The sequence below is a fragment of the Bradyrhizobium sp. Ken64 genome, assembly GCF_055807555.1.
Map to the genome: position 1 here is coordinate 1 of NZ_JBVVPA010000004.1, position 55102 is coordinate 55102.

Below are 55102 nucleotides of genomic sequence, written 5' to 3' on the forward strand. Positions count from 1 at the left end.
GCAGCGCAGCGTCCCTTCGACGGTGCGCTGCAGAGCCGGGGCCCATGTCTCCGCATTGTACCGTGTCGCCCCTGGGTCCCGGCTCTGCGCAGCAACGCTCGCGCGTTGCAGCTTGTCCGGGACACGAGAGTCGGGACGCTATCGGGGAAGCCCTGCCCCAAAAGGTCGCGTCGCCGCCACCCTCAATTCAACACCCGCTTGTTGTCCGGGCTGTCCAGCGAGAACGTCGGCACGTCGATCTCGAAGCGTTCGCCGGTTGCGCTGACCATCTGGTAGCGGCCGGTCATGAAGCCCGAGGCGGTCGTGAGCGGCACGCCGGAGGTGTATTCGAAGCGTTCGCCGGGGGCGAGCGTCGGCTGCTCGCCGACGACGCCCTCGCCCTTCACCTCCTGCTGCCGGCCGCTGGCATCGGTAATGATCCAGTGCCGCGTCTTGAGCTGCACGGTCTCGTCGCCGGAATTGGTGATGACGACGGTGTAGGCCCAGAAATAACGGGAGCGGTCGGCCGACGACTGCTCCGGAACAAAGTTCGGCTCGACGGTCACTTCGATCTGGCGGGTCACGGCGCGGTACATGATTGCCATCATACCGAAAACCGCTCCGGAACCAAACGCTGGAGGCGGTCCTGGCGACATCGTCCCGCCAGAATTCGCAGGGAAGTACACGTCCAAGGGTACGTCAAAGTGTACTTGCATGTGATCCGGTCGCTTTGCGAGATGACGGCCGGACCGGTACACTCCTTGCCACGTCGCGATTTGCGGAAGGGTTTTTAGGCCCCCGATGACCATTGCCGACCAAGTGACGGGATCGACGATCGCCGGAACCGCTAAACCTGTGGAGGTCAAATCCGCGGGGGCAAAGCGGCGCGCGGCCGCGCCGGCGATTTCGCTGCCCGCCATCGGCGAGCGCGAGCTCCGGCTGGACCTGTTCCGCGGCCTGGCGCTGTGGCTGATCTTCATCGACCATTTGCCGCCGAGCCTTCTGACCTGGTTCACGATCCGCAATTACGGCTTCAGCGACGCCACCGAGATCTTCATCTTCATCTCCGGCTATACCGCCGCCTTCGTCTACGGTCGGGCGATGCTGGAGTCCGGCATCGTCGTCGCCACCGCGCGCATCCTGCGGCGCGTCTGGCAGATCTACGTCGCCCACGTCTTCCTGTTCACGATCTTCCTTGCCGAAATCTCCTACGTCGCGACCAGGTTCGAGAACCCGCTCTACACCGAAGAGATGGGCATCATGGATTTCCTCAAGCAGCCCGACGTCACGATCGTGCAGGCGCTGCTGCTGCGCTTCCGTCCCGTCAACATGGACGTGCTGCCGCTCTACATCGTGCTGATGCTGGCGCTGCCCTTGATCCTGTGGCTGATGAAATGGCGCCCCGACGTGACGCTCGGCCTCTCGGTCGCGCTCTACGCGGTGACCTGGGAATACGATCTCTACCTGTCGGCCTATCCGAACGGCTTCTGGGCCTTCAATCCCTTCGCCTGGCAATTGCTGTTCGTGTTCGGGGCATGGTGCGCGCTCGGAGGTGCGCGACGGATGTCGCGCATCCTGGCTTCGCGGGTGACGATGTGGATCGCGATCGCCTATCTGGCCGCGGCATTCTACGTGACGCTGACCTGGTATGTGCCGCAGCTCTCCCACTTCATGCCGAAGCGGCTCGAGCAGTGGATGTATCCGATCGACAAGGCCGACCTCGACGTGCTGCGCTTCACGCATTTCCTGGCGCTGGCCGCGCTCACCGTGCGCGTCCTGCCGCGGGATTGGCCCGGCCTGAAATCGCCCTGGCTGCGGCCGCTGATCCTGTGCGGCTCGCATTCCCTGGAGATATTCTGTCTCGGCGTCTTCCTCGCCTTTGCCGGCCATTTCATCCTGGCCGAGGTCTCGGGCGGCCCGGTCATGCATGCGCTCATTAGCCTCTCCGGAATCCTGATCATGTGGGCCATGGCCTGGCTGATTTCGTGGTACAAGCGGGTGGCTGACAAGAGCGGTTCGAAAACCAAAAGCGCCGTCGGCAGCGCCGATATGGCGGGAGGGGGCTGATGAAGGCGAAGGTTTTCCTGAGCCTGATCCTGCTGTGCGGTGGTCTCGCCGCGCCTCCGGCGCGCGCGGATGATGCTGCGCCGGCTGCTTCAGCCGTGCCCGCAGCCTGTGAAGTGCCGTCCTATCTGCTCACCAGCGAAAGCCAGCTTCCCAAGGTCGCCGATGCCATCAAGGCCGGCAAGCCGCTCGAAATCCTGGTCATCGGCAGCCGTTCGACCACGATTCCGGCTTCCGAGGACGCCTCTTATCCGGCGCGGATGCAGGCCATCCTGAAGGACAAGCTGCCGCCGACCGAGACGGTGCACGTCTCCGTAGAAATACAGAGCAAGAAGACGGCCGAGGAGGCGGCCGCCAGCTTCGTTAAGCTGATGGAAGCAAAAACGCCTACTTTGGTCATCTGGCAGACCGGGACCGTCGATGCTATCCGAGCCATCGATCCCGATGATTTTCGTGGCGCGGTGACCGAAGGGGTTGTTGCGTTGCAAAAGGCAGGGGCTGACGTCGTCTTGATGAATTTGCAGTACAGTCCGCGTACCGAAACCATGATCTCGGTGCCGCCATACCTCGACAATATGCGGGTGGTGGCGCAGGAGCACGATATTCCGCTGTTCGATCGGTTCGCGATCATGCGGCAGTGGAATGATCAGGGGCAGTTCGACCTGTTCAGCCCGTCGCGCGGGCCTGAGCTGGCGAAACAGGTCCATGATTGCCTCGGCCGGGCGTTGGCACAGTTCGTGATCGACGCTGCGCATCTGGAGCCGGCCCAGCAGCAAAATTGAGGTCTAGCGTTAATGAGTTCTCTCCGCCCTTTTTGCCTGACGGCATGGCTGGCTGTGCCCGCAGCAGCGCTGCTGCTGGTGCTGAGTCCGGCCTCGCAGTCGCACGCGCAGACGCAGGCCGCACAGGCAACGCCGGCCCCGCAGCAGTCGGCTGATCCGGCTCTCGCTTCACCGTCCCAGACGACCATCGCCGCGACGTCCCCCGATCAGCGCGGCATCACGGCGCGCGCCATCGACAAGGTGAAGCAGGTCGCGAAATCCGCCGGCGACGTCTTCAGCCGTGTCCCCTGCCTGTCGCCGAAGGGCGGCGCGAAGGCAATGGGCTCGCTGCCGCATGTCGCGGGCAAGCTCGTCGCCGGCCAGCCCGTCGTCATCGTCGCGTTCGGCTCGTCGTCGACCGCCGGATTCGGCGCCAGCTCGCCGGAGTTCAACTATCCCAATCGCCTTGCCGCGCAGCTGCACCGGCACTATCCAACCGCCGACATCACCGTCGTCAATGCCGGCGTCGGCGGCGAGGACGCGCCCGAGATGATGAAGCGCCTCCAGAAAGAGGTGATCGACGTGCATCCGGATCTGGTGATCTGGCAGGTCGGCACCAATGCGGTGCTGCGCAATCTCGATCCCGGCGATACCGCGAAGCTGGTCGAGGACGGCATCAGCCGCATCCAGGCCGCCGGCGGCACCGACGTCGTGCTGGTCGATCCGCAATATTCGCCGGCCGTCAACCAGCGCGCCGAGAGCGCCGGCAAGATGGTGAAGCTGCTCGGCAAGGTCGCCGAGCTCCGTCACGTCGGCATCTTCCCGCGCTTCGAGGTGATGCGCGACTGGCACGAAAAGCAATCGCTTCCGGTCGAGAGTTTCGTGATCGCCGACGGCCTGCACATGAACGATTGGGGCTACGCCTGCTTCGCCCAGCTCCTCGGCGACGACATCATCCGCTCCGTCGGCCAGATCAAGCTCGGCGTCAACGTGCCCGCGGACGTGCGGACCTATCGGCCGATGTGACTTGTCGTCCCGGCGAAGGCCGGGACCCATACCGCGTGATCCATCAATGGTGCGCGGTGTTCGTACCGCTCCCCCCCTTAACTCTGGGTCTTCGCCAAACTGCTTCCTGTGGTTATGGGTCCCGGCCTTCGCCGGGACGACAATAATTCACGCCTTCTCCAGCGCCGCGGTCAGATCCTCGATCAGATCGTCCGCGTGCTCGAGCCCGGCCGAGAAGCGGATGAAGCCCTCGCTGATGCCGAGCGCGGCGCGGTCCTCCGGCTTCAGGCGCTGATGCGTCGTCGTTGCCGGATGCGTGACGAGGCTCTTGGCGTCGCCGAGATTGTTCGAGATCTTGGCAAGCTTGAGCTCGTTGAGCACGCGGAACGCCGCCTGCTTGCCGCCCTTGACCTCGAGGCCGACCAGCGTCGAGCCACCGCGCATCTGTTTCTTCACCAATGCAGCCTGCGGATGATCGGCGCGGCCGGGAAACACCAGCCGCGAAATCTTCGGATGGCTCGCCAGCACGTCCGCGATGCGCGCCGCCGTCTCGGTCTGCGCGCGCACGCGCACGGCGAGCGTCTCCAGGCCCTTGAGCAGGACCCAGGCGTTGAACGGCGAGATCGACGGGCCGGTCTGGCGCATGAAATTGTGGATGTGCTCGGCGATGAACGCTTCCGAGGACAGGATGATGCCGCCGAGACAGCGGCCCTGGCCGTCGATGTGCTTGGTCGCGGAATAGACCACGACGTCGGCGCCGAGCGCGAGCGGGCTCTGCCAGATCGGGGTGGCGAACACGTTGTCGACGACGAGCCGCGCGCCGCCACTGTGCGCGATCTCGGCAATGCCGGGAATGTCGAGCACGTCGAGCGTCGGATTGGTCGGGCTCTCCAGGAAAAACGTCTTGGTGTTCGGCTTCATGGCGCGCTGCCATTGGTCGAGATCGAGGCCGTCGACCAGCGTGGTCTCGATGCCGTAGCGCGGCAGCAAATCCTGCACGACGTAGAGACACGAGCCGAACAGCGCGCGCGAGGCCACGACGTGATCGCCGGCCTTGAGCGGCGCCAGGATCGCGGTCGTCACCGCGGCCATGCCGGTCGCGGCTGAACGGGCCGCTTCGGCGCCTTCGAGCTCGATCATGCGCCGCTCGAACATCGAGATGGTCGGATTGGAGTAGCGTGAATAGATGAAGCCGGGGTCCTCGCCCTTGAACCGCGCCTCGCACTCCTCGGCGCTGTTGTAGACGTAGCCCTGGGTCAGGAACAGCGACTCCGAGGTCTCGCCATATTGCGAGCGCAAAGTGCCGGAATGGACCAGGCGGGTTTCGGGACGGTAGTGGGCGGTTGGCGCCGGGGACTTCGACATAGGACCTCCTGAAGTGACCACCGAAAATGGTCACAAAAAAACCGGCCTGGAATATCTCCACGGGCCGGGATCACAGAGGTCCCCGGCCTGTTTAGCGACTTATTTAACGTGGCTGCAAGCCGGCCGGCTCAAATCACCACGGGATAAGTCATGCTCATATTCCGCAATGCCCTTTCCGTCAAGACGTCCATCGGATAGCCGTAAAACGCTCATATTTCCCGCATGTCGGGATGTGTTTGATCCCTGATGAGGACCCCGGGTTGACGTTCACGGTTGCCGCCGACGCCAATGGTATCCTGCCCGACCGCATGATCGCGGCGATGGCGGAGGGCGGTCTCATCCTGCCCGCTTACGACTTCGTCGAAAGCCAGATCCAGCCGGCGAGCCTCGATTTGCGTCTCGGCGACATCGCCTATCGCGTTCGCGCCAGCTTCCTGCCCGGTCCCGGTGCCACCGTGGCCGAGCGCATCGACGAGTTGAAGCTGCACGAGTTCAGTCTCGCCGACGGCGCGGTGCTGGAGACCAACTGCGTCTACATCGTGCCGCTGCTCGAAAGCCTCGCGCTGCCGCCGGAGATCGTCGCGGCCGCCAACCCGAAGAGCTCGACCGGCCGGCTTGACGTCTTCACCCGCGTGATCGCCGACGGCACCCGCCGCTTCGACATGATCGGTGCCGGCTATCACGGCCCGCTCTATGCCGAGATCAGCCCGAAGACGTTCCCGGTGCTGGTCAGCGAGGGCTCGCGCTTGAGCCAGGTGCGCTTCCGCACCGGCGATGCCATCCTCAACATCGACGACCTCGAGGCGCTGCACGCGACCGAGCGTCTCGTCGATATCGACGATGCCGATCTCACCGGCGGCGTCGCCGTCTCTGTTGATCTTTCCGGCGAGAAGAGCGGCGGCTTCGTCGGCTACCGCGCCAAGCGCCACACCGGCGTCATCGACGTCGATCGCCGCGCAGGCTATTCCGTCGAGGAGTTCTGGGAGCCGATCTCGGCCCGCCCCGACGGCAGCCTGATCCTCGATCCAGGCGAGTTCTATATCCTCGCGTCGAAAGAGGCGGTGCAGGTGCCGCCCGATTACGCCGCGGAGATGGTGCCGTTCGATCCGTTGGTCGGCGAGTTCCGCGTGCATTATGCCGGATTCTTCGATCCCGGCTTCGGCTATGCCGGCGCCGGCGGGCTGGGCTCGCGCGCCGTGCTCGAAGTGCGCTCGCGCGAGGTGCCGTTCATCCTCGAGCACGGCCAGATCGTCGGCCGCCTCGTCTACGAGAAGATGCTGGCCCGCCCCGACGCCATGTACGGCCAGCGCATCGGCTCAAACTACCAGGCCCAGGGCTTGAAACTGAGCAAGCATTTCCGGGTGTAGCGATCACCCCTCGCCCGGATGAGCGCAAGCGTCATCCGGGAAAGTCTCACTTGTGGCACGATCCCGGATTACGCTGCGCTCCATCCGGGCTACAAGGTGCTGACATGACCAATTCATCCGAACTCGACGCAAAAATCCTCGACGACGTCGCGGATGCGCTGATCTATTCGGATCGCTCCGGCACCATCATGCGCTGGAATCGCGCATCGTCCGCACTGTTCGGCTTCTCGGCGGACGAAGCGCTGGGCCAGAATCTCGACCTGATCATTCCCGAACATCTGCGCGCCGCGCACTGGAAGGGTTTCGAGGCCGCGCTTGCCAGCGGCGCGATGAAGCTTGCGGGCAAGCCGACACTGACCCGCGCGCTGCACAAGGGCGGACGCAAGCTCTACATCGAGATGACCTTTGCGCTGGTGCGGGACGCCGCTGGCGTGGTGCAGGGATCGGTGGCGATGGCGCGCGACGTCACCGAGCGCGTCGAGCGCGAGCGTGCCGCCAAGGCTGCGCAAATTTAGGGCTGCGCAAACTTCGTGATGCGGAATTGGCGCGCCGGCGTGCAGGGCGCCCCGCGTGCGGCTCGGCTTGTCCGTCGCCGGATGCAGTGACACACTCGATCAAAACAACGATCGGGAGCGAACATGACCGCCGCATCAGACGTCGCGCAGGAAGCTCAGTGGAAGCGCTGGCGCGCGGTTGCCGATCTCTATCACGCCTATTTCACCGGCCTGATCCTCACCGTGGTCACGCGTCGCGGCACGGCGGATGCTGCGGAGTTCGTCTTTCGCGTGTTCCGCCGCCAGCAGCAGGAGCGCTTCCTGCCGGGGCTGGAGAAGCTCGGGCTGAGCCATCTGCCGCCGGCAGTCGCCGCCGCGCAATATCACTACCTCTCGAACTGGATCGGCGGCGTGCACGTCGAATACATGTATGAGAGCGACCGCAAAGCCTGGATCCGCTATCCGCCGCCGCGCTGGATCTGGAAAGGCACTGCCATCTGCGGCGTGCCGGGCGAAGTCTCGCGCGCGATGCTGCGTGGCTGGCACGCCAACAATGGTGTGGCGCTCGGCGATACCAGATTGGGGTTCGTCTGCACCAAGCAGAGCGTCGACGGCCAGGACGGGCTCGAAGGCTACTATCACCAATACGACCACCCGCTCGAGCTCGACCAGCGCCTCGTGTTCGCGCGGCATCTCGAAGCGCCGCTGTTCGATGCCGCCGCGGCTCCGGCCTTGCCGGTCGCAAGCTGGCCAAGACCGCGACTGGAAAAAGCCTATCGCAATTATGCGATGGAATATGTGCGCACCGCCGCGCCCGTGATGGTGCAGCTGTTCGGTCCGGAGGATGCGGGCTATCTCCTGCACCTCACGGGCAAGCTGATCGGGATGCAATATTTCGATGAGGTCGCTGCGGCGCTGTCGATGGGCCGCGGCGGTGCGGGCGAGTTCGCGACGTTCCTCGACGCGCTGTTTGTCGCGCAGGAAGATGTGGCTGAGACGACGCAATCCGAAGGCACATTCGAAATCCGTCAGCAGAGCTGGAAGTTGATGGACGGCGTCGCCGATAACCACCCTGCTTGCGCCAAAGTACTGGCGGGGTTGTTCGAAGGGCTTGCGGCCGGATGCGGGCGGCACATCGGCGTGCACCTGTCCCCGACACCGCCCGGCCGTCCGCCATTGGTCTGGACGATTGGGTAATGCCGCGCGGGCGTCTCGAAGGATGGCCCCACGGAGACTGAGAGTCGCAATTCCACGGGCTGAAATGCGCTGCCGCAGGGCACGCCTGCACCTAGCGCAGGAGGAATCGCTGCGTGTCGTGCTAACAAGCCTCTCGTTGCGCCCTGCGCGCGAACCAATTCATTGGCACACCTACGCATTGCCGCGCCGCAAATGGCGCTTTCTCCCGGAGAGGACATGTCAGACATCGCCGAGATTCCGGTCGATGAACAGGAGCGTCCGCTGCCGCCGCCTCCGCGCCCCGTGAGGAGCGCGCTGATGGACGGGCCGATCCTGCGCACGCTGCTCGGACTTGCCTGGCCCAACGTGGTCGCGCTCTCCGCCGGCACTTGCACGGTAATTGCGGAGACCTCCTATATCGGACGTCTTGGTGTGGAAGCGCTGGCCGCGATGGCGCTGGTGTTTCCGACAGTGATCCTGACCATGACCATGTCGGGCGGTGCGATGGGCGGCGCGGTGGCCTCCGCCATCGCGCGCGCGCTCGGCGCCGGCGATCGCGAGCGTGCCGGGACGCTCGCCGCGCACGCGCTGCTGATCGGCATCAGCTTCGGCCTCGTCTTCATGCTGGGCATGCTGATCTTCGGGCCGCGCGTTCTGGAAATGCTCGGCGGCCGCGGCGATGTGCTGACGCATGCGATCGCCTACACCCAGGTATTTTTCGGCGGTGCGGTGCTGCCCTGGCTGCTCAACACCATGGCCGGCGTCCTGCGCGGCACCGGCAACATGAAGCTGCCGTCGCTGTTGATCCTCAATTCCGCGGCCTGGCAGATCGTGCTCGGCGGCACGCTCGGCCTCGGGCTCGGTCCGGTGCCGCAATTCGGCATGCGCGGCGTCGCCGCCGGCGCGCTGATTGCCTATTGCATGAATATCGGCGTGATGGGCTGGTACCTGTTCTCCGGCCGCGCCCGCGTGACGCCGAAGCTGCGCGGACTTCGCATCCAATGGGCGATGTTTTTCGACATCCTCAAAGTGGGCGCCATCGCCTGCTTCTCGCCGCTGCAATCGGTGCTGACGATCTCGATCTTCACCCACATGCTTGCGAAATTCGGTACGGCGATCCTGGCCGGCTACGGCATCGGTGCGCGGCTGGAATTCCTGCTGACCTCGATCGCGTTCTCGTTCGGCATCGCCTCGGTGCCGATGATCGGCATGGCGGTCGGCGCCGGCCGCATCGCCCGCGCCCGGCGCATTGCCTGGATCGCAGGCGCGAGCGCCTTCGTCGCCGTCGGCGCGCCGGCGTGCCTGGTCGCGGCCTTCCCCGATCTCTGGGTCAACATCTTCACCGACAGCGCGACCGTGCGCGCCACCAGCCATCAATATTTGTCGACGGTGGCGCCGTTCTACGCCTTCATCGGCCTCGCCTCGACGATGTATTTCTCGTCGCAGGGTGCTGCGAAGGTGATCGGCCCGGTGCTGGCGCAGACCGCGCGGCTGATCTACATCGCGGCGGTCGGCTGGTGGCTGTCGACTCATGATGCCACCGCGCAAAACTTCTTCTGGCTGGCGGCGAGCTCGATGGTCGTGCTCGGCCTGCTCTCGTGTTCCAGCGTGGTGCTGACACGCTGGGGACCGCGCCAAACCAAATCTGCGATCAGGCCGGCGCTGTCGACCGCCGTGGACTAGCGGTGCCTGTGGCGGCGATGGCCGCCACCGCCGCCGACATTGGCGAGGCGCATCAGTTGCGGAATCATCGCCATCATGTCGCCGCCACCGGCGCCGCCGATCATGCCCATGATATCGCCGCCGCCCATGCCGCCCATTCCGGTCGGCATGTATCCGCCTGCGCCCATCGGTGCGTAGCCGCCGTAATTGGGTGCCCCGAAACCGCCGCCGAGATTGCCGCCGCCGAGGCCGCCAATTCCGCCGGCGCCCATCATGCCACCAAGACCACCACCGCCATTCTCCATCATGCGGCTCATCATCGGGCCCATGGTCTGCATCATCATGCCGAAGCGGCGCTTGCCCATCTTGGCCTTCATCATCTCCAGCATCGGCGCCATCTGGGTCATCATGTCCTCGCCGCCGGCACCGCCGCCGCCGAGGAACTGCGCCTTTGCCGGCGCGCTCGAAATCGAAAACATCAGCAGCACGGCGGCCGCCTGGCAGATCACCTTGTCCGCACCTCTCATGGCCTGCTCCTCGCGTGCGTGGCGCCGCCTGGAGAGCGGAGCCAACCGGACGCACGCCGCCATGGTTATTGCGGACGAGGGCTGGGCTCTGTGAGAAAGATCACGCAGCCGCGGCTGGGAATGCTCGGTGTATGGCGGCGACGGCGTCCTTGGTCTGTCCCTGCACATAGGGCGCGAGCTCGTTCGGCAGCATGTCGATGATCCAAACCAGGCGGCATCTCGCCTCGCCCTCGGCGATCACCTGCACCGAGGCGCTGTAATGCTTCAGCCGCTCGTTGTTGATCGCGTAGACCAGCCGCTGCCGCGCATCGTCGCAATCGACCAGCACCTCGCGCGCCACCGAGCCATTGGCGAAGGTGACGACGCGCGCGTCGCCGTCGAGCGTGCAGGCCGTGACGAAGCCCGGCGCCAGCCGCCGATGCAGCGCGCCGAAATCGCGTACCGCATCCCAGACGTCTTGCGCGGAAGCGGAGAGGGGGATGTCGTTGTGGATGGAGGCCATGAAGGTGTCCTTGATTGGGAAGTTCGTAGGGTGGGCAAAGGCGCGCTCTTCGCGCGCCGTGCCCACCATTCATAGGCACTGTCGCACGCGATGGTGGGCACGCTGCGCTTTGCCCACCCTACGAGTGCTCGCTAGTTGTGAAATCACACACAAACCGCCTCGACATTGTTGCCGTCAGGGTCGATCAAGAACGCCGCGTAGTAAGTCGGGCTGTAATCCTTGCGCGGGCCGGCGCCGCCATTGTCGCGACCGCCGCTCTTCAAGCCCTCGCTGTGGAATGCCTTGACTGAATCATGATCGCCTGCGCGAAACGCGATATGCGCGCCATCGGCCTTGCGCCCCTTGTTCTGGTGCAGCGACAGCGCCGGCTCGCCCTTCGGCCCGAAGCCGGCATAACCATCGCCACTCGAGCACAGGACGCAACCGAGCGGCGCCAGCACCGCGGTGTAGAAGCGCGTGGCGGCGTCGAGGTCGGCAACACGCAGTCCGATATGGTCGTACATGGTCGTCTCCATTTCCAAAGCGCGCCGCAATCGGCGCGCGCCGGAGACGAACCTAGTCAGTTGAGGGCGAGTTGCTCTTGGAGAATCTTGCGCTCTCCCTTCGAGGCCTGACGGAACTTGGTCGGCGATACGCCGGCGGCGCGGTGGAATGTGCGGACGAAGTTGGAGAGATCGCCGAAGCCAACGTCATAGGCGATGTCGGTGACTGCGATGTCGTCGTCGGTAAGCAGCCGCGCCGCATGTCGGAGCCGCGAGCGCACCAGATATTGATGCGGGGTGACGCCGAGCACGGCCGAGAACAGCCGCAGGAAGTGGAAGGGGCTGAGGCCTGCATGCCGCGCGGCCTGTTCGAGGTCGACCTCGGCGTGCGAATTGGCGTCGATCCACAGCGCGGCTTCCACGGCACGGCGGCGGTCGCGCGCGGTCGGCGTCGTCGGCTTGCGCGCCTTGCCCGAGACGACATCGACGAAACGGCCGGCGAGGATCTGCCCGACCTCGTCGAGACCGAGATCGCTGTTGCCATCTGCCGCCGTCTGGGCCAGTTCGCCCAGCACCATCAGCTCGGGCAGCGGTGGCGTCGCGCCAACCTGCCAGACGTCGCGCCGGCCGCCGAGCGCCTCGACCAGCTCCTCATTGAGGAAAAAGGACAGGCAGACGTCGCCGGCGACATGCTCATGCGTGCAGGTGTATTCCTCGCCCGGCGCGCCGACCAGCATCGAGCCCGCCACCAGATCGAAGAAGCCGGCGCGGCAATGACAGCCAAAGCTGCCCGCGCGGACATAGGCGATGGAATGGCCGGTGCGACACTCCGCAAATGGGCTGTCGTCCGGTCCCGCGTCGCAGCGAAACTCGGAGACCGTCATCGAGGGCGTCGTCAGCAGCGTGGTTGCGTCCATGCCACCTATCTAGGTGGAGGGTCTCGGCGGGGCAACGGGCAGCAGGACGTCGAACAGCGTCTTGCTGGCGATCGGATGGGCGCCCTCCAGCGACAGCAGCCGCCGCTTGGAGATCACGCCGCCATAGGGCGAAAGCCGGTCGGTGTAATTGCCGGCCTCCAGCACCCGGTGGCAGGGCACGATCAGCATGTAGGGATTTTTCGCGATCGCCTGGGCTACCGAATGCGCGGCGCCGGAGGCGCCCAGCACCTTGGCGATCTCGTGATAGGTGCGCGTCTCCCCGCGCGGGATGGCGCAGGCGGCTTCATAGACCCGCCGATTGAAGCCGGGCACCCCGCTCGCGTCGAGGCTGACCTCGGAGAAATCAGCATCGCTGCCTTGCAGCAAGCCCACGATGCCCTCGATCGCGAACTCGGCGTTCGCGGAAGGCCGCTGCTCGCGCGCCTCGGGATGGACCTGGAAAATCCGGCGGCGGGTGTCGATCTCCCGCGCCTCCGGCAATTGCACGGCGACGATACCGCTGCTGCTCCAGATGATGCCGCAGCGCCCTATGGTCGTGTCGAATATCGCGTAGCCACGCCCCACCATGCACACGCCCCACTCAGTGCACGTCTCCCCAGACAGGCGATCATAACACCGCCACAATCCGGCGCACCCAAAATCTTACTGGAAACTTAAGAAGGGCCAGGCGGGCTGCGCCAAAGCGCTTGGCGAGATGCGCCGTCTCGGCTAATCAGAGCGGGCGCAGGCTGCGCATCCGCGGGCGTAGTTCAATGGTAGAACGGCAGCTTCCCAAGCTGCATACGAGGGTTCGATTCCCTTCGCCCGCTCCAAAGCCTTGTCCGCAGCACAGTCGCATTGACTTGAAGTCTCCCTTGGCGATCCGCCCGGGCGCAATGGGACGTGGAGCTGACGCTCGCTGCGCTTAATCCATTGCGCTTAGCACGAACTGCAGGCTGTCGAAGGGCGGGCCGGGAGTTCATGTTTCCCGGTCCGGGTCACCGCCAGCGCAAGTCCAGTGCGCAACACCTGCGGGCTCACTGAGGGCCTGGTCCGGATCAAGCGAGTTGCACTCCGGGTCGAGCGCAAATCGCAGACGGAGATGGTCCATGCCTGATGCACGAATCCATATCGCCGCAGCGATGCTCGCCACATTCGCAATCAGCTCGGTATACGCCATGAGCTCGGTGCAACAGCCGCCGGCCTCTGCGAGTTCTGCCCACGCCATGATCCCGAGGAAGCAAGCAGCCGTGCACCCGGTGAAGCCGGCGCCGCACCGGCTCGTGATCCAGGTCAACCAGAACGATGCCGCCGTGATGAATCTCGCGCTTAACAACGCCACCAATGTGCTCGACTATTACCGCAAGAAGGGCGAAGAGGCCGACGTCGAGATCGTGGCGTTCGGTCCGGGATTGCACATGCTGCGCAAGGACACGACGCCCGTCGCCGATCGCATTCACGCCATGACGGACATCGCCTTCCCGAACAAGGTTCGCTTCGCCGCATGCGGCGTCACCCGGGAAGGGATGGAAAAAAAGGAAGGCAAGCCGCTCGAGCTGCTGCCGGAGGCTTCCATGGTTGCTTCGGGTGTCGTGCGCATGATGGAGCTGCAGGAGAAGGGCTGGAGCTACGTCCGGCCCTAGACCGGAGCGAACGGAGAGGAGGCCGGGATGATGCGCAAGCTGATGTTCGTGCTGGTCCTGTCGTTGCTCGCGCTGCCCGCTATGGCGCAGAATGCCAACAGGACGGTTGGCAAGTCGGTAGCCGAGCCGCCCGCATCCGGGCCGCCGCGCGGCAGCCGCGCCGTGCGGCTCGTTCAACCTCGGAGTGCTGAGGAAGAGGTGAGAGATCGCGTCAATGCGGGCACAGTCGCATTAGCCGCCGGTCTCCTTGAAGGCGCGCCGCTCCGCTTCGCCACCGAGATCTCACGCGTCGTCAACGAAGGCAACAAGGTGCATGTGCTTCCGGTGGTGACGCGCGGACCGACTGAGAACGTCAACGATCTGCTTTACCTAAAGGGGATCGATATCGCGATCATCAACAGCGATTCGCTCGAGGAGTATCGTGCGCAGGTGCCCGAGATCGAAAAACGCATCGTGCACGTGATGAACCTGTTTCCCTCGGAGCTGCACGTGTTTGCGCGCCCCGAGATCAACTCGCTCGCCGACCTCGCGGGCAAGAAGGTGAACTTTAACACGCAGGGCACTGCTGCTGCCTATTCGGGCCCGCTCATCTTCAGCCGCCTGGGCATCGAGGTGGAGAAGATCTTCGTGCCTCACCCGGTCGCGCTGGAGCAGATGCGCAAGGGCGAAATGGCGGCCGTGGTTTTCGTCACGTCCAAGCCGGTAGACGCGTTCGTGAAGCGCAAATGGGACGAGGGCTTCAAGTTCCTGGCTGTGCCGTGGGGTCCGAAGCTGGCGGACTATTACGTGCCCGCCTCGCTCACACCGGCCGACTATCCCGCTCTGGTTCATGCGGGGGGCGATATCGAGACGATCGCGGTGCCCACGATTCTGGTCGCCTATAACTGGAATCCGGGCACACCGCGATACGACCGCGTCACGGCCTTCGTCAGCGAGTTGTTTGGCAGGCTCGACCAGTTGCGCGAGCCCGGCTTCGACCCGAAGTGGAAGCAGGCCAATCCCGGTGCGGGCGTTCCCGGACTGCAGCGCCTGAAGGCGGCCGAGAGCTGGCAGGATCCCCGGATGGCCAATCGGACGGGACGTCCATGAGACGGCTCGCCGCCGTCCTGGTTGCCAGCCTTGAGATCGCGGAAGCCCATGGTCAGTCCGCCTCAAGCACGCTTAAAGGTCTGGACCAGTGCTTTGCCGAAACCCGTATGGCGGAAGCCGCATGCGATCAGGCGGGCATCGACACCTCGATCCGTCTCGGATGCAGGTTGAAGGCACACAGCGCGGAGAAACAGTGCCTCGATAGCCTGTTCGCCAACAAAGACGAGGTCAGGCAACCCGGCGATACGCCTTCCAAACCCCACGCCCTCATGCCGCCGTTGCCACCTCCCGCCGAACCGGCACCGGCACCGGCCAATCGGGACGGCGCACCTGCGGGACCTTCAATCGCCGGGGGTTGGTTGATCAGCGAAACCACGTCTCCAAGGGACTTCTCGCCGCTTTTCGTCGCTAAATTGTATGCGCTTCCTCCGGTGATAGCCAACGCACCTGAAGTGCTCGTGCTGCGTTGCCGCAACCTGCGGACCGAGCTGACCCTCGGTGCCAATGGCCTCTGGCGCGCTTTGCGCGGAGGAGAAGTCGAGGTCGCAATCTCTCCCGGACAGGCAACGGCGCCGCCAATGCGGTGGCGATTGGCATCTGACGGTCGTACCGCCTCCATGGCAGAGGACCCGGTCGAATTGGTGCGCGCATTGCGCGTCGGAAGAACGTCTATCGCCGTAGCCGACGGTGCCGGGCGCAACATCAGTGCGACCTTCGAACTTGCCGGCATCGATGCTGTCCGCGCCAGGCTCGCAAGCGCCTGTCGCTGGACAAATGCGACCGTCGAATCCCGAGGGCGATGACGGATTTTTCGCCGAGGGCGCATTCGCGCGCGTCCGGATTCTAATATATTAGCATTCTATTCTCGTCTGCTCGGCAGCGACTGCCTGGATTTCGACGTGATGCGCGCGGCGATCTTCGAAAGGAGACAGACAGGACGCGCGCTATTTCGTCATCACGCCCCGCGGCGCCTCTTGCGCGAAAACGTGATGTTGCTGATGCTATATAAAGCCCTTGGGTAACCTGACGATGCAGATCCGCACCGGCGACACCTTTGATCCGCGCGTCATCGCGCTGCTCGATCATCACGTCACGGCGGCGCGGGCGCAGACCGCGCCGGGCAGCGCCCATGCGCTCAATCTCTCCGGGCTGCGCGCGCCCGACATCGCGTTCTGGACCGGCTGGGACGGCGAGACGCTGGTCGCCGTCGGGGCGCTGAAGACGCTGTCAGCCGGGCATGGCGAGGTGAAGTCGATGCATACGCTCCAGACCACGCGGCGACGCGGCTTTGGCGCTGAGATGCTCCGCCACATCATCACGGAAGCCCGTGCGCGCGGCATGGCGCGGCTCAGCCTCGAAACCGGCTCGTGGGACTATTTCAAGCCAGCGCAAGCGCTCTACCGGGCACATGGCTTTGTCCTCTGCGGCCCGTTCCAGGGCTATGTCGAGGATCCCAACAGCCTGTTCCTGACCCTGGACCTGTCGGCGAGCCGATAGCTCAGGAACGCGTCTCCTCGATCCTGTCGAGCACGCGCTCGGGGGCGATGTCCCGGCTTGCCTCCTCCAGATCCCGCTGCGAGTCGGGCTGGACGTCGAGCCGCTCGGCGATTTGCGTGAGGAGGCGGGCAACCTTGGTCAATTCGTGCTCGGCGAGAAGACTGATCTGGAGATCGAGATCGGCGCGCTTGTCCGCTGCTGCGCTCATGCGGTTCTGCGAGATCAGCACGAATGTCGACAGGAAGATCGCCTCGACCGAAGCAATCATCGCCAGCACCACGAAGCTCTCGTCCCAGGCCGGGATTCCAGGCAGCCAATGCAGATTGGCGATGATCCAGAAGCCGAACACCGCGACATGGAGATAGACGAACGCCATGCTGCCGGTGAACGCCGTGATCGCATCGGCAACCCTTTCCTGACCCCTGGCCGCGCGCTGCTCGCGGCGACGGCGCTCGACTAGGGCCTCGATATTGCGCTCGAGTGTCGGGCTCAATCCCTCGCCGGGATCATGGGTGATATCGCTACGCACGGGGCAGCAACGGCGGACGGAAGCGGCTGTTCCTGGGCAATGCCGCGGGAAAATGCCCGCCGCCCCTCAAAATGAGTTGCGTACCTCAAAACACCTCTGCTAGCCTTCAGTCATGGCCGATACGCTCACCACCACCGCGCTGACGCTGAAAGGACATCGCCCGCCAGGCCGGCGTCAGCCTCGCGACGGTGGACCGCGTCCTGCACAATCGCCCGGGCGTGCGGCCGGATACGGTCCGGCGCGTCAAAGAGGCGATCGAGCGCAATTCGTTCCAGCCGCATGTGGCCGCCGCCGAGCTCGCCCGCGGCCGCGCCCGCCGTTTCGCCTTCGTGATGCCATCGGGACCGAACCCGTTCATGCAGCAGATCCAGGACTATCTCGGCGAGATGTCGGGCTGGCTGTCGTCCCGTCGCCTTGGCGTCGAGACGGTCGCAACCGATGTATTCGATCCGTCCGTGCTCGCGGCTTCCCTGGAAGGGCTCTCGGAGGATTACGACGGCATCGCCGTGGTGGCGCTCGACCATCCCGGCGTCCGCGCCGCCATCGACGATCTCGTCGGTGCCGGCGCCAAGGTCGTGACGCTGGTCTCGGACGTGCCCTCGTCGCGCCGGCACCATTATGTCGGCATCGACAACATTGCCGCCGGGCGCACCGCCGGCGCGCTGGTCGGGCGGCTGGTGGGACAAAAGTCCGGCAAGGTTGCGATCGTCGCGGACTCACAGGGCCTGCGCGACCATGCCGAGCGCATTTTTGGCTTCAATCAGGTGATGGCGTCGGAATTCCCCGGCCTCAGCGTGCTGCCGGTGCTCGAAGGGCGCGACGAGGACGCGCGTTCGGAGCAGGTGTTGGCGCGGCTGTTGAGCCGGCATGCCGACATTGTGGGCCTTTATAATGTCGGCGCCGGCACGCAAGGTGTCGCCAACGCGTTGAACGAGAAGGCATTGAGCGATGCCGGTCGCGACAAGCAGGTGGTGTTCGTCGGACACGACCTCACCGCGCTGACGCGCCGGCTGTTGCTGCAGGGCGTGATGCATGCCGCGATCTCGCAGAACCCCGGACACGAAGCGCGCGCCGCCGTGCGCGTGCTGCTCGCGCTCGCGCGTGGCGAGCCGATCTTGCGCGAACAGGAGAAGATCAGGATCGACATCGTGATGCGAGAGAATCTGCCTTAGCGGCAGGTGGAATTCAAAACGACCCGTTGCGGATAAGGCGACTTTGAGTTCGCGCACCGTAACAGGCGAAAGGGAGGATGGCGTGTATCTCGGAATCGACATCGGCACATCAGGTGTGAAAGCGGTGCTCGTGAGCGAAGCCGGCGCGGTTCTCGCGACGGCGGTGCGCGAGCTTGCGCTGTCGCATCCCGCGCCGCTGTGGTCCGAGCAGGATCCCGACGGCTGGGTCGATGCGGCGGTCGGCGCGGTCGACGATCTTGCCGCCCGCCATCCGCGTGAGGTCGCGCGGGTGCGCGGCATCGGGCTTTCGGGCCAGATGCATGGTGCGACGTTGCTGGACGAGGATGGACGGCCGCTGCGTCCCGCGATCCTCTGGAACGACGGCCGCTCGCACGCCGAATGCGTCGCGCTGGAGCGGCGCTGCCCATCGCTGCACGCGATCGCCGGTAATCTGGCCATGCCCGGCTTCACCGCGCCGAAGCTGCTCTGGGTCGCCAGGCACGAGCCGAAAATCTTCGCGCGCGTCGCAAAGGTGCTGCTGCCCAAGGCCTATGTCCGCTATCGCCTGACCGGCGAGATGATCGAGGACATGTCGGACGCGGCCGGCACGCTGTGGCTCGACGTCGGTCTGCGCCGCTGGTCGGCCCTGCTGCTGCATGCCACCGGGCTCGACCTTCATCACATGCCGCGCTTGGTCGAGGGCAGCGAGGTCAGCGCGACGCTCGCGCCGGACTACGCGCAACGCTGGGGCATGGCAAAGGATGTCGTTATCGCCGGCGGCGCCGGCGATAATGCCGCGAGCGCGATCGGGCTCGGCGCCATCGCGCCGGGCGATGCGTTTCTGTCTCTGGGAACCTCAGGTGTGGTGTTCCGCGTCACGGATCGGTTTGCACCGGCGCCGGCCTCGGCGGTCCATGCGTTCTGTCACGCACTGCCCGGCCGCTGGCATCAGATGGGCGTGATGCTGTCGGCTGCGGCTTCGCTGGCCTGGCTCGCGGGCGTGATGGAGACACCGGCCGCAGCGCTGCTGGCACCGCTCGGCGAGCGTGTCGATGGACCGAGCCCGGTCCAATTCCTGCCTTATCTCGACGGCGAGCGCACGCCGCACAACGATGCCGCCGCAAGCGGCGCCTTCGTCGGCCTGCGCGGTGCGACCGGGCGCTCCCAGATCGTTCAGGCCGTGCTCGAAGGCGTCGCCTTCGCCGCGCGCGACAATCTGGCGGCGCTGAGCACGGCCAGCGGTCCGCTTCCCGAGGTCGATCTCGTCGGCGGCGGCTCGCGCTCGCCGCTGTGGGCGCAGATCTGCGCCGATGTGCTCGGCATTCCCGTCCACCGCGTCGAGGAGGGCGAGGTCGGTGCGGCGCTCGGCGCCGCCAGGCTCGGCCGGCTCGCCGCCACCGGCGAAGACGCGGCTGCGGTTTGCACCCGTCCGCGTCGGCTCGCGAGCTTTACGCCTCGCGCATCCGTGGCTGCGGCCTATGACGAGGCCTATCGCCGCTGGCGCGAGCTTTATCCTGCGTTGAAGGAGTGTGCCTAAGTGAATGCGTCAGCGAAATTCTTCGATACGAGCGTACCTGTCGCCTTCGCCGGCAAGGATGCGGACAACGCGCCCGCCTTCCGCTGGTACGACAAGGACCGCCTCGTCCATGGCCGCAGGATGGAGGACCATCTGCGCTTTGCAGTCTGCTATTGGCACTCGTTGTGCTGGCCCGGCGGCGATCCCTTTGGCGGCGAGACGTTCCTGCGGCCCTGGCACCACGGCGCCGATGCGATGGCGCAGGCGCGCGCCAAGGCCGACGTCGCCTTCGAGCTGTTCCGGCTGCTCGACGTGCCCTTCTTCACCTTCCACGACGTCGATGCGGCGCCGGAAGGGAACTCACTGGCGGAATCCGTCGCCAACCTCAATGCCATCGCCGATCTGTTCGAGGCCAAGATGGCCTCGAGCAAAGTGCGCCTGCTCTGGGGTACCGCCAATTTGTTCACGCATCGCCGCTACATGGCGGGCGCGGCCACCAATCCAGATCCCGAGATATTCACCTATGCCGCCGGCCAGGTCCGCGCCGCCCTGGAGGTGACGCACCGTCTGGGCGGCCAGAATTACGTGCTGTGGGGCGGGCGCGAGGGCTACGAGACGCTGCTCAACACCGATCTCAAGCGCGAGCTCGACCAACTCGGCCGCTTCGTCTCGCTGGTCGTCGAGCACAAGCACAAGATCGGCTTCAAGGGACCGATCCTGATCGAGCCGAAGCCGAAGGAGCCGACCAAGCATCAATACGATTTCGACGTCGCCACCTGCTACGGCTTCCTCGCGCGTTACGACCTGCTGAAGGACGTCAAGCTCAACATCGAGCAGAACCACGCCATCCTCGCCGGCCACTCTTTCCATCACGAGGTCGCGCTCGCGGAGGCGCTGGGCGTGTTTGGCTCGCTCGACATCAACCGCGGCGACGATCTGCTCGGCTGGGACACCGACCAGTTCGCGATGAACGTGCCCGAGCTTGCCTTGGTGTTCCACGAGCTCCTGAGCCGCGGCGGCTTCAGCTCGGGCGGGCTGAATTTCGACGCCAAGATTCGCCGCCAGTCGATCGATCCCGACGATCTGATCCATGCCCATGTCGGCTCGATGGACGCCTGCGCGCGGGCGTTGCTCGCCGCTGCGGACATGCTCGACGCCGGCGTGCTCACTGCGCCGCTCGCGAAACGCTACGAGGGATGGGCCGGGCCAGAGGGCCGCGCCATTCTCGGCGGCCAGCGCTCGCTCGCCGAACTTGCCGACCGCGCGCACGGCCCGGGCTTTGACCCGCAGCCGCGCTCGGGCCGGCAGGAATATCTGGAATCCCTCGTCAACCGCTACGTCTGAGGAAGGCCGCTGATGACAAATGCACAAGCGACACCGGTCCTCGAGCTGACCGGCATCGGCAAGGAGTTCGGCGCGATCCGCGCGCTGCATGAAGTCGACATGCACGTCCTCCCCGGCGAGGTCGTCGGCCTGATGGGCGACAACGGCGCGGGCAAGTCGACGTTGGTCAAGATCATCGCCGGCAATTTCCGCCCCAGCCACGGCGAAATCCGTTTCGCCGGCAGCGCGGTTCATTTCAACCGGCCCGTCGATGCCCGCGGCGTCGGCATCGAGGTGGTCTATCAGGACCTTGCGCTCGCCGACAATCTCACGGCGGCGGCCAACGTCTTTCTCGGCCGCGAGCTGAAGCGCAGGATCGGGCCGTTCGCGTTGCTCGACCACAAGGCGATGGCGGCGCGTGCGCTGGAGCTGTTCGGGGAGCTGCGTTCGGAGACGCGCCCCGACGACCTCGTCAAGCAGATGTCGGGCGGCCAGCGCCAGGCGGTTGCGATTGCGCGGACGCGGCTCTCCAACGCGAAGCTGGTCATGATGGACGAGCCCACGGCCGCGATCTCGGTCCGCCAGGTCGAGCAGGTGCTCGGCCTGATCCACCGGCTGAAGGAGCAGGGCGTTGCCGTGATGCTGATCTCGCACCGCATGCCCGACGTGTTCGCGGTGTGCGACCGCGTCATCGTCATGCGTCGCGGCGAGAAGCGTGCCGACAAGCCGATCCGGGACACCAGCCCCGAGGAGGTGACCGCCCTCATCACCGGCGCGAAGGAGGCTGCGTAAATGGCGATGCAATTGGAATCTCCGATCACGTTCACCAACATCGGCAAGGTCAGATGGTGGCAGCGCGGCCTGTTCGCCTCGCAGACCGGTTACGTCCTGGTCGCGCTCGCAGTGCTGCTCCTCGTGATGCATTTTGCGAGCCCCTATTTCTTTACCCAAGGCAACATGCAGAACGTGGCGAAGAACTTTTCCTTCATCGCCATCGCCACCCTTGGCATCACCTTCGTCATCATCACCGGCGGCATCGACCTCTCGGTCGGTTCGATGATGTGCTTTTCCGCCATGATCACCTCAATGGTGATGGTGGAGCTGTCGGCGCCCGGATCGCCGTTCGTCCACTTGGCCGCCGACGGTAAGACCGCGGTTGCCAATGTGCCGGGCCTGATCTTGCTGCTCTCGGTGCTGGCCGGGCTGGTGGTCGCGCTGCTCGTCGGGTTCGTCAACGGCTTCTGCATCGCGGTGTTGGGACTGTCGCCGTTCGTAACCACGCTCGGCATGCTCTCGATCGTGCGAGGGCTCGCCTATGTCGTCTCGAACGGCCGCGGCAGTTTCCCTGGGGGCCCCGATGCCAACTATTTCTATGCGCTCACCTCGGGCGACATATTCGGCGTGCCGATGCCCTTCATCTACCTGGTGATCCTCGCCGCGATCATGGCGGTCGTGCTGCATCACAGCTCCTTCGGCCGCCATGTCTTCGCGCTCGGCGGCAATGAGAAGGCGGCCGAGCTGACCGGCATCCCGGTCGTGCGCGTCAAGATCCAGGTCTATGTGGTCTGCGCGCTCGCCGCGGGGCTGCAGGGCATCATCATCTCGGGCTGGCTCGGATCGGCGCCCGCGAACATGGCGACCTCGTACGAGCTGAACGTGATCGCCGCGGCCGTCATCGGCGGTGCCAACCTGGCCGGCGGCGTCGGCGGGCCGCTCGGTGCCATCGTCGGCTGCGTGCTGCTCGAGGTGATCCGCAACGGCCTCGTGCTCGCGCAGGTCAACTCCTACTGGCAGCAGACGCTGGTGGGCGTGATCATCATCCTCGCCGTGCTGGTCGACCGCATCCGGTCGCGCATGACTTGAGACGACTTTTCCGGGAGAATAACGATTTAACGTCTATCCGCCTCCCGGAAACTTTCAAAGGATAGGCATCACAAGTGTGGAGGGAAACTATGAGGAAATTACTTCTGGCTGGCATGGCCGTCGCGATGATGGCAACGCCGGCGTTCGCCCAGACCTACAAGTTCGCGGTCGTGCCCAAGGCGATGAACAATCCGTTCTTCGACGTGGCGCGCGATGGCTGCCTCAAGCGCGCCAAGGAGCTCGGCAACGTCGAATGTATCTACAAGGGGCCGATCGAGCACGAGCCGGCGACACAAGCGCAGATCATCCAGGACTTCATCACGCAGAAGGTGGATGGGCTTGCGATCTCGGTCGCCGACGTTGCGGCGATGACCAAGTCGATCGACGCGGCAGCCGCGGCCGGCATCCCCGTCATCACGTTTGACGCAGATGCGCCGGGCTCCAAGCGCATCGCCTATATCGGCACCAACAACAAGGACTTCGGTCTCGCACTGGGCAAGCAGCTGCTGCAGCTCCGGCCCGAGGGCGGCAAATATGCCGTGGTCTCCGGCGGTCCGGGCGCCAAGAACCTCGCCGAGCGCGTCGACGGCGTGCGGGAAGCGCTCAAGGGTTCGAGATGGGTCGAGGTCGCTGGGTCGCCGACCTTCTGCAACGACGATTCCGCGCTTGCGGTTCAGCAGATGGCAGACCTGCGCATCGCGACGCCGGACCTCGCCGCGATCGTACCGGTCGGCGGCTGGCCGATGTTCGCGCCCGAGGGCTACAAGGCCTTCGTCAACAAGAACAAGAAGGACATCGATGCCGGCAAGTTCACCCTCGTCGTCGCCGACACGCTGAAGATGCAGCTCGAACTGCTGCGCGATGGCTATTCCAACGCGCTGACCGGCCAGCGCCCGTTCGAGATGGGCGAGAAGTCGATGGACACTCTGCTGGCGATCAAGAAGGGCCAGAAGGTGCCGGAGATCATCTATACCGGCCTCGATCTCGTGACCAAGGACAACGTCGCGAAGATGCTGAAATAGGAGCGTCCCCAGCCCCGCGCTCCTCGCGTGCCTCTCCCGCTTGCGGTTTTCGCAAGCGGGAGAGATGGTTTTGCTGTTGGGGAAGACTGACGAGGCAATTGGAATGAAAAGGTCGCGGCTCGGCTCTCTCGATGTCACCTCGCTCGGCCTCGGTTCCGCGCCGCTCGGCGGATTGTTCACCCCCGTCAGCGATGCCGATGCGGAGGCGACCATCGCCCGCGCCTGGTCGCTCGGAATCCGCTTCTTCGATACCGCGCCGCTCTACGGCTTTGGCCTCGCGGAGCGACGCCTCGGCGCATTCCTGCGGCAACAGCCCCGTGACTCCTACGCCATCTCGACCAAGGTCGGTCGTCTGCTGCGTGCGCCCGATGGCGCCGCCGCCGAGGACGAGCATTACAAGGCCACGTCGCGGGAGCGGCCGGTGTTCGATTTCAGTTATGACGGCGTGATGCGGTCGGTGGAGGAAAGCCTGGCGCGGCTTGGGCTCGACCGCGTCGATGTCCTGCTCGTGCATGATCCCGACGACCACTACGACGACGCCGTCGCCGGCGCCTTCCGCGCGCTCCAGCGCCTGCGCAGTGAGGGCACCGTCAAGGCGATCGGTGCCGGCATGAACCAGTCGGACATGCTGGTCCGGTTCGCAGAGACCGTTCCGGTCGACTGCTTCCTGCTCGCCGGCCGCTACACGCTGCTCGATCAGGGCGCGCTGGATGCGCTGTTCCCGGTCTGCGCCGCGAAGAACATCGGCATCCTGCTCGGCGGCATCTACAACAGCGGCATCCTGGCCAATCCGCACACGGGCGCTAAGTTCAACTATCAGGACGCGGATGCGGCACTCGTCGCCCGCGCGCTCGCGCTCGACGAGCTTTGCCGCAAGCACGGCACCGAGCTGAAAGCCGCGGCGCTGCATTTCTGCATGGCCCATCCGGCGGTCACGGTCGCCGTGATGGGCGCACGCAATGCCGCGGAAATTGCCGACAACATCGCGATGTCGGAGATGGCGGTGCCGGCGGCGTTCTGGCAGGAGCTGCGTGCGCGAAAACTCGTCGATGCCCGCGCTCCATTGCCCGGCGGAGCGTAGGGCATGATCATCGACGCTCACCAGCATTTCTGGGATCCCGCGCGCGCCGACTATCCCTGGATGGACGCGCCCGAGCTCACGCCGATCCGGCGTGCCTTCGGTCCGGCCGATCTCGCGCCGCTCTTGAAGGCGAACGGCATCGACGCGAGCATCCTGGTGCAGTGCCGCTCCGAGCTGGCGGAGACCGAGGAATTCCTGCGGATCGCGCATGCGACGCCCTCGGTGATCGGCGTCGTCGGCTGGGCTGATCTGACCGACGCTGCACTCGGCGAGACGCTGGACCGGCTGCGTGCTTCGCCCGGCGGCGACAAGCTGGTCGGCATCCGCCACCAGGTCCATGACGAGGCCGACCCGGATTGGCTGTTGCGCGAGGACGTCCAGCGCGGCCTCACGGCCGTGTTCGCGCACGATCTCGCCTACGATTTCCTGGTCCGCACCCGCGAGCTGCCGGCCGCGATCGCAACCGCACAGGCCTTCCCGCAGGCGCGCTTCGTGCTCGACCACGCAGCCAAGCCGCCGATCGCCGATGGTGGAAGCACTGTATGGTCCAATGGCATCGCGGCACTCGCGGCCTGCGGCAATGTCTGGTGCAAGGTCTCGGGGCTGGCGACGGAAGCGGTTTGGAGCGACTGGAATGCGGAGCGGCTGTTTCCGTTCGTCGCGCACGCCGCGACATGCTTTGGCGAAGATCGCCTGATCTTCGGCTCGGACTGGCCGGTATGTTTGCTCGCGGGCAGCTATGGTGAGATCAAGGGCGCGCTGGAGGCCTGCCTGACGAAGCTCGGGCCGCAGGTGCGGGAGAAGGCGTTCGGTGTGAATGCCAAGGCCGCGTATCGGCTGGCGGTGAGTTGAAGCCGCCGCGCGCGTGTCGGTTCAGTGTTTGTCCCCAAACACCAGATCCAGCGCCGCATCGTACGTCGTCCGCACCAGCTCCGGATGCAGCTTCGCCAGCGTCTCCATCATCACGCCGGAATTGATCTCGAGCACACGCCAGACGCCGTCGACGTGCACGAGATCGACCGAGGCGAAGGTGATGCCGATGGCATTGGCGGCGTCGATGGCGAGCTTTGCGCAGGCTGTGCGAAGATCGCCGTCCTGCATCAGCACGGGCTTTGCGCCTGCATCGAGATTGTGCCGCCAATCCGAGCCACGCTGCTTGCTGTAGACGACGAGTGGCACATCATCGAGCAGGACCACGCGAACTTCGTCCTCGATCACGACATAGGGTGAGATCACGAGTCCGGCGCTGATCGAAAAAGCTTCGCCAACCGCATGATCGAGCTCTGTTTCCGTCGTGACCCTGAAAACGGATCGTCCCGACGTCCCCTCGTTCGGCTTCACCACCACGCCTTGCGGATTGTCGTGAAGCAGCGCCAGCATTGCCTCTCGCCAGGCGACGCCGACAACTTTCTCGCCCAACTTGGGATTGAGAAAGAGGCGATGGGGAATGCAGGGCACGCCCTCGAGCGCGAGCACTTCGGCGGTGGCCGATTTGTCGTTGGCCAGTCGGTGCGCGATGGCGCTGTTGAGGCCGATGTCGTAGCCGAACGCGAAGCGGCGTTGCTCGCCCCGGCGCATCGCGAGCAGCCAGCCATCGGCACGGACATCGAGCGCAATGCCATGGGTTGCGCAATAGCGCTTGATCGCCTGGACGAAGATCCGCTCGCCGCTCGCCATGTGTCTCTGTCGCCGGTCCCGGTCGCCAGTTCCAGTCGATCTTGGCGCCAAAAGCCGCAAAATCCGGGAAACGGCGCCAAACGGGGGTGAAATCAGAGCTATTCTTAATGAAATTCTCGCGAGCGCTACGGAAATTAAGTGCTGTATTCGAGCCTCGGAGGGAAAAGAAATTGCCCTCCGCATGCGCCGGACAGCAGATCCATTAATGATGCGACCATTTCCGCCGCAAATGCCGGTTTGACCGGCATCAATTGCATCCGGAACGAGGTTGATTATTGGTCTCAATGGCGTAGATCACACTCGCGAAATCCTCCGCCATGGCAATGGTGTCCGCCCCGCTTTCAGGGGCCGGGCAGCGCTTTTGCCCTAAACCCGCAATTATTCGGAATAGCGAAAATCATGAGCGCGTTTTACCGAGAGAAAGTTCTTTCCGTCCAGCACTGGACCGACACTCTGTTCAGCTTTCGCGCCACCCGCGATTCCGGCTTCCGCTTCCAGAACGGCCAGTTCGCGATGATCGGCCTCGAAGTTGAGGGGCGCCCGCTGCTCCGCGCCTACAGCATGGCGAGCGCCAATCACGAGGAAGAGCTCGAGTTCTTCTCGATCAAGGTTCAGGACGGCCCGCTGACGTCGCGTCTCCAGAAGATCAAGGAAGGCGACACCATCCTGGTCGGCCGCAAGGCGACCGGCACGCTGATCACCGACAATCTCATTCCCGGCAAGCGGCTGATGCTGCTCTCGACCGGCACGGGCCTGGCGCCCTTCGCCAGCCTGATCAAGGACCCCGAGGTTTACGACCAATTCGACAGCATCGTGCTGGTGCACGGGTGCCGTCAGGTCTCCGAGCTCGCCTATGGCGAGAAGCTCGTCGCCGGCCTTCGCGAGGACGAACTGTTCGGGGAGTTGCTCGCGGACAAGCTCATCTACTACCCGACCGTGACCCGCGAGCCGTTCAAGAACCGCGGCCGCATCACCGACCTCATCAGCTCCGAGCAGATCTTCAACGACATCGGCCAGGGGCCGCTCGACATCGCGACCGACCGCATCATGATGTGCGGCAGCCCGGCGATGCTCGAGGAGCTGAAACTGATGTTCGAGGGCCGCGACTTTGTCGAGGGCTCCGGCAACAAGCCCGGCCATTTCGTGATCGAAAAGGCGTTCGTCGAGCGGTAATCGCCGCGCTCTCTTGTCGTCCCGGCCTAGTGCCGGGACGACCGCGGTGAGTGTGGTCGTCGGCCCCCCTCTGCTGCACCGCAAAAGCCCGCCCATCGGGCTGATTGATTTGTCCCCGCCGAATTCGCTAGCGTGAAACAACCGCCGCGTCATATCCGTATGACAGGCGCGGGCGTATCGTACCGCCTCATGCTGGCGAGAGGATGGGAATCGTGGCCGACGTGAATAAGACGCAGGAATCGTCCAACTTATCGTCCAACCTATCGCCCAAACGGCTGCCGCTGGCGGAAGAGGGGATCATGGAAACCCTGCTGCTGCCATTCTCCCCGCGCTTCATCGTCCTGACGATCTGCGCGGTGGTCACCGCGCTGCTGATCGGCATCGGCATCGCCGACCGCAAGATCTTCGACATCCTGCTGATCCCGATCCTGATCTTCGGCGCCTTGACGCTGCTTGGCGTCCGCGACCTCATGCAGAAGGGTCATGCCGTTCTCCGCAACTACCCGATCTCGGCGCATATCCGTTTTTTGCTCGAAGAGATACGCCCGGAGATGCGGCAGTACTTCTTCGAGAGCGAGAAGGACGGCATGCCGTTCTCGCGCGACATTCGTGCGGTGGTCTATCAGCGCGCCAAGATGCAGCTCGACAAGCGTCCGTTCGGCACCCAGGAGGACGTCTACCGCCAGGGTTATGAGTGGATGCATCACTCGGTCTCGCCGAAGACACATGCCGAGGAGAAATTCCGCGTCACCATCGGCGGACCGGATTGCGCCAAGCCGTATTCGGCTTCGGTGTTCAACATTTCCGCCATGAGTTTTGGCGCGCTCAGCCCGAACGCCGTGCGCGCGCTGAATGCCGGCGCCAAGAAGGGCGGCTTCGCGCACGACACCGGCGAGGGCGGCTTCAGCCCCTATCACGCAGAGATGGGCGGCGACATCATCTGGGAGATCGGCTCGGGCTATTTCGGTTGCCGCCATCTCGACGGCACCTTCGATCCCGAAGCCTTCGCGCGCGTCGCGAGCCAGGACCAGATCAAGATGGTCGAGCTCAAGATCAGCCAGGGCGCCAAGCCCGGTCATGGCGGCGTGCTGCCGGCGGCGAAAGTCTCGGAGGAGATCTCCAAGATCCGCGGGGTCGCCATGGGCGAGGATTGCATCTCGCCGGCCTCGCATCGCGCCTTCTCGACACCTGTCGGCATGATGCAGTTCATCGGCGAGATGCGAAAGCTCTCCGGCGGCAAGCCGACCGGCTTCAAGCTGTGCATCGGCCATCCCTGGGAATTTTTGGCGATCTGCAAGGCGATGATCGAGACCGGCATCTATCCCGATTTCATCGTCGTCGACGGCAACGAGGGCGGCACCGGTGCCGCGCCACTGGAGTTCATGGACCATCTGGGCATGCCGATGCGGGAGGGCGTCAGTTTCGTCCACAACGCGCTGATCGGCATCAACGCGCGCGACCGCATCAAGATCGGCGCCTCCGGCAAGATCGCGACCGCGTTCGACATGGCACGCGCCATGTCGATCGGCGCGGACTACTGCAATTCGGCACGCGGCTTCATGTTCTCGCTCGGCTGTATCCAGTCGCTGAGCTGCCACACCGACCGCTGCCCGACCGGCGTCGCGACGCAGGACCCGACGCGGGCGCGCGCGCTCTACGTTCCGCTCAAGATCGACCGCGTGCACAATTATCACCTTGCGACGCTGCACTCGCTGACCGAGCTGATCGCCGCGGCCGGTCTCGAGCATCCGCAGCAGCTGCGCCCGATCCACTTCTCCCAGCGCACCTCGACGACGGACGTGAAATCCTTCGCGCAGCTTTATCCGTCGCTGCGTCCGGGCGAGCTGCTCGAAGGCACCGAAGACCCGCGCTTCCGCGACGCCTGGCGGATGGCGCGGACGGAGACGTTCCAGCCGGCGCTGTAGGACGCCGGTCCACTTGCAAGGCCGCAGGCCCCCGTGCGTAAAGGCATCGCGAAATGGGCTGCGTTTAACGTTTGGTTCAACTTTGGGTGTAGATTGTCGCCATGGACGAGCGGCGCGACAGGGCAAGGCATCGCGTGCTGAAGGCCGGGACGATCGAGTTCGGCGGCGGCGCGATCGACTGCACCATCCGCAACCTGTCAGATACCGGCGCCGCGCTCGACGTCAGCAGTCCCGTCGGCATCCCCGACCATTTCAGCCTGTTGGTCCAGGCCGACGGAACACATCTCGCCTGCACCGTGATCTGGCGCAAGGAAAAGCGGATCGGGGTGAGGTTCGGGTGAGGGGCTTGAGTTTGGCGCAAGCTCTAACCACAAACTCCGCCGTCGTCCCGGACAAGCGCCAGCGCAGATCCGGGACCCATACCGCGTGATCTGTCGATCATGCGCAGACAGCAGTACCGCGCAACTACCGGTCTTCGCCAAACTCAATCCTGTGGCTATGGGTCCCGGATCTGCGCTCCGCTTCGCTGCGCTTGTCCGGGACGACGAGAGTGGCTCACCCCGTCTCTACTTCGCTCCGCCGGCTCGCGAGAATCTTGTCGATCCTCCGTCCGTCGAGATCGACCACCTCGATGTGCCAGTCGCCGAAGTCGAAGGCGTCGCCGACATCAGGCAGCACGTTGAACTGTTGCAGCACGAGGCCGGCGACGGTGTTGTAGCGGTGCGGCGGCAGTTCGATGCCGAGCAGCTCGCCGAATTCGTCGACCGGCATCCAGCCTGAGACCAGCAGGGAATCGTCCGCGCGCCTGACGTAGGCCGGTTCCGGCGGGCCTTCCTCGGAATGGAAGGCACCGACGATCGATTCCAGAATGTCAGCCGTCGTCACGATGCCCTCGAAGGCGCCGTATTCGTCGTAGACGAGGCCGACATGCACCGGCGCAGCCTTCAGGATCGCCAGCACGTCGCGGGCATCCGCTGAGGCGGGAATGCCGGGCGCCTCGCGAACCAGCACGCGCAAATCCGGCGTGCGCTCGTTCATGAAGGCGACCAGCAGGTCCTTGGCCTGGAGCACGCCAATCGGCTTGTCGCGGTCGCCGTCGGACACGGGAAAGCGCGAATGCGGACTCTTGGCGATGGTCGCTTGAATGCTCTCCGGCGTATCGTTCAGGTCGATCTCGTTGACCTCCGTGCGCGGCGTCATGATCGCGCCGACCGGCCGGTCGCCGAGCCGCATCACGCCCGCGATCATCTCCTTTTCACCTGACTCGAGCACGCCCGCGCTTTCGGCTTCGCTGACGAGATGATGGATCTCGTCTTCCGAGACCTTCTCTTCGGACTTGCCGCCATGGCCGAGCAGCGTGAGGATCAGCTTGCCGGAGAGATCGAGCAGGAAGACCAGCGGCAGCGAGACCTTCGCAAGCACGTGCATCGCGGGTGCAACCCTGACCGCGATGCTTTCGGGATCGCGCAGCGCCACCTGCTTGGGCACCAGTTCGCCGACGATCAGGGTGGCGTAGGTGATGAGCGTGACAACCAGGCCCACTCCGACGATGTCGGCAATTCCTGCGGACAGGCCGAGCTCGAGCAGCCATTGCGTCAGCCGCTGTCCGAGCGTCGCGCCCGAGAACGCGCCGGAGAGGACGCCGACCAGCGTGATCCCGATCTGCACCGTCGAGAGGAATTTGCCGGGATCGGCTGCGAGCATCAGCGCCCGCTCGGCGCCGCGGACGCCCTTGGCGGCGAGCATCGACAGCCGGGCCGGGCGTGACGAGACCACGGCCAGCTCGGACATGGACAGCAAGCCGTTGATGACGATCAGGACGACGACGATGGCGAGTTCGGCGGAGAGCATTGATGTTCCGAGGTAAGGGAGTGTGGCCGGATGGCGGCACAGGCCTTGATATAGGTATTCGAGGAAGAAATGCCGACGATTCTGTCGCATCCGTCACCGCGAGGGAACCTCGGCGACGCCGTCCCGGAAGGTGCTCGAAGCCCATACCCCGCGGAACTACGGGCATGCCGTTGCTTAACGGGCTCTTAGCGGCGACCAGCTAGGTTCTCGACATTTACAGGAATGTATTCGGGGATCAGAATGCGGATCGGGAAACTTTTTGCGCTGTCGATGCTGACGGTGACGGTGTTTGCAGTCATCCTTGGCGCCGAGGTGCTCATACCCCAGGCGCGCATCTTCACGAACCGCTCCGACGCGATCAAGACAGTCGACGCCTTTGGTGCGACCTTGATGGTCAGTCAGCACGTTGCCGGCCTTCGTGCCCCCTACATTTCCCCGATCTTCCAGGAGAATTCTGCGACGCAGGCCCAGATCGACGGCGCCGCGAAAGCCGCGAAAGCGGCCGATGCCGCATTCGAGGGGGCAAGGCGCGCCATCCTTGTGCTGGATGATTCCGGACCGATGATCGAAAGCCTGGACCGTACCGCCCGGCGGCTCAAGGATATCTACACCGCTGCAGACCGCGCGATGAGCGTCCCCCTGGCGGCGCGCGACAGCGCTGTCGTCAAGGGCTTCCTACCGGGCATTGCAGAGGTCATCGGCAATATCGAGCCGATCATGAACCGGCTCGAAGCGAAGGTCATCAATGCCGATTCCTCGCTTGCGGCACTGTTGGGCCTGGCGCGAACCGCACAGGATCTGCGCGTCTCGGCCGGCAGCCGGGCCGCCACGCTGTCGCCGGCGCTGAGCGCACGCCGACCGCTCACGGCAGCCGAATTCTCGCTGATGGATCGTATGCAGGGGCGTGTCGAGGCGGACCGCGAGCGCATCGAGGCCGGCATCGACCAGCTCGGAAGCCCGCCTCGCATCGCCACCGCGCTGAAAGCGGCGATCGATTCTTATTTTGGGAAAGCAGCCGCTGCCGTGGACAAGGAGATGCCTGCGGCACGTGGCGACGGCAAGTACGGCATCAACGCCGAAGAGCTGGCCACAGTCATTGTGCCCGCCATCCAGATGTTCTACGGCGTGCGCGATGCCGCGCTCGCGGAAGCTGCCGAGCGCGCCTCGGCCGCGCGCGACGGCGCGCTGGCGATGCTCGCGCTCGCGGGCGTGGCGGTGCTGGCGCTGCTGGGGACACTCGGTGGCGTGACCATGATGCTGCGCAGGCGCGTGGTGTCGCCGCTCAGCCGGCTCGCAGACGTGATCGCAACGCTCGCCGCCGGACAGCACGAGGTCGAGATTCCAGTGACGGGCCGCAATGACGAGATCAGCCAGGTGGCGGGCTCGCTCCAGCACTTCAAGGATTCGCTCTCGGCCAAGAAGGCCGCCGACGAGGCCGCCGCGGTGGAAGCCGAGGCGAAACTCCGGCGCAGCCAGCGCATGGACCAGATCGCGCGCGATTTCGAAGCGTTGATCGGCGAGGTCATCAACACCGTCTCGTCGGCATCGTCGGAGCTGGAAGTGTCGGCGGGAACGCTGACGAGCACCGCCGATCAATCGGAAAAGGTCACCGCAACCGTCGCGGCCGCCTCCGAGCAGGCCTCCAGCAACGTGCAGACCGTTGCCGCGGCCGCGGAGGAAATGGCGTCCTCGGTCGACGAGATCGGCCGGCAGGTCCAGGACTCCGCGCGGGTGGCCAGCGAAGCGGTGCAGCAGGCTGCGCGGACCAACGACTATGTCGGCGAGCTCGCCAAGGCTGCCGGCCGGATCGGCGACGTCGTCGAACTCATCAGCCAGATCGCGGGCCAGACCAATCTTCTGGCGCTCAATGCCACGATCGAGGCGGCGCGCGCCGGCGAGGCCGGACGCGGCTTCGCCGTGGTCGCCTCCGAGGTCAAGGCACTCGCCGAGCAGACCGCCAAGGCCACCGGCGAGATCAGCCAGCAGATCACGGGAATCCAGAGCGCGACGGAGGATTCCGTTGGCGCCATCAAGTCGATCAGCGACACCATCACCCGCATGTCCGAGATCGCATCGGCGATCGCCTCCGCGGTCGAGGAGCAGGGCGCGGCGACGCGGGAGATTTCCCGCAACGTGCAGCAGGCGGCGCGCGGCACCCAACAGGTCTCCGCCAGCATCGTCGACGTGCAGCGCGGCGCGAGCCAGACCGGATTGGCCTCCTCCACCGTGCTCGCGTCAGCGAAGTCGCTGTCCGGCGAGAGCAGCCGCCTCAAGGTCGAGGTCGGGAAGTTCCTGGACGCGATCCGTGCGGCCTAGAAAACGCGCCGCGGGGAGCGCTCAGAACTCTCCGTGCAACCGTCCCGAGAATACCGACACCGGGCCGCGATCGGCGTTGTAGGCGGGATTGACGATGAGCTGGTAATCCGCGGTGAAGGTCAGGGCCTTGTTCAGCGCGTAGGCGTAATAGGTCTCCAGCACGCGTTCCCTGCGGTAGTTGAGCTGGCCGTCGCCAATCAGCGGACCGAGGCCGCCGGCGGCGATGAAGTCGCGATGGTCTTGCGAGAGGCCGTTGATCGCGCCGGCAATGGCGACGACGTCGTCGGGCCGGCCCCATTTCGCTCCCTTGACCGAGACGCCGCCGGACAGGCTGCGGTCGATGTCAGTGAAGGCCATGATCTCGTTGCGGCCGTCGTTCCAGCTCCAGCGGCCGAACACGCCGACGTCGTCGGTGATCGCCTGTTCGACGTTCAAAGCGTAGCCGTATTTGAGGCGGCCGCGGCGGGTCTGGCTGATGTCGAGGTTAAGCAGGGGATTGTCCAGCGTCTCGCGATAGCTGCCGGAATAGGCGCTGTTGACGAAGCCGAGTGTGCGCAGCTTGCCGGGCTGGCCGAACAGCGAATAGCGCGTCTCGAGCTCGACGACATATTCGCCGCGGCGGCCGATATTCATGTCGAAATTGTTCGAGTTGGACTGCGCGTCGATCAGGAAATAGCCGGCGCGTAGCGCCCATTGCTTCTGATTCAATTCGGCCGTTGCGCCATAGCCGAGGCCTAGCTTGTCGGCGGCGTAGTCGAAGGCGCCGGATGCCCAGATCGACCAGTTCATGAAATCCTTGCGCGGGTCGTGCGCGTAGGAATTGCCGTCGAACACGTCGACCACGGAGAGCTTGCCGATCTGCAGGGTCAGGCGTGAGATATCGGCCTTGCCGGCCAGCTGGAATGGGCCGCTGGTGAGCTCTTCCTGCTCGCCGCCGAAGCCAAAGGTGTGGCGCACGAACAGCCGCGAGGCGTTGAAGTGCGGATAGGGGAAGCCGGACTTCTGCGCCTCGCCGTTGGGAAAGCCGGCAGCGCCCGTCGTGTTGTTGAAGCCAAAGCCCTGCAGCAGCTCGGGATTGAAATAGACCTCGCCGCCATCCCATAGCCGCGCATTCAGATAGAGCGAGTTGCTCCAGGTCTGCTGGAAATCCGGCGACGGGAGCAGGCTGTTGGGGCCGGTATAGGGGGCGCGGAACGCGGGGTAGCCCTGCCCGAGCACGGTCGACTGGCCGTGAATCTCCCAGCGGCTGGATTCGGTGTCCGTCACGTCCGACTTCGGATTGTAGGTCGGCAGGCCCGGCCAGTCGATCTTGCGATTGAGGCCGATCCGCAGGCTCTGGAAATCCATCGAGGACGAATATTGCGCGCCGGAGGGGAAGGTGACGTGGGCGTTCTCGAACTTGCTGTAGAGATATTCCAGCCGAGCGCTCCAGTGCGGCGCGAAGGCATATTCGACGCCGCCGCCGGCGGTCCAGCCGAACCGCGTGTTCAACACCTTCTCCTCAGTGCCGCCTGCAGGTGTCGAGAGAAAGCGCTCGCCGGCAAAAGCGGCGCCGCCGGTCGCGTAGAACATGAAGGCGCCCGTGGTGTAGCCGAGCCGCGCGCGCAGGCTCGCGACATAGTCCCAACGTTCCTCCGCGCTCGACAGCGCGGTCGCAGCCGACGACACCACATGGTTGGAAGGCAGGTAGTTCGGAAAGGAGATGTCGCCTTCGACGCCGAGCAGGAAGCCCGAATTGAGGCGCCAGTTGTAGCCGGCCTGCACGCCGCCGCTCGCGCCGGTGAAGACATGATTGTCGGTTGCGACCGTGGGATCGGTCAGCGTGGCCGAGGACGTGCCGCGGGTGAAGCCGGCATGCGCACCGATATAGAGGCCGGTCCAGTCATGGACCGCCCTCAAGGCCGGTGCCTTCAGCGGCAGATCGGCCGCGCGGCTGGCGGCGGGAAAAGCCAGTACGCCCGAGGTAATCGCCGCGGCCGTTCGCAAATACCTGTAAAGGTGAGCTCTCAACGTCAAAACGCACGCCCCCAACGCGAATGTGTCCACTCGCCGCACTATCCCTGCCGATTCGCGGCGACCCTGTCATCAGGCTTAGGCGCTCCGCGATCGGACCAGATGATCCCGATTCGGCGCGACTTCCTCCCAAGTTCCTGGGCCCGTTGCGAACCTTATTGCGATTAATTCGCAATAGCAACTAGTGCAGATTGCCGCAGGGGATGGTTCGCATCGCGATGTGACGGGACTGCAACAAATTCCAAGGTCCCAAAACGGTTGACCCCGCCCGGGGGGACATCCGGGCGGGGTCGGGGGCACGACACGGGGTGGATGAGGCGCCCGTGTCGGACGCAGGATCCACGTGAGATCGGCCTCAGGGACTCAAATCAGAAGCAGGTACGAACGCGGCCGACGTACTGGCCAAAGGCGTTGTACTGGGCGGCCCAGCCGCAGCGGTGATAGCCGTTGTAATAGGGGTCGTTGCTGGCGGCGATCGCGGAGCCGACGACGGCGGCAGTGGCGATGCCCAGGCCGACGCCGACGCCCCAGCCGAGCGGCTTGGCTTGTGCCTGCGAGGTGGTGGCGACGACGCTGCCGGTCAGGGTGAGCGCGGTGAGGGCAACTGCGAAAATCTTGGTCTTGATCGACATGTGAAACTCCATCCGGGTTGAGGCGGTCCGTTGTGGCCCGCGTACCGAGTTGGACGGAGGCTCCGCGCGTCCGGTTCGAATCCGGCAAAAGCGGAGGTCGAGTATGGATCTTTTCCGAATGATTCCAGGAGGATGAGCGCTAGCCGAGCGGGCCTGTGGCGAGCCTGTTCACGTCGAAGTTATCAACCTCGGCAAGCAGCTCGCAAAAAGTGCGGGCGCCCTGGTCGATCAGCTGCTCGCCCTTCGCGGCCACGGCCAGCGTCGCATTGCCGATAGCGCCGCTGGGGTTGAGATCCTGCGCCTGCCAGGCGAATGGTGCGGGTCGCTGCGTCGACAGCCAGCGATATTGCTGCTCCATCGCGATGCTGCTCGCGGGAAAATCCGCGATCGCATCACCGCGCACCCGATCGGGATAGCGCGCCAGCATGATCGAGGTTTCGATCGCGCCGCCGTGGATGCCGTGACGCACTTCGTCGGCCGGGAACAGCTTGTCCGCGCCCGACAGCCGCGACCACGACGTCGTCACCACGAACAGCTTCTGATGCGCGCGCAAATCCTGTGCGATCAGCATCATGGCCGCGCTGTTGCCGCCATGGCTGGTGATGATGACGAGCTTCTTCAATCCGCGCCGCGCGACGTCGTCGCCAATCGCGGTCCATTTTTTCAACGCGATGTCAGTCGGCAGCGTCTGCGTGCCGGGATAGTCGATATGCTCGGTGGAAATCCCGATCGGTTCAACGGGCAGGAAAGTGGCCGGAGCGCTGTCGGGCAGGAGCTCGCGCACCCGCGCGAGATAGGCGCCCGCGATCAGCACGTCGGTCTCGAGCGGCAGATGCGGGCCGTGCTGCTCGGTCGCCGCCAGCGGCAGCACCGCGATCCAGCGCGAAACCTCGGCGGGGCTGGTATCGGCCCAGCGGATCTCGGTCCAGTCGCGGGAAGGCGTCATCAAGGTTTCTTTGCCCGAATTTGTCGCGTAATTTGGGGTATCAGGGGACGCGGGCCAGGCCGGCTCGCGTCCCTGAATGTCTTGCGGTTTTATCGCGTTGCTTGGACATCGGCTAGAAGCGATCGACGGAGTCCCACCATGAGCCCCTCTCATCTGCGGCGAGCCTTAACGGCGGGCCTGATGGCCGCTTTCGTCTCGGTGGCCCCGGCGCGCGCCGAGACGCTGGACAAGGTCACCTTCGGCACCAATTGGGTCGCCGAGGCCGAGCACGGCGGCTTTTTCCAGGCCGTCGCCGACGGCACTTACAAGAAATATGGGCTGGACGTCACCATCGTTCCCGGTGGGCCCAACGAGAACAACCGGATGCTTCTGATCGCCGGCAAGATCGATTTCTTCATGGCCGCGAACACGCTGATGTCGTTCGACGCGGTCGCCAACAACGTCCCGGTCGTCACCATCGCCGCGGTGTTCCAGAAGGATCCGCAGGTGATGCTGACGCAGCCTGATGCCAAGGTCGCCAAGATCGAGGACCTCAAGCCGCTGACGCTGTTCGTCTCCAAGGAGGGCATGACCAGCTATTTCCAGTGGCTCAAATCCGAATACGGTTTCAGCGAGAAGAACGTTCGCCCCTATAATTTCAATCCGCAGCCCTTCATTGCCAATCCCAAGAGCGCGATGCAGGGTTACGTCACCTCCGAGCCCTTCGCGGTCGAGAAGGCCGCCGGCTTCAAGCCCAACGTGTTGCTGCTTGCCGATTACGGCTTCAACACCTATTCGACCCTGATCGAGAGCCGCCGCGACGTGGTCGAGAAGAAGCCCGATCTGGTGCAGCGCTTCGTCGATGCCTCCATGGTCGGTTGGTACAATTACATCTACCGCGACAATTCCGCCGGCAACGCCATGATCAAGAAGCTCAATCCGGAGATGACCGACGAGCTGCTCGCCTATTCCGTCGCCAAGATGAAGGAATACGGCATCGTTGATTCCGGCGATTCGCTGAAGAACGGCATCGGCGCGATGAGCGACGAGCGCTACACCTCCTTCTTCAACAAGATGGTGAAGGCGGGCGTGGTGAAGGCGGACCTCGATTTCCGCAAATCCTATACGCTGCGCTTCGTCAACAAGGGCGTCGGCGCCGAGCTGCGCCCGAGCAAGCCGTAGCGCAAGGCCGATGTCATCAGTCCAAACGTCGGCGGGGGCCGAGACCGGCCTGACGGCCCTGGCTGTCAGCCTGCGCGGCGTGACGAAGACCTATGACAACGGCGTGCTGGCGCTCGGCCCGCTCGATCTTGCGGTGCGCAAGGGCGAGTTCATTTCGCTGCTGGGCCCGTCAGGTTGCGGCAAATCCACCGCGCTGCGGCTGATTGCTGAGCTCAGCGCGCCGTCATCCGGTATCGTGAGGCTGGCGCGTCGCGTGGGTGATGCGCAGCCAGGTCAAGTTCAGCCAGGACATGGCATCGGCTTCGTGTTTCAGGAACCAACCCTGATGCCCTGGACCAGCGTACGCGAGAACGTGCGATTGCCGCTGAAGCTCGCAGGCGTTCCTAAGGCGGAAGCGCGCGCGCGTGCCGACGAGGCGCTGGCAAGCGTCGGGCTTGCCGATTTCGTCGACGCCTTTCCCCGCGAGCTCTCGGGCGGCATGAAGATGCGGGTGTCGCTGGCGCGCGCGCTCGTCACCGACCCTGACATCCTCCTGATGGATGAGCCGTTCGCCGCGCTCGACGAAATCACGCGCTTCCGCCTCAACGACGATTTGCTCGCGCTGTGGCGCAGGCTTGGGAAGACCGTCATCTTCGTCACGCATTCGGTGTTCGAATCCGTCTATCTGTCGCAGCGCGTGGTGGTCATGACGGCGCGGCCGGGCCGCATCCAGGCCGACTTCCGCATCGAGACGGTCGAGCCGCGTGGCGAGGAGTTTCGCACTTCAGTCGCCTATTCCGATTATTGCCGCAAAGTGTCGGCGGCGCTGGCGCCGTCCTATGCAGGGCAGTCGACGCTATGAACGCGCAAGCTTCCGTCACTGCGAAGCCGTCCGGTGCGCAACGCGCGGTGCGCTTCATGCTGCCCGTCATCGTGTTCGCGGCGGGCCTGCTCGCCTGGGAGCTCGTGGTCCGCATCAAGGACATCCCGCCTTACGTGCTGCCGGCGCCCTCCGTCATATTCGTGACACTGATCAAGGATTGGGCGGTGCTGTCACAGTCGCTCGCCGCGACGCTGCTGACCACGCTTGAAGGTTTTGTCGCGGCCAGCATCGGCGGCATCGCGCTGGCGCTGCTGTTCAATCAGTCCAAATGGGTAGAAGCATCGCTGTTCCCCTATGCCGTAGTGCTTCAGGTCACGCCGGTCATCGCGATCGCGCCGCTGCTGCTGATCTATCTGGAGCAACAGACCGCGGTCGTGGTCTGCGCCTTCATCGTCGCCTTTTTCCCGGTGCTGTCGAACACCACGCTCGGGCTCAATTCGGTCGATCGCAACCTCGCCGGCCTGTTCCAGCTCTATGGCGCCTCGCCGCATCAGACCCTGCGCTTTCTCAAGCTGCCCGCGGCGCTGCCCTATATTCTCGGCGGCCTGCGCATTGCCGGCGGCCTGTCGCTGATCGGCGCGGTCGTGGCCGAGATCGCGGCGGGAACGGCCGGCGCCGGCTCCGGGCTCGCCTACAGGATCGCAGAATCCGGCTACCGCTTGAACATACCCCGCATGTTCGCAGCGCTGCTGCTGTTATCGCTGGCCGGGATTGTCATCTATGGGGTGCTGGCGCTAGTTTCCCACCTCGTTTTACGGCGCTGGCACGAGAGCGCGCTTGGAAAGGACAACTGATGACCACCGGTTCGATTTCGTCCGAAAAGATCGACCTTCTGATTTATGGGCCGGTCCGGCCGATCCTCGAGAACGGGTTTTCCGATCATTTCGTCGTGCACAAGGCGGAGACGCGGGGCGATCTCGAGCGGCTGACGCCGGCGATCCGCGAAAAGATCCGCGGCGTGGCGGTGACCTATCACACCGTGCGCGCCGACAGGGATTCGCTGTCGCAGCTGCCGAAGATCGAGATGGTGGCGAGCTTCGGCGTCGGCTACGACCACGTCGACGCGAAATACGCCGCCGAGCACAACATCATCGTGACCAATACGCCCGACGTGCTGACCGAGGAGGTCGCCGACGTCGCGATGGGGCTTCTGATCTCCACGGTGCGTGAGTTCATCAAGGCCGACCGTTATGTGCGCTCCGGTCTCTGGCAGACCCAGAACTATCCGCTCAGCGTCGGCTCGCTGCGCGATCGCAAGGTCGGCATCGTCGGCATGGGCCGGATCGGACAGGCGATCGCGCGCCGGCTCGATGCCTCGCTGGTGCCGGTGGTCTATCACACCCGCAATCCGTCCAAGGACGTCTCCTACAAACATTACCCCGACCTGATCGAGATGGCGAAGGCCGTGGACACGCTGATGGTGATCGTGCCCGGTGGCGCCTCGACCAACAAGATGATCAACGCCGAAGTGCTGAAGGCGCTCGGCCCGCGCGGTGTGCTGGTCAACGTCGCGCGCGGCTCGGTGATCGACGAACCTGCGCTGGTCCAGGCGCTCAAGTCCGGCACCATCCTTGCCGCCGGTCTCGACGTGTTCGCGGCCGAGCCGAATGTGCCGGACGAGCTCAAGACCATGCAGAACGTGGTGCTGCTGCCGCATATCGGCTCGGCCTCGGTGGTGACGCGCAATGCGATGGACCAGCTCGTGGTCGACAATCTTAAGTCCTGGTTCTCAGGCAAGGCGCCGTTGACGCCGGTTGCGGAAACGCCTTTCAAGGGGCGCTGATGAGAGCTCTTCGGGTCGTTGCATTCGCCGTCGCGGCCTACTTGGCCGCGATCGGCATCGCGTTGGCGCAGGATACGACGACCCTGAAGAAGGAAATGCCCGGGCAGTGGGAGCTCTCGACCACCGAGCGCAGCAAGACCTGCGTCGTCACGCTCAAGGCCGACACTGCTGCTCAAGGCTTCAAGCTCGAGCTGGAGCCGGCCTGCAAGGCCGCGCTGCCTTTCACCAAGGACATCGTCGCCTGGAGCGTCAGGGGTCTCGACATCGTCCGCCTGCAGGATGCGAGCGGTGAAGCCGTGATCGACTTCACCGAGGTCGAGGCCGGCATCTTCGAGGGCCTGCGGCAGGGCGAGGGCGTCTACATCCTGCAAGACCTCGCCGCCGCTCGCTCGATGGCGAAGTCGATGGACCAGATGATCGGCGACTGGTCGATCGTGCGCGGCAACGGCCAGCCTGTCTGCGGGCTGACGCTGACCAACACGGAAGCCGGGCCGGACAATTTCCAGGTCTTCCTCAAGCCGAAATGCGATGCGGCCATCGCGCAGTTCAACCCGACGCAATGGCGGCTCGACCGCGGCCAGATCATCCTGCTGTCGAAGGCCGGTGAGGCCTGGCAGTTCGAGGCCGACGACAACGCGCAATGGCGGCGCGTCCCCGATACCGCCGATCCCCTGATCATGCTGCGTCAGTAGACGCCGCAAAACGCGACCTCATCCTGAGGGCCCGCCATAGGCGGGCGTCTCGAAGGATGACCTCAGGCTAGGTCGTCGGCCTGGGCGGCGGCGCGGTGCCTTGGGCCCACTTCTCCATTTTGCCAAGCACGCCCCAGGCCGTGAGCGCCAGCGAGATCGGCATCGCGAACTGGCCGAGGCCCGGCACGGCCGACACGAGCGTCCCGAGCAGTCCGGCAATACCGCCTGCGTTGGGGCTCGCGGTCACTGACGAGAGCAGCGCCGTGATCAGCGAGCCGCCGATGCCGAGCGCGGTCTTCTTGCCGTCGAGCATCTTGCCGATGGTATCGCCGAGCGCGCCATTGACCTGGCCGAGGACGGGCTTGCCGTCCCGGTTGAGCAAGGTGCCGAGCAGGTCGACGACCTGCTTCAATTGATCGACGGGAGCGGGGCTGGTCGGGGTGAGGGGTCCTGGCATGGGGGCGGTCTTGTTGACGAGGGAGAAGAGCCGTTCGAACAGGCTGATCGGATCATTGGTGGCGGGCAGCGTATTGCCCGATGTCGTCGTTGCCGGGATCACGGCGCCGACCGGTGGCCGCAGCAATTGCGCGAGATCCTCCAGCCGCTTCATGATTCTGGACACATCGCCGCTCGATCCGGTGGGGCCCGACTGCACAGCGCGCGTGAGGGCGGCGACCGTGGCGCCGTCGAGAAGTCCGGTATCCCTCAGGCCGTTCTGCTGCTGAAACTGCGAGACCGCGGTTCTGGTCTTTGGTCCGCTGATGCCGTCCTCGGCGAGCGGCGGATTGGCGCCGAGCTTGTTGAGCGCCTGCTGCATGAGAACGATCGTCGACGCCGCGTCGTCCTCCGGCTCCGCGCGGCTGGCGAATTGCGGGCTGCCGTCGAGGGTGATCGAGGAATCCAGCGACATCATGGCATGCAGGATCACCGCGGTGCCCAGCTGGGAATCGACGTGGTTCGAATCGAACACATGATCGCGGACGAATTTGCCAGCCCTTGCCTCGGGCGGGCCATACAGCGTCGAACCGCCATAGAGATAGGGCGAATTGCAGCCCTTGGCGTGATAGCCGAAGCCGTTGAACGCTTCGAGCCGGAACAGAATCCGCGCGATCCCCCAGTCGTGAGCGCCGATGAAATTCTCGATTCTGAAGGCGTCCACGGCGCCGTCCACGAACGTGGCAAACGGGCCGCGCCCTTTCGGAACGATGGTCGTGGCGCGATGAAGCGTTTCGCCGTTGCCGAGGTAGGTGTCGAAATCGAAATTGGACTCGCGGTAGTGGCAGAGGGCAGCGAAATACCAGGGGACGCCGGTCAGCCGTTCGATCTGCTGATAGGTCGCCTTGCCGTTGATGGCCTTGCGCGCGACCGCGTTCGCGTCGGAGAGGCGTGAAGGCCGGATCTCGAGATTGGACCAATTGCCCTCGTATTCGCTTTTCAGACTCTCGAATGAAATCATTTTCCGCTCCCGCAATGAATGGATTTTCGCAACTGCGCGTCAGTCGAAATGGACCAGTGCCGTGATCAGGGCGCGAGGCCAGCGTGATCTCCCGCAAGTCTGGCAGGCCGCCGCGCCGCCGCGTGTGAAGTGGGTTACAACCTCGCCGGGAAAATGAGCGGCAGGACCGGGATCAGGGCGACCGCCGGTGAGGGAACCGAGAGGGCCGCTGCTCGGTTAGCGACGCGAGGCAGTCCGGCAAGGAGCTCAGCATGACCACGCGCGTCCTCGCGATCGGCATCGAACCCGGCAACGCGGACTACAGTGCATTCCCGCAGCTCACGCCGGCGCTCGTGCGCGACTATATCGATGCGCAGCTGCTGCGCCTGCGCGATCTCGGTTACGAAGTCACGAGTTGCCTGATCGATCTCGATGCCGCGGCGGAAGCCGCTGTGACGGCAGCGTTGCGCGAGGAGAATTTCGACTGCATCGTGATCGGCGCGGGGCTGCGCGAGCCTAGGGAGCGCCTGCTGCTGTTCGAGAAGGTGCTCAACCTCGTCCACCGCCTGGCGCCTGACGCCGCGATCTGCTTCAACACCACGCCGGCCGACACCGCCGAGGCCGTGCAGCGCTGGATCGATGCTTGAGATGAATCGGCTGGCCCGCGGCGCGCGCGCCATGGTCTGGGCCGCCTTCCAGCCGAGCCTCCGACGCCATCGCGAGAAGTGCCGGGTCCCGGCGTGGTGATTCTTCTGGTCCGAATCCGGCTGCGGCGCTATCACTTGTCTGACCACAGGGGAGGGCGAGCATGCTTCGAGGTCTTCGCATTGGAAGTTTCGCTATCGCGGCATGTCTGACAGTCGTGATGGCGATGCCTGCTCATGAGGCGGCGGCGCAGGACGCAATTGGCGGTGCCATCCTCGGCGGCGTCGGCGGAGCGATCGTGGGTGGCGCCATCGGCGGAGGCCGCGGCGCTGCCATCGGCGCCGTCGTCGGTGCCGGTACGGGGGCTGCGATCGCCTCCGAGGGCGAACGCCGCCGCTCTGGCTATTACGCCTATCAGCGCGGCTGCTACATGCAGCGCCGGGACGGCTCCTATGTCCCGGTCGACCCGCGATACTGCTACTAGATCAACCGCATCCCGCGCAGGCTCGCATGGCCGCTCTTGCCGACGATGATGTGGTCGTGCACCGAAATGCCGAGCGGCTTTGCGATGTCGATGATCGCCTTGGTCATCTGGATGTCGGCCTGTGACGGCGAGGGATCGCCTGAGGGGTGGTTGTGCACCAGGATCAGCGCGGTCGCGGACAATTCCAGCGCGCGCTTGATCACCTCGCGCGGATAGACCGGGGTGTGATCGACGGTGCCGGTCTGCTGCACCTCGTCGGCGATGAGCTGGTTGCGCTTGTCGAGGAACAGCAGGCGAAACTGCTCTTTCTCGGCAAACGCCATGCTGGTGCGGCAATAGTCGATCACCTCGTTCCAGGACGACAGCGCGTTGCGGCTGTTGACTCCGCCCTTGGCCACGCGATGCGACGCCGCCGCGATCAGCTTGAGCTGGTGGATCGCGGATTCCCCGATGCCGTCCACCTCGCGCAGGCGCGCCACCGGCGCATGCACAACCTCGGCAAACGAGCCGAATATCTTGATCAGCGACTTCGCCAGCGGCTTGGTGTCACGCCGCGGCAGCGCCGGAAACAGCGCCATCTCCAGCAGCTCGTAGTCGCTGAGCGCGTCCGCACCCGCGCTGTAGAAGCGCTCGCGCAGCCGTTCGCGATGGCCGAGATAGTGCGGCGCTTCTTCGGGTTTGCTTTTGTCGTGGTCGGTCTTGGCGGGCATCGGCCGCCAGCATTGCCGCGGGCAATCGTTTTTGCAACCGTCAATTGCGGCGTCAAATCCGGTTCACGCCAGCCAGCGGCCCGAAGGTCAGCCGTCAGCCGGGCCATCACCCGATCTGCTTCTCGCCGTGCCGCTCCGACAGCGTGAAGATCTCGACGCCGGTGGCGGTGACGCCGACCGAATGCTCGAACTGCGCCGACAGCGAGCGGTCGCGGGTCACGGCGGTCCAGCCGTCGGACAGGATCTTCACATGCGGCTTGCCGAGATTGATCATCGGCTCGATGGTGAAGAACATGCCGGGCTTCAGCTGCACGCCTTCGCCGGGCCGGCCGATATGGATGATGTTCGGCTCGTCGTGGAACATGCGCCCGAGGCCATGGCCGCAGAAATCGCGCACCACGCTCATGGCCTGCGGCTCGACGAAGCTCTGGATGGCGTGGCCGATGTCGCCGGTGGTGGCGCCGGGTTTCACCGCGGCGATGCCGCGCATCATCGCCTCATAGGTCACCTCGATCAGCCGCTCGGCCTTGCGGGCGATCGGGCCGACCGCATACATCCGGCTGGAATCGCCGTACCAGCCGTCGACGATGAAGGTGACGTCGATGTTGACGATGTCGCCCTCTTTCAGCGGACGGTCGCCGGGCATGCCGTGGCAGACCACGTGGTTGAGCGAGGTACAGGTCGAATAGCGGTAGCCGCGATACATCAGCGTCGCCGGATAGGCATTGTTGCTGAAGGCGAAGTCGCGGACGAACTGGTCGATGCGCTCGGTCGGAACGCCCGGCCCGACGATGTCGGTGAGCTCGTCGAGGCACTTCGCCACCAGCGCTCCCGCCTTGCGCATGCCGGCAAAGGCGCTTGGCCCATGCAGCTTGATCTGCCCGGTCTTGCGCAGCGAGGTATCGGTAGCTTCGACGTAGCTCATGCGGATGCGGTCTTCTCGGCACGGGGCCGGTATCGAGGTGGGCGCAAGGGTCTGATTTAAGGCCCTAATTTAATGATCGCGAGCCTTCATGCAAGCCAAGCTTGGCGCGCATGCGCCGAAAAGCCGGCTCAATTCGGGACTTCCATGATGGTTTCCACCGGGAGGGCACCGCCGCGGACGCGGATTTCGCGCACGGGATAGGGAACCCGGATGCCCTCGCGCTTGAAGGCGTCCCACAGCGCCAGCATCACGTCGCTCTTGACGTTGTCCATGCCGTCGGGGTCGGCGATCCAGAAGGTCAGCGAGAACTTCATCCCGGCTTCCGCGAATTCGGTCAGGATGCAGTTTGGCGGCTTGCCCTTCTGTGCGCGCGGATGCGCGGCCGCGGTCTCGGCGGCGAGCTTGCAGACCAGCCGCGGGTCCGCGTCGTAATTGGTGCCGAAGGCGATTTTCACCAGCGTGTTCTTGTCGGTGTAGGTCCAGTTGACGACCTTCTGCGTCACCAGATCCTCGTTCGGCACCAGGAACTCGCGGCCGTCGCCGGCGGCGACGGAAATATAGCGCGTCTTCATCGCGCTGATCCGCCCGGTGTTGTCGCCGATGGTGACGAGATCGCCAGGCTTCACCGATTTGTCGGCGAGCAGGATGATGCCCGAGATGAAATTGGCGACGATCTTCTGCAGGCCGATACCGATGCCGACGCCGACCGCACCGGAGAACACCGCGAGCGCCGAGAGATCGATGCCGACCGTGCCGAGCGCGATCACGATCGCGACCGCAAGCAGGCCGATGCGGATGATCTTGACCAGCAGCACCTGTACCGATGGCGTCAGATCGGTGGTCGAGTTGATCCGGCTCTCGGCGAAATTGCTGGCGATGTTGGTGAGCCAGAGCGCGATGAGCAGCAGCGCGCCGGCCTTGATCACCAGCAGCGGCGTCAGCCGCAGGCCGCCGAGCACGATGGCGAAGGAGTCGAGCAGGTCGACCGTCGCATCGAGCTCGCCGAGGATCGAGAGCGCCGCGACGAACCAGGCTGTGATCGACACCAGCTTGACGATGAAGGCGTTGCGCAGCACCGAGGTCAAGAGCCGGATCGCGAGCCAGGCCAACCCCAGCTTGGCGGCGACCATCAGGAGATAGCTGCGGCTCGGCCAGGTCGCGTGGTACATGACCACGCGCGAGACGATCACAAGCAGCGTGAACGCCGCCGTCGAGGCGCTGGCGACCATCACCCGGGCGAAGTGCCGGAGCGGCAGCGGCCAGCGCATCGCCAGCGAGGTCATGTCGACGCGGCTGCGGACGGCGGCTTCCGTGGCATAGGCGATGCCGGCCGCGGCCAGAATGAGCCCGAATTGCAGGTAGAACCAGGGCGAGGAGATTTCGGCCCCGACGCTGCGCGCGGTGGTCTGCACGAACTCCATGAAGTCTTTGAGGTCCATGTCCATCGGTCTCGTCGGGAAGCGGGCGGGAGGTGTTGATTCGAGCGCGCCGGAGAATCCCATAAAGGACCCGGCCGGACCACCGATACACCGCCAAGTGAAGTGCGTTAAGGCCGCAAAACGCGGGCAGATTGCCGCGAGCGGGAGAAAATGGGTTGGCGTGCAGGGGTAGCGACGATAAGGATGCTGAAGCGCATGTTTTCGAGACGGGCAAATCTGTTGGTCGCGGCACACTTCACCTCGCCCCGCTTGCGGGGAGAGGTCGAAATTCGAGCGCAGCTTGAATTTCGGGTGAGGGGGACTCTCCGCGAGTCCCACTGTCACCACCCCCGCGGAGGCTCCCCCTCACCCCACCCTCTCCCCGCAAGCGGGGCGAGGGAGTGCCCGGCCGGTGGCCGCCTGACTGAAATCGTCGATCTCCCGGAGTAACCGCAGCACCGCATGGCTTCCCTCGACACTGTCAGCCTCGCCATATTGCTCGGCGCCGTCCTGGTGTTGGCCGGGATCCTGTCAAGCCTGCTTGCGCTGCGCTTCGGCGCGCCTCTTCTGCTCGTCTTCCTCGCGATCGGCATGCTCGCGGGCGATTCCGGTCCCGGACAGCTACAGTTCGACGACGTCCGAACCACCTATCTGGTCGGCTCGGTCGCGCTCGCACTGATCCTGTTCGACGGCGGCCTGCGGACTCGCTTTGCCAGCATCCGCACCGTGCTGGCGCCGTCCATGGTGCTCGCGACCGTCGGCGTGCTGCTGACCGCCCTGATCACGGCGCCGTTCGCGAAATATGCGCTCGACCTCAACTGGACGGAGTCGCTGCTGGTCGGCGCCGTGGTGGCCTCGACCGACGCGGCCGCAGTGTTCCTGCTCGTGCATACCCAGGGCCTGCGCCTGCGCCCGCGCGTCGGCGCGACGCTGGAGGTGGAATCCGGCACCAACGATCCCTTCGCGATCTTCTTGACCCTGATGCTGGTCGAATACATCTCGCTGGGAACGGGCACGGCCGCGCATGTGATGATGGAGTTCGCCCAGGAGGCCGTGCTGGGCGCCGTCGTCGGGGTCATCGGCGGGCGTCTGGTCGTCATCGCGCTCAATAAGGTCGCGCTGCCGCAGGGCCTCCATGCGCCGTTCGTCACCACCGCCGCGCTCGTCATCTTCGGCGGCTCGCAGATCATGCACGCCTCGGGCTTCCTCGCGGTCTATCTCGCGGGTATCATCATCGGCAACCGCCCGACGCGCGCGCATAATTCGGTGGTGGCCTTCCTGGACGCCGCGACCTGGCTGGCGCAGATCGTGATGTTCGTGCTGCTGGGCCTGCTGGTCTCGCCGAGCCGGCTCGGCGGCAGCGTGCTGCCGGCGGTCGGGATCGCATTCGTCCTGATGCTGCTGGCGCGCCCGATCGCCGTGTTCGTGTGCCTGGCGCCGTTCCGCTTCAACTGGCGTGAAAAGATCTTCATCGCCTGGACCGGCCTGCGCGGCGCGGTCGCGATCTTCCTGGCCTCGATCCCGATGCTGGTCGGGCTGTCGAAGGCCTATCTCTATTTCGACGTCGCCTTCGTCGTCGTCATCATCTCGCTCCTGCTGCAAGGCTGGACCCTGGCGCCGGCCGCGCGCAAGCTGCACGTGGCGCTGCCGCGCGCCGAGCGCGGCCCGCGCCGCGTCGAACTGGATCTGCCCGGGCAGCTCGAGCAGCAGCTCGTCGGTTATCCGGTGCGGCCGAAGAGCCTGTATTTTCGCCGCGGCCTGATCCCGTCCTGGTCGAAGCCCACGCTGGTGATACGCAACGAGAGCATTTTGACGCCGATTGAAGCCGAGCCCATCGCGCCTGGCGACTACATCTATCTGCTGGCGCCGCCGGAAAAGGCCGAATCGCTCGACCGCTTCTTCGTCGACATGCAGCCGAGCTCGGCGCCGGACCCGCATCTGCTGGGCGACTTCATGGTCTCCGGCGAACACACGCTCGCCGAGCTCGCGGAGATCTACGGCGTGAAGGTGAGCGAGGACGAGAGCTGGCACACGCTCGCTGATTATTTCGACGTGCATCTCGACCGCGCGCCGAAAGAGGGGGCGGAGCTCGTGCTGGATCCGATCGTGCTTGTGGCGCGCTCCATCTCCGGTGGCCGCGTCAACGTCGTCGGCCTGCGCCTGCCGGAAGACGAGGAAACGCCCCCGCCGCTGACGCGCAGGCAGGCGCTGCGGCGCAAGCTGGCGGATTTGTGGAGCTCGGTGGCGGGAGTTTAGCGGCGTTTCGCGCGTCGTGGCCGTGAGAATCGTTGAAGCGACATGCCTCCCCGATGTCGTCCTGGCGAAAGCCAGGACCCATAACCACCGCCAGCTGTTTTGCGAATGCTGGTGGTGATGATCTGTTCCAACGACTCCTCCCTGGGGGTCCTGGCTTTCGCCAGGACGACGGCGGAGAGCGGTGGCGACGGCGCGGGAACCGCCACCAAATCGCCGCAACCGCCGAAGATTTGCGCGTCTTCGTGACGGCTGCTCCCGGAACGCTCCGTGATGCCGCTCGTTCTTAGCGGCGTAAACGCACCTGACAGGAGTAATCCATGCAAAAGTTCATCTTGCCGGCGATCATTGCGATCGGCCTCGGATCGGCAGCGCCTGCGATGGCCTATGACACCGGCGACCAGATATCGATGCAGGTCGCACTCGACGTCGCCACCGACATCGGCGTCATGACCGTCTCGCACACCGAGTTCCTCGGCGATGAATGGCAGATCGAAGGCCGTGATCGCGCCGGCCGCTGGATGGAGGTCGATGTGGACGCTCGAACGGGCGAGGTGCGTAACGTCGATCGCGGTTGGTAGTGGCGGGTCTCGGTAGCAGAGCGCGCCGCCGCAACGCGCGGGGACCGCGCCGCCTCGGTGCGGCTGTCGGGCGCGCTCCACGTTCATCTCGTCGAGGCGCTCGGCAATTCTGAGCTGACGCACTTCCTCGCCGATCTGCTCAGCCGGTCCTCGGTGATGGTCTCGGTCTACGAACCCGCCCCAACGTCGTCCTGGCGAAAGCCAGGACCCATTACCCCGGGGAGTAGTTTTGCGAACACCGGCAGTTACGTTTTCTTCGCTGGTACGCACACCACCGGCCGCTGATAGATCACGCGGTATGGGTCCTGGCTTTCGCCAGGACGACGGCGGAGGGTGGGCCGGCGGCTTGCCTCAACCGTTGCCTGCTCAACGCCCCCCCTCACGTCAACACCTTAACCCCGCCGAACGACGTCACGCGGCCCTGCTTCAGCATCACGATCTGAGTCGCGAGTTGGCGCAGCTCGGCGACGTCGTGGCTGACATAGACCATGGGGACGTTGGCCTCGTCGCGCAGCCGCACCAGATAGGGCAGGATCTCCAGCTTGCGACCCTCGTCGAGCGCGCCGAGCGGCTCGTCGAGCAGCAGCAGGCGCGGCCTCGACAGCAGCGCGCGACCGAGCGCGACGCGCTGGCGTTCGCCGCCGGAGAGCTTTCCGGGGCGGCGACCCTGCAGCGCGCCGATGTCGAGCAGCTCGATGACGCGCTTGTGCTGCGCCGGATCGGGCGCGAGGCCGTTCATCCGCCTGCCATAGTCGAGATTTTGCGCGACGTTGAGATGCGGAAACAGCCGCGCATCCTGGAACACATAGCCGATGCGGCGGCGCCAGGTGGGGACATGAATGCCGGCCGCGCTGTCGTCGACGGTCTCGCCGTCGACCACGATGGTGCCGCGGTCGGGCCGCAGCAGTCCCGCGATCATGTTGACCAGCGAGGTCTTGCCGGCGCCCGACGCTCCGAACAGGCCGATGACGCGGCCCTCGCTCGCGAAGGCGGCGGACAGCGAGAACTCGCCGAGCTGCTTTTCGATGTCGACACGGAGCATGATCAATTCCCGTGCAGGCGCGCGGTGGCGCGGCGGGCGAACCATTCGGCGGCGATCAACGCGCCGAGCGCCAGCACGATCGAGACGATCACGAGCCGTCCCGCGGCGGCGTCGCCGTCCGGGGTCTGGATCAGCGAATAGATCGCGGACGAAATCGTCTGGGTCTCGCCGGGAATGTTGGAGACGAAGGTGATGGTGGCGCCGAACTCGCCGATCGCTTTCGCAAAGCCGAGCACCATGCCGGCGAGCACGCCGGGCAGCGCCAAGGGCAGCGTCACCGTGAAAAACACTTTGAAAGGAGTGGCGCCGAGCGTCTCGGCGGCCTGCTCGAGCCGGCGGTCGATCGCCTCGATCGACAACCGCATCGGACGCACCAGCAGCGGAAACGCCATCAAGCCGCAGGCAAGCGCAGCACCGGTCCAGCGGAAGGCGAAGACGATGCCAAGATGGTCCGCCAGGAAACCGCCGACGAGCCCGCGCCGGCCGAAAGTGAGCAGCAGCAGATAGCCGGTGACGACAGGCGGCAGCACCAGCGGCAGATGCACCAGCGCATCGAGCACCGACTTGCCCCAGAAATCGCGCCGCGCGAGCAGCCATGCCAGCGCAATGCCGAACGGCGTTGCCACCAGCGTAGCGATCACGGCAACCCTGAGCGAGAGCAGGATCGCCGTCCATTCGGCGGGAGAGATGTCGAGCATCAAATCGCAAATCAAGTCGAGGGGCTGATCAGGAACTTGAAACCGAATTTTTCAAGAATGGTCTTGGCGGCGGTCGAGCGCAGGAAGGCGAGGTAGTCGCTGGTCTCGCCCTTTGCAGTCGTGGTCGCAGCGACGGGATAGATGATCGCGGGATGCGAATCCGCCGGGAAGGTGCCGACGATCTTCACGCCGGGCTCGACCTTGGCATCGGTGGAATAGACGATGCCGAGGTTGGCCTCGCCGCGCGCGACCAGCGTCAGCGCGGCACGCACGCTCTCGGCCATGGCGAATTTCGGCTCGGCCGCCTGCCAGGCCCCCAGGCTCGTAAGCGCCGCCTTGGCATATTTCCCAACCGGCACGGATTTGACGTCGCCGGTCGCGATCCTGCCGTCGCCGGCGAGTTTTGCGAGGTCGAACCCCTGCGCGATGGGGACGTTGTCGAGCCTGGAATCCTTCGGCGCGATCAGCACAATGCTGTTGCCGAGCAGATTGACCCGGGTCGGCTCGTTGATGGTCTTCTTGGAGATCGCGTAGTCCATCCAGTCGGTGTCGGCGGAGACGAACACATCGGCCGGCGCGCCCTGCTCGATCTGCTTGGCGAGCACGGAGCTTGCGGCATAGCTGACGCTGAACTTGACGCCGGTCCTGGCGGTGTAGGCGGCGTCGACTTCGTCGAGCGCGTTCTTCATCGAGGCTGCCGCGAACACGGTGATGGTCTTGTCCTCGGCTCTAGCAGGCGAAAGGCCCGCGGCCAGAAGGAACAAAGCCGAAAGAAGCACGGAAAGGCGGGACATCGGAAGCGCTCCATGCGCGCGCTCACGGCACGCAAGGCGGCGCGCGCAAGACGGCGTTGGTTGAATGAGGCTTGCGACCGGCGGAAGCGCTGTTCCGGCAAGCCCGACGGACTTACGGTCCGGCAAGCGATCGCTGGGTCATCATAACAGGGTGGCGGAACAGGTCAAAGGCGACGGTTCGCATGGCGCCAACCAGGGATTCGTCATCCCGGGGACGACCGCGGAGGCTTTACGGCTTCGCATTGCCCGCGTGCAGCACGGCCTTGCACGCCGCCGGCATCTGCGCCAGCGTCATGGGCGGTTTCGGCTTCGGCGGCTCCGGCGGCGGTTTGGGGTGCAGCACGCCGTCGCTGAACCAATAGGCGAGATCGGAGGGCTTGCAGCCTTCGTCGTCGGATTGCGACGGCTGGCCCTCGCAGTCGCTCGCGCCCGCCGGGCAGCGCATGCGGATGTGGAAATGATAGTCGTGGCCCCACCACGGCCGGATCTTCGACAGCCAGGAACGGTCGCCCTTGGCGTCGCGGCAGAGCGCCTTCTTGATCGCGGCATTGACGAAGATGCGCTGCACCGCCGGCTCCTGCGCCGCGTCGCGCAGCACCAGCACATGGCCCGGCGTGAACACCTTTGGATCGATGTCGAGCCGGTCCGGCCGCACCATCATCACCGCCGACATATCCTCGCGCTCCTCGCGCGAGAGCCGATGGTCCGGCATCGGCGTCAGCCAGATGTCGGCATCGAGGCCGATCTGGTGGCTGGCATGGCCGGACAGCGCCGGCCCGCCGCGCGGTTGGGCGATGTCGCCGACCAGGATGCCTGGCCATCCCGCGTCCTTGTGCGCCCTCGCCGCAAGCCGCTTGATCAGCGCGATCATCGCGGGGTGACCATAGTTGCGATTGCGCGACAGCCGCATCACCTGCCAATTGTCGCCGTTGAGCGGCATCTGCTCGGCGCCGCCGATGCAGCCCTTGGTGTAGGAGCCGATGACGTGCGCCGGTCCCTTCGACGGCAGCAGCTTTCGCGCGAACAGCTCCTTGGCGCCAATACTGGGATCGTTCGGATTGGCGAGCGGCGGCAGCGGTTTTGGGTTGACGCTGCCCTTGTCCTGGGCCAGCGCGTCGCCGGCGGCCAGGAGCGTCATGACGAGGAGGAGAGGGGCGAGGCGGCGGGGACTCATGCTGACATCCTTATAGCCCAACACCGCGTCAGGGTTAAGAAACAGTCCCTTGGCTGAAATATCGCCTCAAAGTCGCAGTTCCCAGTGCGTCGGCCGGCCGATTTTTAACGGCGCGATAACCCTCTCATCCATTGACCAAAATTCGTGCGCGGGACGCGTGCTCCCCCCCTTCTGCATGCAATCGCGCGCGATCCCGGAAATGATTCAAGGCGGCGCGCAAATTTGCGCCATCTCGTTCTCCGAAGACGACGACGCGATGCGCCTGGAGCGCCCATCGGCACTGCTGCGCCTTGCAAACGGGCAATGAGGGTTGTTTTTTCGAGACTGCCAGACCGTGCGTCCCACCGCGATGCCACCCAAGATTACCTTTTTTTCAGACACTTGCCCCAAGAGTTGCGGTCGCTGGGCGCGACTGGGACGAGTGAAGTTGAGTTTGGGGTTTCGAAAGCCGAAAAAGCGAAAGGGCAGCGCGCTCGGCGGCCGGCACCCGCGCAAGCCGCGCTTTGCGCGCGCCCCTCATCTTCCGTCCGAACGCGACGAAGTTCTGCGCAGCCGTGCCGAGGCTGAGGCCGCGATCGCGGAAGCGCGCAAATCCCACGAGCGCCTGCGCCAGGCCATCGACATCCTGCCGCAAGGCATCGTGTTTCTCGATGCCGAGGGCCGCTACGTCCTCTGGAACAAGCAATACGCGGAGATCTACAGCAAGACGGCCGATCTGTTCGAGGAAGGCGCGCGCCTCGAGGACACGCTGCGCATTGGCGTCGCCCGCGGCGACTATCCGGAAGCCGCCGGCCACGAGGAAGAATGGATCGCCGAGCGGCTGCAAAAGCTCTATCAGCCCGGCTCGCGCCACGAGCAGAAGCTGGCGGACGGCCG

General features: G+C 65.0%; 54 protein-coding genes, 1 tRNA gene, 2 pseudogenes and 1 riboswitch (1 of these 58 cut by a window edge). Of the genes and pseudogenes, 36 read left to right on the forward strand and 21 right to left on the reverse strand.

The genetic code is table 11. The annotated features are described in order from the left end of the window. Positions 1 to 182 precede the first annotated feature (182 nt). Complete coding sequence (gene apaG, locus AC0L2F_RS08230) at positions 183 to 575, reverse strand: Co2+/Mg2+ efflux protein ApaG (protein WP_473248284.1); 393 nt, start codon at positions 573 to 575, stop codon at positions 183 to 185. Between the two features lie 205 nt (positions 576 to 780). Between apaG and AC0L2F_RS08235 the strand changes: the two genes are divergently transcribed. From AC0L2F_RS08235 to AC0L2F_RS08245, 3 genes are read left to right on the forward strand one after another with little or no spacing between them, the layout of a single operon-like run. Next, positions 781 to 2046, forward strand: coding sequence for an OpgC domain-containing protein (locus AC0L2F_RS08235; RefSeq protein WP_473248069.1), 1266 nt, complete (start codon positions 781 to 783; stop codon positions 2044 to 2046). Further along, positions 2046 to 2825, forward strand: coding sequence for an SGNH/GDSL hydrolase family protein (locus tag AC0L2F_RS08240; protein WP_473248070.1), 780 nt, complete (start codon positions 2046 to 2048; stop codon positions 2823 to 2825). The genes AC0L2F_RS08235 and AC0L2F_RS08240 overlap by 1 nt, the downstream gene beginning before the upstream one ends. Before the next feature lie 12 nt (positions 2826 to 2837). Further along, on the forward strand, positions 2838 to 3830 hold the full coding sequence (locus tag AC0L2F_RS08245) for an SGNH/GDSL hydrolase family protein (RefSeq protein WP_473248071.1): 993 nt from the start codon (positions 2838 to 2840) through the stop codon (positions 3828 to 3830). Between the two features lie 147 nt (positions 3831 to 3977). Here AC0L2F_RS08245 and AC0L2F_RS08250 read toward each other — a convergent pair whose 3' ends face one another. Next, on the reverse strand, positions 3978 to 5174 hold the full coding sequence (locus AC0L2F_RS08250) for an O-succinylhomoserine sulfhydrylase (protein ID WP_007615678.1): 1197 nt from the start codon (positions 5172 to 5174) through the stop codon (positions 3978 to 3980). A 70-nt stretch (positions 5175 to 5244) separates the two neighbouring features. Continuing rightward, positions 5245 to 5324, reverse strand: a riboswitch (SAM riboswitch). A gap of 80 nt (positions 5325 to 5404) precedes the next feature. On the opposite strand from AC0L2F_RS08250, the gene AC0L2F_RS08255 reads away from it, so the two are divergent. The 4 genes from AC0L2F_RS08255 to AC0L2F_RS08270 all read left to right on the forward strand — a co-directional run bounded on the left by AC0L2F_RS08255 (position 5405) and on the right by AC0L2F_RS08270 (position 9894). After that, entirely contained in the window at positions 5405 to 6541 is a 1137-nt protein-coding gene (locus tag AC0L2F_RS08255; protein WP_155809444.1) for a 2'-deoxycytidine 5'-triphosphate deaminase, read from the forward strand. Positions 6542 to 6645: 104 nt separating this feature from the next. Then, complete coding sequence (locus tag AC0L2F_RS08260; RefSeq protein ID WP_473248072.1) at positions 6646 to 7056, forward strand: PAS domain-containing protein; 411 nt, start codon at positions 6646 to 6648, stop codon at positions 7054 to 7056. Between the two features lie 123 nt (positions 7057 to 7179). Beyond that, on the forward strand, positions 7180 to 8232 hold the full coding sequence (locus AC0L2F_RS08265) for a hypothetical protein (RefSeq protein ID WP_473248073.1): 1053 nt from the start codon (positions 7180 to 7182) through the stop codon (positions 8230 to 8232). A gap of 216 nt (positions 8233 to 8448) precedes the next feature. After that, positions 8449 to 9894, forward strand: a complete 1446-nt coding sequence (locus AC0L2F_RS08270; protein ID WP_473248074.1) for an MATE family efflux transporter — start codon at positions 8449 to 8451, stop codon at positions 9892 to 9894. Here the strand turns inward: AC0L2F_RS08270 and AC0L2F_RS08275 are convergent. The 5 genes from AC0L2F_RS08275 to AC0L2F_RS08295 form a co-directional block, all read right to left on the reverse strand. Beyond that, on the reverse strand, positions 9891 to 10400 hold the full coding sequence (locus AC0L2F_RS08275) for a hypothetical protein (RefSeq protein WP_473248075.1): 510 nt from the start codon (positions 10398 to 10400) through the stop codon (positions 9891 to 9893). The two genes, AC0L2F_RS08270 and AC0L2F_RS08275, sit on opposite strands and share 4 nt — an antisense overlap. A gap of 100 nt (positions 10401 to 10500) precedes the next feature. Further along, positions 10501 to 10902, reverse strand: a complete 402-nt coding sequence (locus AC0L2F_RS08280) for an SRPBCC family protein (RefSeq protein WP_473248076.1) — start codon at positions 10900 to 10902, stop codon at positions 10501 to 10503. Between the two features lie 143 nt (positions 10903 to 11045). Continuing rightward, positions 11046 to 11405: a VOC family protein gene (locus AC0L2F_RS08285; protein WP_473248077.1), complete on the reverse strand. Its 360-nt coding sequence runs from the start codon at positions 11403 to 11405 to the stop codon at positions 11046 to 11048. A 56-nt stretch (positions 11406 to 11461) separates the two neighbouring features. Next, on the reverse strand, positions 11462 to 12301 hold the full coding sequence (locus AC0L2F_RS08290; RefSeq protein WP_473248078.1) for a helix-turn-helix transcriptional regulator: 840 nt from the start codon (positions 12299 to 12301) through the stop codon (positions 11462 to 11464). A 9-nt stretch (positions 12302 to 12310) separates the two neighbouring features. Then, positions 12311 to 12889, reverse strand: coding sequence for a methylated-DNA--[protein]-cysteine S-methyltransferase (locus tag AC0L2F_RS08295; protein ID WP_473248079.1), 579 nt, complete (start codon positions 12887 to 12889; stop codon positions 12311 to 12313). A 171-nt stretch (positions 12890 to 13060) separates the two neighbouring features. On the opposite strand from AC0L2F_RS08295, the gene AC0L2F_RS08300 reads away from it, so the two are divergent. From AC0L2F_RS08300 to AC0L2F_RS08320, 5 genes are all read left to right on the forward strand, one after another. Next, positions 13061 to 13134: transfer RNA gene (locus AC0L2F_RS08300), tRNA-Gly, on the forward strand. A gap of 276 nt (positions 13135 to 13410) precedes the next feature. Continuing rightward, positions 13411 to 13944, forward strand: a complete 534-nt coding sequence (locus AC0L2F_RS08305) for a DsrE family protein (protein ID WP_007604918.1) — start codon at positions 13411 to 13413, stop codon at positions 13942 to 13944. Between the two features lie 27 nt (positions 13945 to 13971). After that, the gene (locus AC0L2F_RS08310; protein WP_473248080.1) at positions 13972 to 15033 is read left to right on the forward strand and encodes a TAXI family TRAP transporter solute-binding subunit; all 1062 of its coding nucleotides are present in this window, start codon (positions 13972 to 13974) and stop codon (positions 15031 to 15033) included. After that, complete coding sequence (locus AC0L2F_RS08315; protein ID WP_473248081.1) at positions 15030 to 15836, forward strand: hypothetical protein; 807 nt, start codon at positions 15030 to 15032, stop codon at positions 15834 to 15836. The genes AC0L2F_RS08310 and AC0L2F_RS08315 overlap by 4 nt, the downstream gene beginning before the upstream one ends. Before the next feature lie 226 nt (positions 15837 to 16062). Next, entirely contained in the window at positions 16063 to 16530 is a 468-nt protein-coding gene (locus tag AC0L2F_RS08320) for a GNAT family N-acetyltransferase (protein WP_473248082.1), read from the forward strand. 1 nt (position 16531) lies between these two features. Here the strand turns inward: AC0L2F_RS08320 and AC0L2F_RS08325 are convergent, their stop codons facing one another. Then, positions 16532 to 17059, reverse strand: coding sequence for a DUF1003 domain-containing protein (locus AC0L2F_RS08325; protein WP_473248083.1), 528 nt, complete (start codon positions 17057 to 17059; stop codon positions 16532 to 16534). Positions 17060 to 17171: 112 nt separating this feature from the next. Here AC0L2F_RS08325 and AC0L2F_RS08330 point away from each other — a divergent pair. The 8 genes and pseudogenes from AC0L2F_RS08330 (at position 17172) to AC0L2F_RS08365 (ending at position 25888) form a co-directional block, all read left to right on the forward strand. Beyond that, positions 17172 to 18231 (forward strand): annotated as a pseudogene (locus tag AC0L2F_RS08330) (LacI family DNA-binding transcriptional regulator). An 82-nt stretch (positions 18232 to 18313) separates the two neighbouring features. Further along, complete coding sequence (gene xylB / locus AC0L2F_RS08335) at positions 18314 to 19768, forward strand: xylulokinase (RefSeq protein WP_063994507.1); 1455 nt, start codon at positions 18314 to 18316, stop codon at positions 19766 to 19768. Then, entirely contained in the window at positions 19769 to 21091 is a 1323-nt protein-coding gene (xylA, locus tag AC0L2F_RS08340; protein WP_473248084.1) for a xylose isomerase, read from the forward strand. 12 nt (positions 21092 to 21103) lie between these two features. Then, on the forward strand, positions 21104 to 21862 hold the full coding sequence (locus tag AC0L2F_RS08345; RefSeq protein WP_007604929.1) for an ATP-binding cassette domain-containing protein: 759 nt from the start codon (positions 21104 to 21106) through the stop codon (positions 21860 to 21862). Continuing rightward, complete coding sequence (locus AC0L2F_RS08350; protein WP_473248085.1) at positions 21863 to 22933, forward strand: ABC transporter permease; 1071 nt, start codon at positions 21863 to 21865, stop codon at positions 22931 to 22933. Between the two features lie 89 nt (positions 22934 to 23022). Next, the gene (locus tag AC0L2F_RS08355; protein ID WP_473248086.1) at positions 23023 to 23955 is read left to right on the forward strand and encodes a sugar-binding protein; all 933 of its coding nucleotides are present in this window, start codon (positions 23023 to 23025) and stop codon (positions 23953 to 23955) included. A 103-nt stretch (positions 23956 to 24058) separates the two neighbouring features. Then, positions 24059 to 25036, forward strand: a complete 978-nt coding sequence (locus AC0L2F_RS08360) for an aldo/keto reductase (RefSeq protein ID WP_473248087.1) — start codon at positions 24059 to 24061, stop codon at positions 25034 to 25036. Positions 25037 to 25039: 3 nt separating this feature from the next. Beyond that, entirely contained in the window at positions 25040 to 25888 is an 849-nt protein-coding gene (locus tag AC0L2F_RS08365) for an amidohydrolase family protein (RefSeq protein ID WP_007604933.1), read from the forward strand. 21 nt (positions 25889 to 25909) lie between these two features. On the opposite strand, the gene AC0L2F_RS08370 is transcribed toward AC0L2F_RS08365, so the two are convergent. Then, complete coding sequence (locus AC0L2F_RS08370; RefSeq protein ID WP_473248088.1) at positions 25910 to 26713, reverse strand: ATP-grasp domain-containing protein; 804 nt, start codon at positions 26711 to 26713, stop codon at positions 25910 to 25912. Between the two features lie 399 nt (positions 26714 to 27112). Here AC0L2F_RS08370 and AC0L2F_RS08375 point away from each other — a divergent pair, with 399 nt between their 5' ends. The 3 genes from AC0L2F_RS08375 (at position 27113) to AC0L2F_RS08385 (ending at position 30152) form a co-directional block, all read left to right on the forward strand. After that, on the forward strand, positions 27113 to 27886 hold the full coding sequence (locus AC0L2F_RS08375) for a ferredoxin--NADP reductase (protein WP_007597827.1): 774 nt from the start codon (positions 27113 to 27115) through the stop codon (positions 27884 to 27886). Between the two features lie 203 nt (positions 27887 to 28089). After that, entirely contained in the window at positions 28090 to 29811 is a 1722-nt protein-coding gene (locus AC0L2F_RS08380; protein WP_473248089.1) for an FMN-binding glutamate synthase family protein, read from the forward strand. Positions 29812 to 29912: 101 nt separating this feature from the next. Further along, positions 29913 to 30152, forward strand: coding sequence for a PilZ domain-containing protein (locus tag AC0L2F_RS08385; RefSeq protein ID WP_473248090.1), 240 nt, complete (start codon positions 29913 to 29915; stop codon positions 30150 to 30152). A gap of 214 nt (positions 30153 to 30366) precedes the next feature. Here AC0L2F_RS08385 and AC0L2F_RS08390 read toward each other — a convergent pair whose 3' ends face one another. Further along, positions 30367 to 31662: a hemolysin family protein gene (locus AC0L2F_RS08390; RefSeq protein WP_473248091.1), complete on the reverse strand. Its 1296-nt coding sequence runs from the start codon at positions 31660 to 31662 to the stop codon at positions 30367 to 30369. A gap of 240 nt (positions 31663 to 31902) precedes the next feature. Between AC0L2F_RS08390 and AC0L2F_RS08395 the strand changes: the two genes are divergently transcribed. Further along, entirely contained in the window at positions 31903 to 33978 is a 2076-nt protein-coding gene (locus AC0L2F_RS08395; protein ID WP_473248092.1) for a methyl-accepting chemotaxis protein, read from the forward strand. Positions 33979 to 33999: 21 nt separating this feature from the next. Here AC0L2F_RS08395 and AC0L2F_RS08400 read toward each other — a convergent pair whose 3' ends face one another. The 3 genes from AC0L2F_RS08400 to AC0L2F_RS08410 form a co-directional block, all read right to left on the reverse strand. Then, entirely contained in the window at positions 34000 to 35964 is a 1965-nt protein-coding gene (locus tag AC0L2F_RS08400; protein ID WP_473248285.1) for a carbohydrate porin, read from the reverse strand. Between the two features lie 395 nt (positions 35965 to 36359). After that, the gene (locus tag AC0L2F_RS08405; protein ID WP_007597808.1) at positions 36360 to 36623 is read right to left on the reverse strand and encodes a hypothetical protein; all 264 of its coding nucleotides are present in this window, start codon (positions 36621 to 36623) and stop codon (positions 36360 to 36362) included. A gap of 139 nt (positions 36624 to 36762) precedes the next feature. Next, positions 36763 to 37569 carry a creatininase family protein gene (locus AC0L2F_RS08410; RefSeq protein WP_473248093.1) on the reverse strand — a complete coding sequence of 269 codons (807 nt, stop codon included), beginning with the start codon at positions 37567 to 37569 and terminating at the stop codon, positions 36763 to 36765. Positions 37570 to 37707: 138 nt separating this feature from the next. Between AC0L2F_RS08410 and AC0L2F_RS08415 the strand changes: the two genes are divergently transcribed. The 5 genes from AC0L2F_RS08415 to AC0L2F_RS08435 are packed head-to-tail and all read left to right on the forward strand — an operon-like array spanning position 37708 to position 42067. After that, positions 37708 to 38730 (forward strand): ABC transporter substrate-binding protein, encoded by a 1023-nt coding sequence (locus AC0L2F_RS08415; RefSeq protein ID WP_007604942.1) that lies wholly within the window; start codon positions 37708 to 37710, stop codon positions 38728 to 38730. A gap of 10 nt (positions 38731 to 38740) precedes the next feature. Beyond that, positions 38741 to 39571 carry an ABC transporter ATP-binding protein gene (locus AC0L2F_RS08420; protein WP_473248094.1) on the forward strand — a complete coding sequence of 277 codons (831 nt, stop codon included), beginning with the start codon at positions 38741 to 38743 and terminating at the stop codon, positions 39569 to 39571. Beyond that, positions 39568 to 40386, forward strand: a complete 819-nt coding sequence (locus AC0L2F_RS08425) for an ABC transporter permease (protein ID WP_473248095.1) — start codon at positions 39568 to 39570, stop codon at positions 40384 to 40386. The genes AC0L2F_RS08420 and AC0L2F_RS08425 overlap by 4 nt, the downstream gene beginning before the upstream one ends. Continuing rightward, positions 40386 to 41375: a 2-hydroxyacid dehydrogenase gene (locus AC0L2F_RS08430; RefSeq protein ID WP_007604945.1), complete on the forward strand. Its 990-nt coding sequence runs from the start codon at positions 40386 to 40388 to the stop codon at positions 41373 to 41375. Before AC0L2F_RS08425 ends, AC0L2F_RS08430 begins: the two co-directional genes overlap by 1 nt. Continuing rightward, positions 41375 to 42067 (forward strand): AprI/Inh family metalloprotease inhibitor, encoded by a 693-nt coding sequence (locus tag AC0L2F_RS08435; protein ID WP_007604946.1) that lies wholly within the window; start codon positions 41375 to 41377, stop codon positions 42065 to 42067. The genes AC0L2F_RS08430 and AC0L2F_RS08435 overlap by 1 nt, the downstream gene beginning before the upstream one ends. Before the next feature lie 67 nt (positions 42068 to 42134). Here AC0L2F_RS08435 and AC0L2F_RS08440 read toward each other — a convergent pair whose 3' ends face one another. After that, positions 42135 to 43523, reverse strand: coding sequence for a peptidoglycan-binding protein (locus AC0L2F_RS08440; protein ID WP_473248096.1), 1389 nt, complete (start codon positions 43521 to 43523; stop codon positions 42135 to 42137). A gap of 251 nt (positions 43524 to 43774) precedes the next feature. On the opposite strand from AC0L2F_RS08440, the gene AC0L2F_RS08445 reads away from it, so the two are divergent. Both AC0L2F_RS08445 and AC0L2F_RS08450 read left to right on the forward strand, forming a co-directional pair. Then, complete coding sequence (locus AC0L2F_RS08445) at positions 43775 to 44149, forward strand: hypothetical protein (protein WP_007604949.1); 375 nt, start codon at positions 43775 to 43777, stop codon at positions 44147 to 44149. Positions 44150 to 44310: 161 nt separating this feature from the next. Further along, positions 44311 to 44631, forward strand: coding sequence for a glycine zipper domain-containing protein (locus AC0L2F_RS08450; protein ID WP_007604950.1), 321 nt, complete (start codon positions 44311 to 44313; stop codon positions 44629 to 44631). Here the strand turns inward: AC0L2F_RS08450 and radC are convergent. The 3 genes from radC to AC0L2F_RS08465 form a co-directional block, all read right to left on the reverse strand. After that, entirely contained in the window at positions 44628 to 45341 is a 714-nt protein-coding gene (gene radC, locus AC0L2F_RS08455; RefSeq protein ID WP_063994523.1) for a RadC family protein, read from the reverse strand. The genes AC0L2F_RS08450 and radC overlap by 4 nt on opposite strands. A 106-nt stretch (positions 45342 to 45447) precedes the next feature. Further along, positions 45448 to 46266: a type I methionyl aminopeptidase gene (map, locus tag AC0L2F_RS08460; protein WP_007604952.1), complete on the reverse strand. Its 819-nt coding sequence runs from the start codon at positions 46264 to 46266 to the stop codon at positions 45448 to 45450. Between the two features lie 128 nt (positions 46267 to 46394). Next, positions 46395 to 47711 carry a mechanosensitive ion channel family protein gene (locus AC0L2F_RS08465; protein WP_473248097.1) on the reverse strand — a complete coding sequence of 439 codons (1317 nt, stop codon included), beginning with the start codon at positions 47709 to 47711 and terminating at the stop codon, positions 46395 to 46397. 435 nt (positions 47712 to 48146) lie between these two features. Here AC0L2F_RS08465 and AC0L2F_RS08470 point away from each other — a divergent pair, with 435 nt between their 5' ends. The 3 genes and pseudogenes from AC0L2F_RS08470 to AC0L2F_RS08480 all read left to right on the forward strand — a co-directional run. Continuing rightward, positions 48147 to 49940: a potassium/proton antiporter gene (locus tag AC0L2F_RS08470; protein ID WP_473248098.1), complete on the forward strand. Its 1794-nt coding sequence runs from the start codon at positions 48147 to 48149 to the stop codon at positions 49938 to 49940. 317 nt (positions 49941 to 50257) lie between these two features. After that, the gene (locus AC0L2F_RS08475) at positions 50258 to 50518 is read left to right on the forward strand and encodes a PepSY domain-containing protein (protein ID WP_007604956.1); all 261 of its coding nucleotides are present in this window, start codon (positions 50258 to 50260) and stop codon (positions 50516 to 50518) included. Between the two features lie 18 nt (positions 50519 to 50536). After that, a pseudogene (locus AC0L2F_RS08480) lies at positions 50537 to 50707 on the forward strand (GntR family transcriptional regulator); the annotation flags it as partial. A gap of 190 nt (positions 50708 to 50897) precedes the next feature. On the opposite strand, the gene modC reads toward AC0L2F_RS08480, so the two are convergent. The 4 genes from modC to mepA form a co-directional block, all read right to left on the reverse strand. Beyond that, positions 50898 to 51560, reverse strand: coding sequence for a molybdenum ABC transporter ATP-binding protein (gene modC / locus AC0L2F_RS08485; protein WP_473248099.1), 663 nt, complete (start codon positions 51558 to 51560; stop codon positions 50898 to 50900). Between the two features lie 2 nt (positions 51561 to 51562). Beyond that, the gene (gene modB, locus AC0L2F_RS08490) at positions 51563 to 52258 is read right to left on the reverse strand and encodes a molybdate ABC transporter permease subunit (protein WP_007604962.1); all 696 of its coding nucleotides are present in this window, start codon (positions 52256 to 52258) and stop codon (positions 51563 to 51565) included. A gap of 11 nt (positions 52259 to 52269) precedes the next feature. Beyond that, entirely contained in the window at positions 52270 to 53052 is a 783-nt protein-coding gene (gene modA / locus AC0L2F_RS08495) for a molybdate ABC transporter substrate-binding protein (RefSeq protein ID WP_473248100.1), read from the reverse strand. Between the two features lie 229 nt (positions 53053 to 53281). After that, the gene (gene mepA / locus AC0L2F_RS08500; protein ID WP_007604967.1) at positions 53282 to 54226 is read right to left on the reverse strand and encodes a penicillin-insensitive murein endopeptidase; all 945 of its coding nucleotides are present in this window, start codon (positions 54224 to 54226) and stop codon (positions 53282 to 53284) included. A gap of 49 nt (positions 54227 to 54275) precedes the next feature. Here mepA and AC0L2F_RS08505 point away from each other — a divergent pair, with 49 nt between their 5' ends. Both AC0L2F_RS08505 and AC0L2F_RS08510 read left to right on the forward strand, forming a co-directional pair. After that, positions 54276 to 54533, forward strand: coding sequence for a hypothetical protein (locus AC0L2F_RS08505; protein ID WP_473248101.1), 258 nt, complete (start codon positions 54276 to 54278; stop codon positions 54531 to 54533). Positions 54534 to 54653: 120 nt separating this feature from the next. After that, positions 54654 to 55102: the 5' end (the start) of a putative bifunctional diguanylate cyclase/phosphodiesterase gene (locus AC0L2F_RS08510; protein ID WP_473248102.1), read on the forward strand. 1756 nt of this gene lie beyond the right edge of the window; 449 of the gene's 2205 nt are visible here — the first part of the coding sequence; it begins with the start codon at positions 54654 to 54656; its stop codon lies beyond the right edge, outside the window.

Excerpts from the sequence above, each read along its gene's own strand:
- apaG (WP_473248284.1), bottom strand. The coding sequence starts at position 575 with ATGTACCGCGCCGTGACCCGCCAGATCGAAGTGACCGTCGAGCCGAAC.
- AC0L2F_RS08235 (WP_473248069.1), top strand. The coding sequence starts at position 781 with ATGACCATTGCCGACCAAGTGACGGGATCGACGATCGCCGGAACCGCT.
- AC0L2F_RS08240 (WP_473248070.1), top strand. The coding sequence starts at position 2,046 with ATGAAGGCGAAGGTTTTCCTGAGCCTGATCCTGCTGTGCGGTGGTCTC.
- AC0L2F_RS08245 (WP_473248071.1), top strand. The coding sequence starts at position 2,838 with ATGAGTTCTCTCCGCCCTTTTTGCCTGACGGCATGGCTGGCTGTGCCC.
- AC0L2F_RS08250 (WP_007615678.1), bottom strand. The coding sequence starts at position 5,174 with ATGTCGAAGTCCCCGGCGCCAACCGCCCACTACCGTCCCGAAACCCGC.
- AC0L2F_RS08255 (WP_155809444.1), top strand. The coding sequence starts at position 5,405 with ATGTGTTTGATCCCTGATGAGGACCCCGGGTTGACGTTCACGGTTGCC.
- AC0L2F_RS08260 (WP_473248072.1), top strand. The coding sequence starts at position 6,646 with ATGACCAATTCATCCGAACTCGACGCAAAAATCCTCGACGACGTCGCG.
- AC0L2F_RS08265 (WP_473248073.1), top strand. The coding sequence starts at position 7,180 with ATGACCGCCGCATCAGACGTCGCGCAGGAAGCTCAGTGGAAGCGCTGG.
- AC0L2F_RS08270 (WP_473248074.1), top strand. The coding sequence starts at position 8,449 with ATGTCAGACATCGCCGAGATTCCGGTCGATGAACAGGAGCGTCCGCTG.
- AC0L2F_RS08275 (WP_473248075.1), bottom strand. The coding sequence starts at position 10,400 with ATGAGAGGTGCGGACAAGGTGATCTGCCAGGCGGCCGCCGTGCTGCTG.
- AC0L2F_RS08280 (WP_473248076.1), bottom strand. The coding sequence starts at position 10,902 with ATGGCCTCCATCCACAACGACATCCCCCTCTCCGCTTCCGCGCAAGAC.
- AC0L2F_RS08285 (WP_473248077.1), bottom strand. The coding sequence starts at position 11,405 with ATGTACGACCATATCGGACTGCGTGTTGCCGACCTCGACGCCGCCACG.
- AC0L2F_RS08290 (WP_473248078.1), bottom strand. The coding sequence starts at position 12,301 with ATGGACGCAACCACGCTGCTGACGACGCCCTCGATGACGGTCTCCGAG.
- AC0L2F_RS08295 (WP_473248079.1), bottom strand. The coding sequence starts at position 12,889 with ATGGTGGGGCGTGGCTACGCGATATTCGACACGACCATAGGGCGCTGC.
- AC0L2F_RS08305 (WP_007604918.1), top strand. The coding sequence starts at position 13,411 with ATGCCTGATGCACGAATCCATATCGCCGCAGCGATGCTCGCCACATTC.
- AC0L2F_RS08310 (WP_473248080.1), top strand. The coding sequence starts at position 13,972 with ATGATGCGCAAGCTGATGTTCGTGCTGGTCCTGTCGTTGCTCGCGCTG.
- AC0L2F_RS08315 (WP_473248081.1), top strand. The coding sequence starts at position 15,030 with ATGAGACGGCTCGCCGCCGTCCTGGTTGCCAGCCTTGAGATCGCGGAA.
- AC0L2F_RS08320 (WP_473248082.1), top strand. The coding sequence starts at position 16,063 with ATGCAGATCCGCACCGGCGACACCTTTGATCCGCGCGTCATCGCGCTG.
- AC0L2F_RS08345 (WP_007604929.1), top strand. The coding sequence starts at position 21,104 with ATGACAAATGCACAAGCGACACCGGTCCTCGAGCTGACCGGCATCGGC.
- AC0L2F_RS08350 (WP_473248085.1), top strand. The coding sequence starts at position 21,863 with ATGGCGATGCAATTGGAATCTCCGATCACGTTCACCAACATCGGCAAG.
- AC0L2F_RS08355 (WP_473248086.1), top strand. The coding sequence starts at position 23,023 with ATGAGGAAATTACTTCTGGCTGGCATGGCCGTCGCGATGATGGCAACG.
- AC0L2F_RS08360 (WP_473248087.1), top strand. The coding sequence starts at position 24,059 with ATGAAAAGGTCGCGGCTCGGCTCTCTCGATGTCACCTCGCTCGGCCTC.
- AC0L2F_RS08365 (WP_007604933.1), top strand. The coding sequence starts at position 25,040 with ATGATCATCGACGCTCACCAGCATTTCTGGGATCCCGCGCGCGCCGAC.
- AC0L2F_RS08370 (WP_473248088.1), bottom strand. The coding sequence starts at position 26,713 with ATGGCGAGCGGCGAGCGGATCTTCGTCCAGGCGATCAAGCGCTATTGC.
- AC0L2F_RS08375 (WP_007597827.1), top strand. The coding sequence starts at position 27,113 with ATGAGCGCGTTTTACCGAGAGAAAGTTCTTTCCGTCCAGCACTGGACC.
- AC0L2F_RS08380 (WP_473248089.1), top strand. The coding sequence starts at position 28,090 with ATGGGAATCGTGGCCGACGTGAATAAGACGCAGGAATCGTCCAACTTA.
- AC0L2F_RS08385 (WP_473248090.1), top strand. The coding sequence starts at position 29,913 with ATGGACGAGCGGCGCGACAGGGCAAGGCATCGCGTGCTGAAGGCCGGG.
- AC0L2F_RS08390 (WP_473248091.1), bottom strand. The coding sequence starts at position 31,662 with ATGCTCTCCGCCGAACTCGCCATCGTCGTCGTCCTGATCGTCATCAAC.
- AC0L2F_RS08395 (WP_473248092.1), top strand. The coding sequence starts at position 31,903 with ATGCGGATCGGGAAACTTTTTGCGCTGTCGATGCTGACGGTGACGGTG.
- AC0L2F_RS08405 (WP_007597808.1), bottom strand. The coding sequence starts at position 36,623 with ATGTCGATCAAGACCAAGATTTTCGCAGTTGCCCTCACCGCGCTCACC.
- AC0L2F_RS08410 (WP_473248093.1), bottom strand. The coding sequence starts at position 37,569 with ATGACGCCTTCCCGCGACTGGACCGAGATCCGCTGGGCCGATACCAGC.
- AC0L2F_RS08415 (WP_007604942.1), top strand. The coding sequence starts at position 37,708 with ATGAGCCCCTCTCATCTGCGGCGAGCCTTAACGGCGGGCCTGATGGCC.
- AC0L2F_RS08420 (WP_473248094.1), top strand. The coding sequence starts at position 38,741 with ATGTCATCAGTCCAAACGTCGGCGGGGGCCGAGACCGGCCTGACGGCC.
- AC0L2F_RS08425 (WP_473248095.1), top strand. The coding sequence starts at position 39,568 with ATGAACGCGCAAGCTTCCGTCACTGCGAAGCCGTCCGGTGCGCAACGC.
- AC0L2F_RS08430 (WP_007604945.1), top strand. The coding sequence starts at position 40,386 with ATGACCACCGGTTCGATTTCGTCCGAAAAGATCGACCTTCTGATTTAT.
- AC0L2F_RS08435 (WP_007604946.1), top strand. The coding sequence starts at position 41,375 with ATGAGAGCTCTTCGGGTCGTTGCATTCGCCGTCGCGGCCTACTTGGCC.
- AC0L2F_RS08440 (WP_473248096.1), bottom strand. The coding sequence starts at position 43,523 with ATGATTTCATTCGAGAGTCTGAAAAGCGAATACGAGGGCAATTGGTCC.
- AC0L2F_RS08445 (WP_007604949.1), top strand. The coding sequence starts at position 43,775 with ATGACCACGCGCGTCCTCGCGATCGGCATCGAACCCGGCAACGCGGAC.
- AC0L2F_RS08450 (WP_007604950.1), top strand. The coding sequence starts at position 44,311 with ATGCTTCGAGGTCTTCGCATTGGAAGTTTCGCTATCGCGGCATGTCTG.
- radC (WP_063994523.1), bottom strand. The coding sequence starts at position 45,341 with ATGCCCGCCAAGACCGACCACGACAAAAGCAAACCCGAAGAAGCGCCG.
- map (WP_007604952.1), bottom strand. The coding sequence starts at position 46,266 with ATGAGCTACGTCGAAGCTACCGATACCTCGCTGCGCAAGACCGGGCAG.
- AC0L2F_RS08465 (WP_473248097.1), bottom strand. The coding sequence starts at position 47,711 with ATGGACATGGACCTCAAAGACTTCATGGAGTTCGTGCAGACCACCGCG.
- AC0L2F_RS08470 (WP_473248098.1), top strand. The coding sequence starts at position 48,147 with ATGGCTTCCCTCGACACTGTCAGCCTCGCCATATTGCTCGGCGCCGTC.
- AC0L2F_RS08475 (WP_007604956.1), top strand. The coding sequence starts at position 50,258 with ATGCAAAAGTTCATCTTGCCGGCGATCATTGCGATCGGCCTCGGATCG.
- modC (WP_473248099.1), bottom strand. The coding sequence starts at position 51,560 with ATGCTCCGTGTCGACATCGAAAAGCAGCTCGGCGAGTTCTCGCTGTCC.
- modB (WP_007604962.1), bottom strand. The coding sequence starts at position 52,258 with ATGCTCGACATCTCTCCCGCCGAATGGACGGCGATCCTGCTCTCGCTC.
- modA (WP_473248100.1), bottom strand. The coding sequence starts at position 53,052 with ATGTCCCGCCTTTCCGTGCTTCTTTCGGCTTTGTTCCTTCTGGCCGCG.
- mepA (WP_007604967.1), bottom strand. The coding sequence starts at position 54,226 with ATGAGTCCCCGCCGCCTCGCCCCTCTCCTCCTCGTCATGACGCTCCTG.